This window comes from Rhodopseudomonas palustris, from assembly GCF_003226555.1.
GTDB lineage: Bacteria > Pseudomonadota > Alphaproteobacteria > Rhizobiales > Xanthobacteraceae > Rhodopseudomonas > Rhodopseudomonas palustris_I.
Map to the genome: position 1 here is coordinate 37,520 of NZ_QKQS01000023.1, position 45,272 is coordinate 82,791.

Sequence of the window (45,272 nt, forward strand, 5' to 3'; positions counted from 1 at the left end):
CTTATGCGGCGGTGCCGGCGACCAGCCGCCGCGACATCGCCAGCCAGCTCGGCGCCGGCTTCGCCGAACTGATCGCCGCCTCGCCCTCGGCGCGGCTGCTGCCGCCGCAATCCCGCGCCGCCAATGCCGACGAATTCGCGCTGCCGACGATCTTCGCCTTCACGCTCCACCGCGGCGACGAAGCGCTGTCGCTGGCCCAGTGCCGTGCCCTGCACCAGACGCTCGCCCATGGCACCGAGGGCCGCGCGCCCTGCCTGCTCGGCCAACCGGTCGGCTGGGGCGGCAACAGCGACGATCAGATCGCGGCGCTGCGGCTGTGCATCGGCGCCGGCCACATCGTCAGCGCCCATGCCGACCCCGGCGCGTCGGACCGCATCCTCGCCAACGCCGCGACCGCGCTGGCGACGCTCGAAACGCTGCTGCGGCAGCCGTCCCTGTTTCCCGACACCAATGCCGCCAAGGAGCGCCATGTCCACTGAGACCTCCCAGCAGCTCGCCGCCGACCGGATCGGCTTCGCCCGCCTGACCAAGCGCGCCTTCGACGGCGAGAACCTTTATCCGCTGTGGCAGGCGCTGATGGCCAAGGTCGACGCCGGCACCGCGACCGCTGGCGAACAGCTCGACCTCGCGCTGATCACGCAACTGTTCGGCCACAAGCAGGCCGGCCTATCGATCCAGACCGAGACGCTGAAGCAGCAGCAGCTGTTCCGCTCGCCCTGCGCCAGCGAGCAGCCACGGCTGCGGGTGCTGGCGCTCGCCGCCGATATCGACATGGGCGGCAACACCCCAATCGAATTTCTGCTGCAAGAGTCCGGAATCGAGCTGCTGACGCTGTACGTAGTCGACGGCGTGCCGCTGCCCGATCCGCTGCCGGCGCACGACATCGCGATCGTGATCGCCTCCGACTCCGACGAATGCCGCGCCGCGCTCGCTGCGATCGAGGCCCGCGCCGCCGAATGGCCGGCGCTGCTGCTGAATCCGCCGCAACTGATCCGGCATCTCGACCGCGACAAACTGTACCGGCTGATCGGCGACGTCGAGGGGCTGGCGATCCCGGCCACGGTTCCGGTCGGGCGCGACGCGCTGATGGCCGCCGCCAATGGCTCGGCGGCGCTGCCCGAGGTCACCGGCGGCCTCGACTTCCCGATCATCGTCCGGCCGCGCGGCTCGCACGCCGGCTTCGGCCTCGCCCGGATCGCCGACAGCGTCGCGCTGCTCGATTATCTGCGCGACCGCCAGGAGAGCGATTACTTCATCGCTCGCTACGTCGACTACGCCAGCGAGGACGGCCAGTTCCGCAAATATCGCGTGGTCGTCGTCGACGGCAAGCCCTATGCTTGCCACATGGCGATCGCCGACCGCTGGGACATCTGGTACCTCAACGCGGGCATGGCCGAGGACGAGGTCAAGCGGCTGGAGGAAGCGGCGTTCTTCCACACCTTCGATTTCGGCTTCGCACTGCGCCACAAGACCGCGCTCGAAGGCATGATCGAGCGGATCGGGCTCGATTACTTCACCATCGACTGCGCCCAGATGCCGAGCGGCGATCTCTTGGTGTTCGAGATCGACAACACCTCGGTGGTGCACGACATGGACAGCCCCGCGCTCTATCCCTACAAGCCGCCGCAGATGCACAGGATCTTCGACGCCTTCGCGTCGATGCTGGAACGCCGCGTCGGATCGCGTCTGACGAGCGTGGCGTGAGCGACGCGGGGCGCGCCGGCGCGAATGCCGGCGCAACCAGCCTCGATCCCGACGATTGGGACGCGTTGCGCGCCGATGCGCATCGCATGCTCGACGACATGCTCGACTACCTCGCCGGGGTGCGCGACCGCCCGGTGTGGCAGCCGATCCCGCCGAAGGTGCGCGCCGGCTTCGCCGAGCCGCTGCCGCGCCAGGGCACGCCGCTGCCGGACGTCTATCGCCGCTTCACCGAAGAGATCGCGCCCTACGCCACCGGCAACGTCCATCCCGGCTTCATGGGCTGGGTGCACGGCGGGGGCACCGCGGTCGGCATGCTGGCCGAGATGCTGGCGGCCGGGCTCAACGCCAATTGCGGCGGCCGCGATCACATCGGCATCGAGGTCGAACGCCAGATCGTGCGCTGGCTGCGCGAACTGTTCGGCTTTCCGCAAACCGCCAGCGGCGTGTTCGTCACCGGCTCGTCGATGGCCAACTTCATGGCGCTGCTGGTGGCGCGCACCGCAGCCGTTGGCCCCCAAGTGCGCGAGGGCGGGCTGCCGGGCGAACGGCTCACCGCTTACGCCTCCGCAGCCGCCCACGGCTGCGTGGTGCAGGCCGCCGATCTCGCCGGCCTCGGCCGCGGCACACTGCGGCGGATTCCGTTCGATCACGATCACCGCATCGATCTGGCGGCACTGAAGCGACGGATCGCGGAGGATCGCGCCGCCGGGTGCCAGCCGTTCCTGGTGACCGGCTCGGCCGGCACCGTCGATGTCGGCGCGATCGACGATCTCGCGGCGCTCGCCGCGCTGTGCCGCGACGAAGGGCTGTGGTTTCACGTCGACGGCGCTTACGGCTCGCTCGGCATGCTGTCCGACGAGATCGCGCCGAAGCTGAAGGGTCTGTCGGAAGCGGATTCGATCGCGCTCGACTTTCACAAATGGGGCCAGGTCAATTACGACGCCGGATTCCTGATCGTGCGCGACGGCGAGCAGCACCGCGACACGTTCGCGGCGCCGGCCGCTTACTTACGCCGCGAGACCCGCGGCCTCGCCGGCGGCTCGCCGTGGCCGTGCGACTACGGCCCCGATCTGTCGCGCGGCTTCCGCGCCCTGAAGACCTGGTTCACGCTGAAGACCTTCGGCGCCGACCGCATGGGCGCGATGATCGCCCACACCTGCAAGGTGGCGCGGCATCTGCAAGCGCGCGTCGCGCGCGAGCCACAACTCGAGCTGCTGGCGCCGGTGACGCTGAACATTGTCTGCTTCCGCTATCGCGCCGCGCCGGATGTGGTCGACGGACTCAACGCCGAGATCGTCGCCGACCTGCACGAGTCGGGCATCGCCGCGCCGTCCTCGACCACAATCGACGGCGCCTTGGCGATCCGCGCCGCCATCGTCAACCACCGCACGACGTTTGCGGATGTAGACCGGATGGTGGATGCGGTGCTGCAATTCGGCAAGAAGCGGGCCGGGTAGTCAGCTTTCCGCGGGTGCAGCGGCACGGAGCACACCCTCTCGTTCGTCATTCCGGGGCGCCGCGCAGCGGCGAGCCCGGAATCCATACTCACTGCGTGGACGGTGAGCCACTGCGCCTGCCGCGCGGTGCCTTACGGCGAGTCCAGGGATTATAGATTCCGGACTTGCGCGCGTCGCGCGCAATCCGGAATGACGATGGAGAGGCACGCGGACTGTTGATCAGCTCGTCTTCATCTTCGCGCGCCAAATCATCGCACCTCCCCGTCATACGCGTGACAAACACGCGGCGGCATTTTCCGATCGACCCATTCCGGAGACACCGATGCCCCGCAAGCCCGCGCCCAAGCCCGTCAAGAAGGTCGTCCGCAAAGCCAAAAAGCGCACTGCTCGCACCGCCGGTGGCGGCCTGACGATGAAGCAGCGCATCGCCGCCGAAATGCTCGACAGTTTCGACGAGGAACTGGAACTTGAAATCGACGACGATCGCATCGATGCGATGACCAACGAATTCGCCGGCCACTCGCCGGCCGAGACGCTGGACCGCCGCCTGTATTTCAAGGAACTGTTCCGCCTGCAAGGCGAGCTGGTCAAGCTGCAAAGCTGGGTGCAGCATCAGGGCCTCAAGGTGGTGGTGATCTTCGAGGGTCGCGACTCCGCCGGCAAAGGCGGCGTCATCAAGCGCATCACCCAGCGGCTCAATCCGCGGATCTGCCGGGTCGCGGCGCTGCCGGCGCCGAGCGTGCGCGAGCGCAGCCAATGGTACTTCCAGCGCTACGTGTCGCATCTGCCGGCCGCGGGCGAGATCGTGCTGTTCGACCGGAGCTGGTACAACCGCGCCGGCGTCGAGCGGGTGATGGGGTTCTGCACCGAGGCCGAGGTCGAAGAGTTCTTTCGCTCGGTGCCGGAGTTCGAGCAGATGCTGGCGCGGTCCGGCATCGTGCTGATCAAATACTGGTTCTCGATCACGGACGACGAACAGCAGTTGCGCTTCATGATGCGCATCAACGATCCCCTCAAGCAGTGGAAGCTGAGCCCGATGGACGTGCAGTCGCGGGCGCGCTGGGAGGCCTACACCAAGGCCAAGGAAGAGATGCTGGAGCGTACCAGCATCGACGAAGCGCCGTGGCACGTCGTCCAGGCTGTCGACAAAAAGAAGGCGCGGCTCAACTGCATCGCGCACCTGCTCGATCAAATTCCCTACGAGGAAGTGCCCTACAGCCCGGTGGTACTGCCGCCGCGGATCCATCACCCCGACTATCACCGCACGCCAATTCCGGCGGAGATGTACGTGCCGGAGCGGTATTGAGCTGTCTGTCGTCATTCCGGTGCGCCGCACAGCGGCGAGCCCGGACTCCGTCATCACCGCGCGGGCGGTGAGGCGCGGCGCCTGACGCGCGTTGCTCTCCGGCGAGTCCGGCGAGTATGGATTCCGGACTTGCGCGCGTGGCGCGCAACCCGGAATGACGAGGGAGAGGCAGAGTTGAGATTCCGGGTTCCCTCACTGCGTGAGCGCCCCGGAATGACGATGGGGAGGTTGTTAGTTCGCCGCCCAGAATGCCGGCTTGGCGGGCTCTAGCCTTCCGCCGATCCGGACCGGGGCGATCTTGATGGCGAGGCCGGTGCTGTCATCCGTTTCGACCGCAACGCCGCTGAGCGTCGGATCGCCGTTGGCCGGCTCGAACCGGCCCTGCGGAATGCCGGTGAGGAAGCGGTGCACCGGCTCGTCCTTGTGCATGCCGATCACCGAATCGTAGTCGCCGGTCATGCCGGCGTCGGTCATGTAGCCGGTGCCGTTCGGCAGGATCTGATGATCGGCGGTCGGAACATGCGTATGGGTGCCGACCACCAGACTGACACGGCCGTCGCAGAAATGGCCCATGCCCTGCTTCTCGCTCGACGCCTCGCCGTGGAAATCGACCACGATGGCGTCCGCCGCGTCGCGCAGCGGACAGGCTTCCAGTTCGCGTCCGATCGCCGCGAACGGATCGTTCAGCGGCTCCATGAACACCCGGCCCATCGCGTTGATCACCAGCACCCGGGCGCCCTTGCGGGTCTCGACCAGCGCGGCGCCGCGACCGGGGGTGTGGCGCGGAAAGTTGATTGGGCGGACCAGACGCGGCGCGCGCTCGATGAACACCAGCGCCTCCTTCTGATTCCAGGCGTGGTTGCCGAGCGTCACCGCGTCGGCGCCGGCGTCGATGAAATCGTTGTAGATCGCCTCGGTGATACCAAAACCGCCGGCGGCATTCTCGCCATTGACGATGGTGCAATCGAGATCCCAGTCGCGGATCAGGCCCGGCAGATGCTCGGCGATTGCGGTGCGGCCGGATTTTCCGACCACGTCGCCGATGAACAGAATGCGCAAACTATCGTCTCCGGAAAGTGAGCAGGCCCTGCTCCGTTAGCACATAATCCAGCGCCACGTCGTGAGCGGCGGCCGGAACGGCGGGGATTTGCTGCATCGCAAACGCAAGGCCGATCGCAATCACCGGCCGTTGCGCGCGCAAATTCTCCAGCGTGCAGTCGTAGTGCCCGGCGCCGTAGCCGATGCGATGGCCGCTGGCGTCGAACGCGGCGAGCGGCACCAGCACGATGTCGGGCCTCACCTCCGGCGCGTCAGGCGACGGCTCACGGATGCCGAGCGTGCTCCGCGGCAGCGGATCGTTCTCCTGCCAGAGGCGGAACAGCAGCGGAGCGCCCTGCCGCGTCACCACCGGCAACGCCAGCCGGGCGCCTCGGGCGGCGAACGCACGCATCAGCGGAAACGGATCGAGCTCGCCCCGGATCGGCGCATAGCCGGCGACCACCGTGCCCTCGTGCAGCGGCACCGGCAGCCCGCGCGCGGCGATCGCCATCGCGGCGGCGTTGCGATCGGAATCGCTCAAGCTGGCCCGTCGAGCCAGAGCAGCGGTCCGCAGCGGGGTCTTGGCATCGCCGGAAGCGGCAGAATCGGAAAAATCGGGCATCGGCGGGTTATAGGCGGCCGGCACGGACCAATGAAACTCGGGCGACCGTCAGGCTGAGAAGCGCCGTGAGGAGAAAGTGAAGTGCGAGGCCGCGGTGACCGTTGAAGCACTCGATCCCGGAGTTCCCTACGAAAGTAGGTGGGCACCATATGATCGGGTCCACGGACCCGGCCAGGGACAGTTCCCGAAAGGATCGATAAGGCCCCGGGGATATATGGCTCCTGACGCGTCCCGCAGCTTCGCCCAGCCAATGTAGCGATCATACCGCCGGTCCGCCAGCCCGCTCTGGGGGAATTCGCGGACCCGACGAACCACCTGACGTGGACAACCGTTTCGGCTATCAAGTGTTGTCCCATGATCGCCACGAAGCTCGGCGACTCACAGCGAGGACGCTCAACCCGGATCGCCATGGCCTCGAAGTCCAGCACCATCATCGCCCGCAGAGCCCGCACCCGGGCCGAAGCCGATTTCGCGACCTGGCTGATGATGGCCAAGCTCGGCAGCTTCGAAACCCTGCCCGAGAACGCCCAGAAGGTGCTGAACGGCTACCGTGAGCGGCTCGACCGGATGAGCGAGATCGAATCCAAGGCGGTCGCGGTGCGCGAGACCTATCAGGCCTATTACAGCGACATGGGCGGCACCGGCGAAGCCCCGGAGCCCGAACCGCGCGCCCCGCCGCTGGCCGATCGCGGCGACGCCGTGGTCGACAACGTGGTGCGGTTCAAAAAGCCGCAGAAGCCGCAGAAGCCGAAGGTGATTCGCGTCGCCGATCGCGGCGCGCGTCCCGTCCCGACCGGCGGCGCCCGCCTCCCGGTGCCGGCGCTGCTGATCTTCATCGCGCTGTGCGCGATCGTTGTGGCGTGGAAATTTTTGACCAAGTAACGCCGCCGGCGACCACTCAGCGGATCGCATCGATTCCCTTGCGCTCGATCAGATTGAGCAACGCCAGCGCGGCGCCGGTCGGCTGCTTGGCACCGCGCTCGAGCTGCGACACGTAACCGACAGTCAGATTCAGGTAGCGCGCGAACACCGCCTGACTGAGCCGCGCCCGTTCGCGCATCGCCTTGATCTGCGCGCCGCTGATCGGCCGCAACGCCGGCAGGTCGGCCTCTCCGAGGTGTCGGACGGTGATCTTGTCGTGGCTGGCTTTGTCCATCAGCCCCGACCTGCGCATGTCCCCGGCGGTTGCGAGCAGCGCCTTGGTGAGCGGACTAATTTTCTTCATCGCCATCGCCGATCTCCACAATAATGCCGTCTGCAAGCGCCTTGTCGAGCGCCGACGGATCGGCATCGAGCCAGATCTGTGCGATCTCCTGGGCCGTTGCCAGTTCGTCATCGTCGATATTGCCCCGCGCGCTCTTGGCAAAACCGAACAGGAACACGGCCCGCGCCGTGCGCCGCCACGCGATCAAAACGCGATGGCCGCCCGACCGGCCCCTCACCCGCACGCGCGATCCTCTGCTTGATCACGCCGGATCCGAGATCGGCGTCGATCAGCCCCCGCTCGGCGCGCTGCACCGCATCCAGCAGGCGCGGATCGGAAATCCGTTCCCGGCGAGCAAAGCGGGCGAAAGCCTTGGTCTTGAAGACGCGCACGTCTATCGCCCCACGAACTATAGTTCATGGAGCGATAATTAACAACGGGGACTGCACCTTGCAACTCGGAGAGGTCAATCCCGCGGCCGGACCAATTCGCGATACTTGCGCAGGCGGACCACGCGCGGACCGCGGCGGAAGAGACTGGCGATCCGGCCGAGCAGCCGGGTGCCGACGATCGCCGCATAGGCGAACAGCGCCGTGAGGAACAAAACGCGGACCGCGATCTGGAACCAATTCAGCTCTTCGCCCGTCATCTGCCGACACCTTTGCAATCCAGGTCAAAGGCAGGCCGACTGAAACGTTCCTAGTCGGGCCGAGCGCGGGAGACAGCAACGTGGACGACAGCGTAAGCGACGACAGCGGGCGCGATCAGGCGCCGAACCAGGACAAGACCGCGGCGGCGCCGCGCAAATCCTCCAACCAGCGAGTTCCGCTGGTCGACAATCTGATCGACATGGTGGTGGACGGCGCGGTCGAAATCACCAAGGTCGCGGCCAAGCGCGCGGTGCGCCGGCTGGTGGCGGGCCCGGTCAAGAGGACGGTGACGAAGGCCGCGGCGCGGGCCGGCCTCGCCGAGTTCACCAAGCCTCAAGCCAAACCGGCACCGGGCAAGGGCAGGACCGCCGCAAAGGCAGGCCCGGCGTCGGGTGCGAAGAAGGCTGCAAAGACGGCGGCGAAGTCGGCGGCCAGCAAGACCACCGCTTCAAAGGCCAAGGCTTCAAAGGCCAAGACCTCAAAAGCCAAGACTTCAAAAGCCAAGTCTTCCAAGGCTACGGCTGCAAAGTCCAAAGCTGCGAAGCCAAAGACGCCGACGAAAAAGACGGCGAAGGCTAAGAGCGCGACGCCAAAAACGACGAAGTCCGCGGCGACGAAATCAAAAGCGAAGACCGCAAAAACGAAGAAGCGGTGAGAGGCCGGCGCCGCAAGCTCAGCGTCATTGCGAGCGAAGCGAAGCCATCCAGCGTGCCGCACTGAGCTGGATGGTTTCGTCGCTTCGCTCCTCGCAATGACGGAGTTGTCGCCGACCTGCCCAGCCTTCTGAGCACGGGCGCGGTTCGCTCACATGCCGCGTTCGATCGGCTGTTCGACGGCGCCGCCGGCTTCAGCCCAATCCTTAAAGGCGCCGAGGTTGAACACCTTTTCGTAGCCGAGATCCTTCAGCACCTTGCCGGCCAGCGCCGAGCGGCCGCCGGAGGCGCAGTACACGATCACCGGACGATCCTTGGCGAGATGCTTGTCGTGGAAAGGCGAATCCGGGTCGGCACGGAATTCCAGCATGCCGCGCGAGATGTTGACGGCGCCGGCGACCTTGCCGGTGTTGCCGACTTCCGGCGCGTCGCGGACGTCGACCACGAGCGCGCCCTGCTCGATCATTTGGCGCGCGTCGTCGACGCTCACCCGCGGCACCGCGGCGTTGGCCGCTTCCATCATCTGCTTCAACGTCGTCATTCAACTCTCCCTTGGTGATGGCTCAGCGGATCAGCCAGCGCGGCGTCACTGCCGCATAGTCGATCCAGGCATTGCCGAAACGAATCGCCAGATGCCGCTCCTCGCGGCGGATCGCCAACCGGTCGACCAGCACCGCCGACAGCAGCGCCAGCGGCACGAACCAGCCGTTGCCGGCGGCGAGCCCGATGCCGATCAGCAGCAGCGTGTTGGCGAGGTAGATCGGGTTGCGGCTGAAGCGGAACGGGCCCCAAGTCACCAGCCGGTCGGCAGCGCGGTGCGGTAGAATGTTGGTGCGGGCAGCCCGCATGGTCAGGATTGCCCAGCTGTCGATCGCGAAGCCGAGCACGGCGACCACATACCCGGTCCAAACCACGATTTCGGCGCGCGGCAAGGGCAACGGCAGCACCATACCGAGACCGATCGCGATCACGGCCGCGATCACCAGCAGCATCGGCGGCCACGGCAGTCTGTTCGGGCGGGCGCCCTCGGAACCGGTCATTGCAACTCGTCGGCGGACATTCGATCAACCGAATATATCGGTGGTCATGCCGATATACCAGCCGGCCGCCTCGCGCGCCTGTTTGGCGCGAAGCTGCGGGCTTTCGTCGAGCTGCGAGGTATAGGGATCGGACATCACGATCTTGCCGTCCTGGGGGGCGTAACGCGCGCCGTTCTTGATGGCGTCGTCGGGGGCGATGTCGCTCCAGCAATGGTTGGTGAAACGCACCGGCATCCGGCGGTCGTCGATCAGATCGGCGCGGATGATCATCGCGGCGATCTTGCCCTCGTTGTTGGCGGAAAAGCCGGACTTCGGAAACTCGCCGCCGGCGGAATCGCCGATCACATGAATCGACGGATCGATCCGCGACGCCATGGTGCCGGCGTCGACCGGGCAGAACCCGCTCGAATCGGCAAGACCGGCGTCGCGGGCGAGCTTTCCGGCGATCTGCGGCGGGATGACGTTGACCATCGTCGCCTTGTGGGTCTCGAAATCGGTGGTGACGGTCATCGCCTTGGGATCGACCGCCTTGATGCCGCCGTGGATGGTCGGGTCCTGCCACTCGATCATGCCGGGGTAGTGCCGCCCCCAGCCGTCGATGAACAGCGTCTGCATCGCGAAGTGATCCTTGGCGTCGAGGATCACGATGCGGGCGTTCTTCACGCCGCGGCTCTTCAGCGCGTAAGCCATCATCGAGGCGCGCTCGTAGGGCGCCGGCGGGCAGCGATACGGATTGGGCGGCGCGATGATGACGATCAGCGCGCCGTCGCCGAGCGCATCGAGTTGGCGTTTCAACAGTTCGAACTGCGCGCCGCCGCGATAGCCGTGCGGCATCCGCTCGGCGGCGGCTTCGGAATAGCCGGGGACCGCGTCCCAGCGAAAATCGATGCCCGGCGACAGCACCAGCCGGTCGTAGCCGAGACGCGCGCCGCCTGCGGTGCGCACTTCTTTGTGGTCGCGATCGATCGCCGAGACCTGATCGAACACCAGCCCAACGCCGTGAGCGGCGACGCCCTCATAGCCGAAGGTCAGGCTCTCGAACGGCTTCAGCCCGCCGAGATAGAGGTTGGAGGTGAACGGCGTGACGTAGTGGCGATTGGCCTCGACCAAGGTCACCTCGATCGCATCACTGCCGTGGCGCAGATATTTCGCCGCGGTGGCACCGCCGGCGCCGCCGCCGATCACCACCACCCGCGGCTTGGCCTTGGCGATCGCCGGACAGGCGAATAGCGCCGTCGCCGCCGCGGCGGTGCGGATCACGCCGCGGCGGCTGATCAGATTCGGCTTGGACACTCAGTCGCTCCGCTGGTTCAGGCGCGGGCCGACGCAGCAGTAGCGCCGGCCCGCAGTGACGTCAGGTGAAGATGTCGGCGGTGATGCCGGCATACCATCCCATGTTTTCTTCCGAGGTCTGCAGCCGAAGCCCGGAATCCTCGCCGGTCTTCGACACGAACCCTTCGATCTCGGCGATCTTGCCGTCCTTCGGCTCGTAGCGACCGCCGACCTTCACCGTATCGTCCTGCGCCAGCACCGACCAGCAGGTGTTGGCATAACGCGCCGGGAAGGTGCGCGATCCCGTCAGCTCGCCGCGCACCGCGTTGGCCACCACCTTGGCCTGACTGTTGGCGGCGAATGCCGATTTCGGCATCGCACCGGCGATCGAGGCGTCGCCGAGCACGTAGATGTTGGGATCGATCGCCGACTTCATGTTGACGGCGTCGATCGGGCAATAACCGCTCTCGTTGACGAGGCCGGCTTCGCGCGCGATCTTCCCCGCCATCTGCGCCGGAATGACATTGACCATGTCGGCCTTGATGGTTTCGAAATCGGTGGTGACGGTCATCGCCTTCGGATCGACGCCCTTGATGCCGCCGTGCATCTTCGGGTCCATCCATTCGACCATGCCCGGATAGTGCTTCTGCCAGCCCTCCTGGAACAACGCCATCTTGGAGAACTTCTCCTTGGGATCGAGCACGATGATCTTGGACTTGGTGTGGCCCTTGGCCTTCAGCACCTTGGCCATCACCGAAATGCGCTCGTAGGGGCCGGGCGGGCAGCGATACGGATTCGGCGGCGCCACCATCACGATGGTCGCGCCGTCCTGCAGCGCGTCGAGTTGCTGCTTGACCAGCTTGGTCTGCGCGCCGGGCTTCCAGCCGTGCGGCATGATCTCCGCGGCTTCTTCCGAATAGCCGGGCACCGAGTCGAACTTGATATCGATGCCGGGCGCCATCACCAGCCGGTCGTAAGGCACCACAGAGCCGTCGGCGAGCGTGACCCGCTTCTTGTCGCGATCGATCGCCGCCGCGAACTGGCGGACGTGCTTCACGCCGTAGCCGCCGAGCTTGTAGCCATGGCTGATCGACTCGAACGGGCGCATGTCGCCGAGATACAGATTCGAGTGGAAGCAGGTGACGAAGGTCTCCAGCGGCTCGATCATCGTCACCTCGACCGCACCTTGCGAATCCCGCGCGACGTATTTGGCCACGGTGGCGCCGCCCGGCCCGCCGCCGATCACCACCACGCGCGGTTTGGCCTGGGCGCGCACCACGCCAGGCATCGCGACCGCACCGGCCGCAGCGAACAAGCCAGCCGAAAACTGGCGTCGATTGATCCTCATATCGTCCCCTCCAATTGTGTTGATCGACTACCGGATGTCTCCACTCCGGTCCGCGGTGCGCTCGATTTGTTGTTTTTCGATGCTGCCGAAGTAGCTCGCGAGCGCGGCGATCTCCTCGTCATTGAACTTGGCGGCGATCGCCCGCATCACCGGATTGTCGCGGACCTTGTCGCGATAGTCGGTGAGCGCGGCGATCAGCTCGTTCTCTTCGCGGCCGACGATCGACGGGATGCCGTCGAACCTGCCGCTGATCTGATGGCAGGTGACACACTCGCTCGACAGATACTCGCCGAGCTCGCGGTCGCCGGCGAGCGCCGGCGTCGCGAGCGTGCAAGCGAGCAGCAGCGCGGCCGCGGTTCGCGAAGCGCGCCACTCAGCAAGGATCTGCGCAGCCGGCGACAGGGCGCAATTCGGACGGTGCAAATATCGGCCGGGCACGGCCATCGTCATCCTCCCGAGACACAGACAGTCGTATGCGGCGTGCCGGCTTAGTTGCCGGTCTGTTTCGCCGAAAGCGCCGGCTCGATCGCCGGCGTCAATTCCACTTTAGCGTCCATTTGAGCTTCGGCCTTCGCATCCAGCAGCGTATGCGTCGCCAGCGCGCCGAGCCACATCGACGCCAGCGCCAACCACGCGGTCACCGCGAAGATCGAGCCGCCGGTGACACCCGCGCCGACCGCGCAGCCGCCCGCCAGCATCCCGCCGAACCCCATCAGGAACGCACCCGATGCGTAGCGCCCCATGCTGAGCCCGCCGTGGAACCCTTGCAACTTCCAATCGCGGCCGATCAGCGCCGCCAGCAGCGAGCCGGCGAACACGCCCGGAACCAGCCCGATGTCGAAGCCGAGCGGCACCGAGGGCGAGTTGATCAGTCCCATCAGCGTGTCGGCCGAGGGCCCGGTGAAGCTGACGCTCTTGATCTGGGTCGGCTCGAACGAATGCTGCGCCAGAATGTAGGTCACCAGCCAGCCGGCGGTGACCGCGAGGCCGACGCCGATCGCCGCGATGCCGGTGACGATGCCGATCCGGTTGCGCCAGCCGAGCCACAGCGCCCAGACCAGCACCGCGAGGCCGAACGAGGCGCCGATCACCGGGCCGGCGTGCAGGACGCTGAGCAGATTGCGCGACGCGCCGCCCGGCAGCGTCCACAGCGAGGTGAAGAACTCGCGCACCGGCGACAGCACGCCACGCAGCGACGCCTGCGCCACGATGGTGAGGATCAGCCCGGTGACCAGCGCGCGCAAATTCCCGGTGCCGGACAGCACCAGCAGCCGGCTGGCGCAGCCGCGCGACAGGATCATACCGGCACCGAACATCAGCCCGCCGATGATCGCGCCCGATAGGCTGCCGGTCGCGGCGAGTTGGCGCGCTTCGGAGACATCAAGCACGCCGGAGGTGATCGCGATCTGCGTCGCGGCGACCGCGGCCGAGAACGTCAGCAGCCACACCGCGAGCTTGGGACCGAACGAGCTTTCGGAAAACTCGATCACTGCCGAGCGCAGGCAGAATTTGCTGCGTTCGGCGGTGACGCCGAACACCAGCCCGACCAGCAAACCGCCGACGGTCAGCATGGTGGTTTCGCCGAAGCGCTCGATGAGAAGGTCGAGATCCAAAACAGGCGTTCCTCGTCTTGGCTGTACGCGTCGAGCCGCAATATACACGTCGGCATAAACGTCGGCTCGTCGTCGATCTTCCAACAGCGGCAGCGAAACGACAGATTGTCCTCCGCACGCGCCGATCCACATTGATCTGGCGCAACCGAACTAATCAATTATCATTTTGCTCGTGTAATTACTTGGCGCGCGCAGCACAAATGCCGCGGCGCGCGCCGAGACCAGATCAGTCCACTTTCGGGCCGGCTTTTTCGTCGGGCGTGACGTCCACCGAGATCGCCCGCCCCGTCACCTTCGGTGCCGGTCTGCAGTCCTTCATGCACGGATTGTTGTTCCAGAACGCCTTCTCGGCCGTCTCGCGATCGTCTTCGTAGAAGCCGCTCGCGTTCGGCATTTTCACTTTTGCGAGATTGCTCTGGTTCAGCTCGAAATCCTGATCCTTGATAACGTCGTTCATGTTGAGCAGGTACGCCGTCAGCGCATAGATCTCGTCGTTGCTCAGCGAGCGCGCATTGCCGAACGGCATCGCGTGGCGAACGTAGTCGTAGATCGTCGTCGCATCCGGCCAGTACGAGCCGATGGTCTTGTCGGGCCGGTCGGCCTTCAGTGTGCCTTGGCCGCCGGACAACACCGGATAGCGGCCGACGCCTTCGCCGAACTCGCCGTGGCAGGTCGAGCATTTCTCCTGGAACAGCGCATCGCCTTCCTTGGCGGTGCCGTGGCCGGGCGGCAGCCCCTGCCCGTCGGGACGCACATCGATGTCCCAGGCGGCGATTTCTTCCGGCAGCGCAACGCGGCCGAGACCGAGCTTGGCCGGCGCCTGCGGCCACGCCGGCACCGCCGCTTGGCCGTCCTTGACGGCGGCGCTTGCGCTCGCCTTGGCGAGTTTGTGGCCGGGTTTGTGCTCGGCCATCGCCTGCGCCAGCGGCAACGCCAGCACCAGGGCCGCAGCGAGCCCGGCGAGCGCCTTAAGCGATTTCGACATTTTCAGTCACTCCGTCGGAATGCACGAGCCAGGTCTGGATGCCGTTGTTGTGGTAGACCGAATTGACACCGCGGATCTTGCGCAGCTCGGCCTTGGTCGGCTGCACGTAGCCGGTCTCGTCGATCGCGCGCGATTGCAGCATCAGCTCTTCGCCGTTCCAGTCGAAATCGACGTAGAACCGCACGATCGATTTGTTCAGCACCGGGCCGTCGATCCGCGCTTCGTACCAATTGCGGCCGCCGTCCATCGACACGTCGACGCGCTTGACGGTGCCACGTCCGGACCAGGCGATGCCGGTGAGCACGTTGCGGCCCTTGAACTTCAGCGGTGCCTGCGGCGACGGCGAGGTGATCACGCTCTTGGCGTCCATCACGAAGGTATGCTTGCGGGCGCGGCCGTCCGGCATCAGGTCGGTGTACTTCGAAGTCTCTTCGCGGGTCTGCCACGGCATGTCGCCGAGCTCGATCCGGCGCAGCCATTTCACCCAGAGATTGCCTTGCCAGCCGGGGATCACCGCGCGCAGCGGGTAGCCGTTCTCCGGGCGCAGCGCTTCGCCGTTCATCGCGTAGGCGATCATCACGTCGTCGAGCGCTTTCTCCAGCGGCAGCGAGCGATCCATCCCGGCAGAGTCGGCGCCTTCGAGCAGCAGCCATTTGGCGCTGGGCTTGACGCCGGCCTGTTCCAGCAGCGTCTTCAGCGTGACGCCGGTGTACATGACGTTGTGGATCATGCCGTGGGTGAACTGACAGCCGTTGAGCTGCGCGCCGCGCCACTCCATGCCGGAATTCGCCGCGCATTCCAGGAAGTAGATCTTGTTGACCCGCGGCATCCGCTTGATGTCGTCCATGGTGAACACCAAGGGCTTCTCGACCAGGCCGTGGATCATCAGCCGGTGCTGCGCCGGATCGATCTCGGCGACGCCGCCGTGGTGACGCTCGAAGCACACGCCGGACGGGGTGATGATGCCGTCGAGCGCGTGCAGCGGCGTGAAGTTCACCGAGGATTCCGGCGACGCGGTGAGCCACGACACGTCGCGGCGGATCACGTCCTTCTCGAATTTCGACGGCATGCCGTAGGGCCGCTTGTCGACGCCGTCGCCGAGATAGCGATTCCAGTCCTGGATCTCGGTGATCGCCGGATCGGGCTTGGCCGCCTCGCCGGCCTTGGCCGCAAGCGACGGCAGCATCGCCCCGGCGCCGGCGAGCCCGGCTGCACTCAGCCCGGCCGCGCCGAGAAACCGGCGGCGGTTGAGGACGTCGGATGTGGGCTTCTGACTCATGCCGCTAGCCTCTTTCTCATTGCGATACGTGAATGTATGGGGCGCGCCGATGCGCGGCTCCGGCGCGCATCACGCACCGGAGACCTTCACCGCGCTGTTCGGCTCGATCTTCACCGGACCGGCGCCGGCGACGTGCTTCTGCAGCACCTCCCAGATCGGCGGTCCCTCGGTGCCCTGATTGACGCTGGCCCAGCCGGACACCGTGTACTTCTTCGACGCCTCGATCGGCTTGCCGGTCGCCAGATGCGTCATGTCGGAGATGCGCGAGCCGATTTCCTTGCTGACGTCGATTGCGTAGCCCATGCCGCCGGTGCGCACCATGTCGCCGCCGCCCTGATAATAGGGATCGGGATGGAAGATGTTGTCGGCGATGTCTTCGAGCACGTTCTTGAGCTGCTCGCCGGTCATCTCGGTGCGGTAGCAGTTCGGATAGGTGATGGCGGTGGCGTTGGTGATCGCCTCCCAGGTGATATTGTCTTCCGGCAGCAGCGTGCCGCCCCAGCGGAAGCCCGGCGACAGCGCGATCTCGGTGTCGCGCTGCTTCAGCATCGCGTCGCAGATCAGATCGTCGAAGGTGCCGTTGAAATTGCCGCGGCGATACAGCAGCGAGTCGGTCTTGCCGACGACTCGGGCGAGATCCTTGGCGTAGGGCGCGCGCAGCTTCTCGACCAGCTTTGCCATCTCCGGGTCCGGCGCGATCGCGTCCGCGAACACCGGCATCAGCTTGAAGCGCAGGTCCGCGACCTTGCCGCCGTCGACCTTGATATCGAGACGCGAGACGAATTTGCCGTGCGAGCCCGACGCCACCAGCACGGTGTCGCCGACCTTGATCACGCCCGGCATGGCATCGTGGGTGTGGCCGGTGAGGATCACGTCGATGCCCTTGACGCGGCCGGCCAGCTTGCGGTCGACGTCGAAGCCGTTGTGCGACAGCAGCACCACGACCGCGGCGCCCTCGGCGCGCGCTTCCTCGACCTGCTTCTGGATGTCTTCTTCGCGAATGCCGAACTCCCAGTCCGGGAACATCCAGCGCGGATTGGCGACGGCGGTGCGCGGCAGCGCCTGGCCGATCACCGCGATCTTGACGCCGCCGCGCTCGAACATCTTGCGCGCCTCGAACACCGGCTCCTGCCATTCGATGTCGCGGACGTTCTGCGCCAGGAATGCGAACGGCGCGTTCTTGGCGATTTCCTTGACGCGCTCGGCGCCGTAGGTGAACTCCCAGTGCCCGGTCATCGCGTCGACCTTGAGCCCGGCGAGCGCGTCGATCATGTCCTGGCCGTTGCTCTTCAGCGAGCTCCAGCTGCCCTGCAGCGCGTCGCCGCCGTCGAGCAGCAGCACCTTGTCGGCGCCGCGCTCGGCGCGGATCGCGTTGACCAGGGTGGCGATCCGGTCGAAGCCGCCCATCTTGCCGTAGTTGCGGGCGAGCGCGGTGAAATCGTCGGCGGTCAGCGCGAACGCATCCGGCGAGCCGGTGGCGATATGGAAGTAGTTGCGGAATTCCGCGTCGGTGAGATGCGGCGGCTTGCCCTTGACCTCGCCGACACCGAGATTGACCGACGGCTCGCGGAAATGCAGCGGCACGAGCTGAGCGTGGGTATCGGTGATGTGCAGCAGCGTCACCGTGCCGAGCGGATCGAATTTCAGGATGTCGGCCTGCGTCAGCCGCTGCTGCGCCGCCACCTGCCCGATCGGCCCCAGGCCGCCCGCGATCGTCAGCGCCGATGCGGCGGCCGTCGCCTGCAGGAATTCCCGCCTCGAGATCATCGTTTCATCCCTTGCTACGCGCCGCATTCGGCGCCGCCGCAATGATTTGCGGCCCTTGGCTCGGCTCGCAGATCCGCATTCCGGGAGCCGTTACGGCTCCCGGTGCACTGCGACTGACGGATAGGTCGTGACCTACGTCGCGATCAGGCGACGTTCAGCTTGTGCTTGGATTCGTAAACCGAACCGTCGTCGTCCTTCCACAGGAAGGCGAACTCGCCGCTCTCCGAGGCCTTGTAGAAGAACGACTGGTACGGGTTGGCGGAGATCGCCGGATTCCATTCGGCCTCAAACACGGTCTTGCCGTTGAACTGGGCCGTGAAGGTGTTGATGATCTTGCGCGGCACGATCTTGCCGGACGCATCCTTGCGCTGACCGGATTCCATTTCGTGGGAGATCAGCGTCTTGATTTCGATCAGCTCGCCCGGCTTGGCCTGGGTCGGAACGCGGACGCGCGGGGTCGGTTTGACGGACATTGGATTTCCTCGCCTTCGATTGTTGCCGTTGCCGGATTAGCCGCCGCAGCCGCCGATGGTGACCTTCACGCTCGACTTGGTCGAGTACAGCTTGCCGTCCGACATCTCCGCGATGCAGATGATGTTCTGGGTTTGCGCCAGACGCATCCGGGTCGAGGCCGACGCCTTGCCGCAGGCCGGCGTGAACTTGTAGCTGACGATGCCCGGCATCGGGTTGCCGTCGGCGAACACATGCACCGCCTTGACGTAGTCCGCCTCGGTCATCGGGCTTTCTACATCGACGGTGATCGGCACCACCAGACCGTTCTCGGCGATCTCGGGCACGTCGAGCTTGACCTTGCCGCTGTCGAACTTCTTGTCGCCGTAGAGCTTCTTGATCTCGGCATCGACCATCGCCGCGTCGGCGAAGGACATCCGCGGCGCCAGCAGCGCAGCGAGGCCGGCGATGCCCGCCAGCGCCAGAGCCTCGCGGCGGCTCGTTTTGGTCTTCATCAACACCATTGGGCATCCTCCTTCAGGGAGTCTTTCGCGTCCCTTGCCATACTAACGCTTGACGATTGCAAGCGCGATCGGTCATGATCCGCAAACATCATTATATTGTTTTTCTTGAATGTAAAGATCCAAGGCCACGCGCCGAGGCATCGTCGGCCGCACTCCACAAGACGGTCGCCGGAGGAGGGAGGAACTATGAGACCCATCACCGCTCTATCGGCGGTGGTCGCCATCGTGCTCGGCACGATGCCGATCGTCGCCAAGGCGCAGGACGCCAGCGAGAAGGAAATCGAGCGCTATCGCGAGATGATTTCCGATCCGATGTCGAACCCCGGATTCCTCGCCGTCGATCGCGGCGAGCAGCTCTGGGCGGAGAAGCGGGGCACCAAGAACGTCTCGCTGGAAAGCTGCGATCTCGGCCTCGGCGCCGGCAAGCTGGAAGGCGCGTTCGCGCAACTGCCGCGCTACTTCAAGGACGCCGACCAGGTGATGGATCTCGAGCAGCGCCTGCTCTGGTGCATGCAGAACATCCAGGGCCTCGACACCAAGGACATCGTCGCGCGCCGCTTCTCCGGCCCCGGCAAGACCTCCGACATGGAAGACCTGGTGGCGTACATCGCCAACAAATCCAGCGGCATGAAGATCGAGCCGCAGCTCAGCCATCCCAAGGAGCAGGAGATGGCGGCTGTCGGCGAGGAGCTGTTTCATCGCCGCGGCGGCGTGATGGACTTCTCGTGCTCGACCTGCCACGGCGCCGAAGGCAAGCGCATCCGCCTGCAGGCGCTGCCCTACCTCGCCGGCCCCGGCAAGGATGCCCAGGCGACGATGGCGAGCTGGCCGACCTACCGCGTGTCGCAGAGCGCGCTGCGGACCTTCCAGCACCGGATCTGGGACTGCTATCGCCAGCAGCGTTGGCCGGCGCCGGAATACGGCTCCGAAGGCATCACCGCCTTGACGTTGTATCTCAATAAAATCGCGGCAGGCGGCGAACTCGCCGTGCCGTCGATCAAGCGCTGAGGGGAGGACGAAGCATGACGAGGATGAAAGTCTCGGTGCTGGCGCTCGCGCTCGGCGCGCTGGCCGGCGGTTCGATCGCGGCGCATGCGGCCGACAAGGCGGTCCCGCAGAAATCCGGCGCGATGAGCAAGCCTGCGACGCAGACCGCCGACGCCGCCAAGTCCGCGCCGGCTCATAAGGTCTCCACCGAAACCGTCGACTCCTACATCAAGGCGACGTTCGGCAAGGCGCCGGAAGACTGGCAGAAGCGGATCGTCCCCGACGAGACGATGCAGGCCTGCAACAAATATCGCAACGAAGTGCCGCACGACGTCGCCGACGCCATCATGCAGCGCGAGATCAAGAAGGTGGTGTATCCGGCCGACGGCAAGTTGCTCGGCGACTGGAAGGCCGGCGCCAAGATCGCCAACAACGGCCGCGGCGGCCAGTTCTCCGACAAGCCGGAGACGGTGCATGGCGGCAATTGCTACGCTTGCCACCAGATGGCGAAGTCGGAAGTGTCGTTCGGCACGCTGGGTCCGAGCCTCACCCACTACGGCAAGGACCGCAACTACACCGAAGCCGAGATCAAGCAGGCCTACACCAAGATCTACAATTCGCAGGCGGTGGTGCCGTGCTCGAACATGCCGCGGTTCGGCACCAACGGCTTCCTGAGCGAACAGCAGATCAAAGACGTGATGGCGTTCCTGTTCGATCCGGAATCGCCGGTGAACAAGGAATAGCGGACAGTAAGGGCTCGATCCGATGACCAGATACATGCTCCCGGCGATCGTACTGATCGCCGGCGTATCGCTCGCCACCCTCGCCCGCGCCGACGACGCGCTGGTGACCACCAAATCGCTCAGCCCGGAGCTCGCGCTCGACGCCGCCAAGGCGGCACTCGGCGAATGTCGCAAGCAAGGCTTCCAGGTCGCGGTCGCAGTGGTCGACCGCAGCGGCCTGCCGCAAGCGATGCTGCGCGACCGCTTCGCCGGCGCGCACACGCCGACCACCGCGACCGGCAAGGCGTGGACCGCGGTGTCGTTCAAGACCGCGACCGGCGAACTCGCCAACATGACCAAGCCGGGCATGCCGCAATCCGGCCTGCGCGATCTGCCCGGCGTCGTCGTGCTCGGCGGCGGACTGATCATCGAAGCCGCCGGCTCGCTGGTCGCCGGCATCGGCGTCTCCGGCGCCCCCGGCGGCGACGCCGACGAAGCCTGCGCCAAAGCCGGCATCGAGGCGATCAAGGACAGGCTGGATTTCTGACGCCACACCGAGTCATTCCGGGGCGCGCCGTCAGGCGCGAACCCGGAATCTCGAGGTTAGCGTGCGCGGCGGCTGCCAAGCCGTGCCCGCTGCAGATTCCGGGTTCGCTCGCTGAGCGCGAGCGCCCCGGAATGACGGGGGACAGACTCGTCGCGCCGCCTTCACCGACAGACTTTCGTTCGTCATTCCGGGATGCGTCGCGTCAGCGGCGCAGGCCCGGAATCCATACTCACAGGCGGTGGTTATGGATTCCGGGCTCGCGCTTCGCGCGCCCCGGAATGACGTTGATAGTAAGATGCTTCCTACACCGGCCGCTTCAGCCAGTCGGTGAACGGCATCGACTGATAGCCTTTTTCCCGAACGTATTTGAACATCGCCAGGAATTCCGGCGGCTCGAGCAGGCCGGGCATGCGGGCGACTTCGCGGTCCTGCGGCTTCTTGCCGGCGAGGCCGTCGGCGCTCTCGGGAAAGAACTGAAGCGACGGCGTGAAGCGGATGCCGTAGGCCTGGGCGAACGCCTTCTCGCTGAGTTTGCTACCGTCGAAATCGGTGACCTCGCGGGCGCCGATATGGTTGAGGTGCAGCACTTCGAAATTGTCGCGGATGTAGCTCTCGATCGCCGGATCGCGCATGTGCACCTCGTGCAGCTTGCGGCAGAATGGACAGCCCTTCAGCCCCCACAGAATCGCGAAGCGCTTGCCTTTCGCGGTGGCGCCGTCGAGATCCTCCTTCAGATCGAGGAAGCTCTGCAGATACCAGTCGAGCTGATACAACCCGTCGTCGCCGAGCACCGGCTCCGCGGCGGCAGCCGGCAGGCTGCGCAGCGACAATGCGCCGATGCCCAGCGCGGCGATGGCGCCGCGGCGCGAGAACGAAGCCTTCGTCATCACCAGTCCTCCCTGTGGCCGGGCGCCGTCAGCCGATCTCGCCGAAGGCGGGAAAGGTCTGCAGCAGCCATCCTGAAATCCGCGGCATCGCGCCGGTGAGAAACAATACGCCGGTCAGCACCAGCGCGCCGCCCATGACTTTCTCGACCGTTGCCATCTGGGTCCGCAACCGCGCCATCAGCCGAATGAACGCCCCGGAGAACAGCGACGCCAGCAGGAACGGCAGCCCGATCCCGAGCGAATAGGCGCCGAGCAGCACCGCGCCGTGCGCCGCCGAGCCTTCGACGCCGGCGACCAGCAGGATCGTTGCCAGTACCGGCCCGACGCAGGGCGTCCAGCCGAAGGCGAAGGCCAGCCCGACGACGTAGGCGCCGACAAAGCCGACGCCGCGGCGGACGTTGTGAAACCGGGCCTCGCGATACAGCAGGCCGATCCGGAACAGCCCTAGAAAATGCAGCCCGAGCACGATGATGATGACGCCGGCGACGATGCCGAGGGTGTCGAAATGCTCGGTCACCGCCTTGCCGATCGCCGAGGCCGACGCCCCGAGCGCGACGAAAACAGTCGAAAAGCCGAGCACGAAGGCCGCCGACGAGGCCACCACCCGCCAATCGATCGCTTTGGCGGGCCGATCGTCGTGGCGGGTCAACTGGTCCAGGCTGACGCCGGCCAGAAAGCACAGATATGGCGGCACCAGCGGCAGCACGCAGGGCGACAGGAACGACAGCACCCCGGCCCCGAAGGCGCCGACCAGCGAGATATTCGAAACCACGCGTTTCCGCCCCTAGAAGATACATGCGAATTCGTCTATATGTATCACATCATGGACCGGAAGATGCTGAAATCGACTCTCATCGGCGTGATTCTGTTGTGTGCGGCGCAGCTAACGGCTGCGGCGGCGCACGCGGCCGAGCTGGTGATGTTCGAGCGCGACGGCTGCGTCTGGTGCGCGCGGTGGGACCGCGACGTCGGCCCGATCTATCCCAAGACCGACGAAGCCAAGCTGCTGCCGCTGCGCCGCGTCAACATCGACCACGCCAAGGACCCCGGCCTCGGCCTCGCAAGCCCGGTGCGGTTCACGCCGACCTTCGTGGTGATGGACCAGGGTCGCGAGATCGGGCGCATCACCGGCTACATCAACGACGATGCATTCTGGGGGCTGCTCGGTGCGCTGGCCGCCAAGGTGACGCCGCCACCGCAGCGCGGCCACACCTGATATGCTGACTATGCTGCGCATCGCATCTTGCAACGCCAACCGAAACGATAGCTGATCGCCATGACCTCGATCCTCGAACCCGATATCGAGACCGAACTCCGCGATGGCGCGGAATACTCGCCCGAGCTCGACATGCTGATGCGCCGGGCGCGCAAGGCCAGCAACTTCCTGAAAGCGGTGTCGCACGAGAATCGTCTGCTGCTGCTGTGCCTGCTCGCCGAACGCGAGCGCTCGGTGAGCGAACTGGAGAACATCCTGTCGCTCCGGCAGTCGGCGGTGTCGCAGCAGCTCGCACGGCTGCGTTACGACGGCATGGTCGACACGAGGCGGGACGGTAAGACTATTTACTACAGCCTCGCCAACGACGACGTCCGTCGCGTGATCTCGGTGATCTATGATATCTTCTGCTCGTCCGCGCGGGACGGCCAGAAGTAAGCCGCCCTCGCGGCGCGCTGATAAGACAATAAGCTGACGCAAGCGGCGGCTGTCGCACGCCTGCGCGCCAACGAGGAAACTCCATGCAGGACGCATCCGCCTGGATGCTCGCGCTGGCCGGCCTGTGCGTCGGTGTCGTCGCCGGTTTCTTCGTGCGGCTGGCGCGGCTGTGCTCGTTCGGCGCCGTCGAGGACGCACTGATGGGCGGTGATACCCGCCGGCTGCGGATCTTCGGCCTCGCGCTCGGCATCGCGCTGCTCGGAACGCAAGCGCTGGTGATCGCCGGACAGCTCGATCCCGGCCAATCCAACTACACCGCGCCGGCGCTGCCGCTGGCCTCGATCGCGATCGGCAGCGTGCTGTTCGGCGTCGGAATGGCGTTCGTCGGCACCTGCGGCTTCGGTTCGCTGGTGCGGCTCGGCACCGGCGATCTGCGCAGCTTCGTGGTGATCCTGGTGCTCGGCGGCGCCGCCTACGCGACGCTGCGCGGGATGCTGTCCGGCTTCCGCATCACCGTGCTGGAGCGGTTTGCGCTGACGATGCCGGACGGCATCAACACCGACCTCGCCACGCTGGCCCAGCATCTCACCGGAATGGATCTGCGCGCCGTGATCGCCGCGCTCGGCGGCGGGGTGCTGTGCCTGATCGCGCTCGGCGACAAGCGGCTACGGCGGACACCGCGCCTGCTCGCAGCCGGAGTCGCGCTCGGCGTGCTGACGATCATCGGCTGGCTCGCCACCACCCGGCTCGCCGACCCCTTCGCCGGGCCGGTGCATCCACAGAGCCTGACCTTCGTCTCGACCATCGGCAAAGCGGTGTATGCGGGGCTGCTCAACGTCGGCAACTTCGCCGATTTCGGCGTCGGCACCGTGTTCGGCGTGGTGCTCGGCTCTTTTCTGGCGGCGTGGCGCGCCGACGAGCTGCGCTGGGAGGCGTTCGACGACGATCATGAGATGCGCCGTCACGTCGCCGGCGCGGCGCTGATGGGATTTGGCGGCATCCTCACCGGCGGCTGCACCATCGGCCAGGGCATCACCGCGGGGTCGGTGATGGCGCTGTCGTGGCCGATCGCGATCCTCGGCATGATGCTGGGCGCGCGGATCGGCATCGCGGTGCTGGTCGACGGATCGCCGCGCGAGCTGATCCGCCGCCGGTTCGAGTCCTGGCGGGAACTGCTGCGCCGCCGCCAGGATACAGCGTCTACGGCCGCAAATACGCCCAGCCTTCGCCCTGCAGCTCGATCAGACGGACCGCGCCCGACGGCACCTCGCTCGCTTGCGGAATGAGGCTGACGGCGTGGCCCTCGTGCTTCTCCATGCCATTTTTGGTGTTGTCGCAGGCGGCGAATTTGATGCTGGAGGGAAATGCGGCGTCGCTGATCTGCTTGATGCGATCCTTCACCGGCGATGAATCGGTGCGCAGCATGTGCAGGCCGGGGCCGAAGGTGACGACTTCGACCTGAACGTCCTCGTTCTTGGCCTTGTAGTAGTCGATGATGTTGGCGGCGTTGTTGAGCGCCAGATTCATCACCACTGGATCGTTCTGATCGACCTGGATGGCAACGCGGTGCGGCTTGGCGTCGGCGGCCAAGGCAGGCGCCGCAGCGACCGTGAGCAACACCGCCGCAGCTGCGACTTTGAACAACGACTTCATCGTGATCCTCCCCGAATATTGGTTGTCGCGCAAACTAACCGCGCCAGCCGCCGCTGTCACCAAAGGATGAGTAGCATCAAGTGATCACGTTGCCGTCAGGTCGAAAAGGAAACTCAGGTTCGTCATTCCGGGGCACGCGTGAAACGCGTGAACCCGGAATCCCGAGATGGCTTGAAAAGAGATTCCGGGTTCGCGAGCTGCGCTCGCGCCCCGGAATGACTCTGGTGTGAGGGACTCACCGCGTGGCGAGCGCCGCGACCGGGGCGAAGCGGCGGATGCCGAGCGCGGCGCCGCCGACGATGCCAGCGACCGCGATGAACGACGGCAGCGCCAGCGTCGACAGGCCGGTGAGGCCCTGCCCGACCGAGCAGCCATAGGCCATCGCGCCGCCGGAGCCCATCAGCACGGCGCCGAGCGTCGAGCGCAGCATGTGCGGCGCCGAGGTGAAGCCCTCCAGCGCGAAGCGGCCGGTGAGCAGCGCGGTGGTGGCGCTGCCGACGAACACGCCGACCGCGAGCGCGACGCCGAAGCTCAGCGTCAGGCCGGTCGAAAACATCGCGTATTGCAGCGTATCGGCGAGCGGCGCGACGAAGCTCAGCGAGGTTGCCGGGATCGGGTTGAAATCGTCGGCGCCGAAGTAACCGGTGGTGAGCCAGCCGGCGACGACCAGCAGACCGATCACCACGCCGGCCGCGATCTGGCCGCCGGCGCGGCGGAAGCTGCGGTCGGAGAACGCGAACGCCAGCAGCGCGCCGGACGCGATCAGCACCGCGGCGATCTGGGCGACCGCTTCGCCGAGGCCGGCGGCGCCGAGCAGCGACGGCACCGAGACGTGCGACGGCGACACCTGGGTCCATTGCAGGAAGGCGAGCCGCGCCGGCGCGAACAGCCCCTTCAGCGTGATCTGCGCCGCGACCGCGATGATGCCGACCACCAGCAGCGAGCGCAGATTGCCCTTGCCGAGCAGCACCAGCGCGCGCGAGGCGCAGCCGTTCGCCAGCACCATGCCGAGGCCGAACATCAGGCCGCCGAGGAAGATCAGCGGCGCCGAGAACGACGGCTGCAGATACAGCGACTTGCCGATGTCCACATAGCCGAGACCGGCGATCAGCTGGGTGCCGGCGACGGCGACAGCCAGCGCCACCGCGTAGCTGCGCAGCTTGCGGCCATCGTCCTTGGTCCAGTAATCGCGCAGCCCGCTCATCAGGCAGAAGCCGCTGAGCAGGCCGGCGACGCCGAACGCAGCGCCGATCGCAAAGCCCAGGATAATCACCAGTTCCGGCATCTGCATCGCTCGATCCTCCAGCCGGCGCGCCACGAGGTCGCGCCTGTTCCGCGGCTGGATGTACGCATCGCGGCAAAAGCGGTAAATACGTGAGGAAAATTAAGCAGGAAGTTGCAGCAGCTGGGGATGGAGCAGAGTTTTCTCCTTCCGGCGCGATCCGAGGGATGAAATTATTCTCCGGCCGAAGGGGACGGTTCCGCAGCTTGTGCGTTGAAGCCCGCCGCTCCGTTCCACCGGCGAGTTCCGTCCCGCCTCCTCTCACCCTTCGAGACTGCGATCCGCGCCATGACGCTCGACCAGATTCTGCTGTTCGCCCTGTTCGCCGCCATCCTGGCGATGCTGGTGTGGGGCCGGTTCCGCCACGATCTGGTGGCCGCGGCCGGACTATTCATCGCGGTGGCGCTCGGGCTGGTGCCGCAGGATGCGGCGTTCTCCGGCTTCTCCAATCCCGCGGTGGTGGTGGTCGCGCTGGTGCTGATCGCCTCGCGCGCATTCGAGAATTCAGGCGTGCTCGGCGTGGTGGCGCAATGGGCGGTCGACGACAAGCGGCCGATCGGCACGCATATCGCGCTGGTCGGCGGCATCGCGGCGGCGCTATCGGCAGTGATCAACAACGTCGCGGCGCTGGCGCTGCTGATGCCGATGGACATCCAGGCGGCGCGCAAAGCGGGACGGCCGCCGGGCATGACGCTGATGGCGCTGTCGTTCGCCACCATCCTCGGCGGCATGACGACGCTGATCGGCACCCCGCCGAACATCATCGCCTCCTCGATCCGCGCCGAACAGCTCGGCCAGCCGTACCGGATGTTCGACTTCGCACCGGTCGGCGTCGCGGTGGCGATCGCCGGCGTGATCTTCGTCGCGCTGATCGGCTGGCGGCTGGTGCCGCGCCGCGGCGACAGCGCCGCGGAGCTCGCCTCGGAATCCTCGTTCGAAGCCGAGCTCGAGGTCGGCAAGGAGTCGCCCGCGGTCGGCAAGCTGGTCGCCGAGTTCGAGGACGACGCCGAGAACGCCGATGTGCTGATCACAGGCCTGATCCGGGACGGCACGCTGCGGCGGAGCGGTGCCCGGCTCTACACCATCGCGCCGGACGACCTCTTGGTGGTGAAGGGCTCCGGCGACGCCATCGCCGCCTTCATCAAGGCGACTAATTTGCAGGAAGCATCGTCCGCCGAAGGCGAGGAGCAGGACGCGCCGGCGCGTAAGCGCAGCGACGCCGGCAAGGACGACGGCGACGCCAAGGAACGCAGCGGCGGATCGGCCATCGTCGAAGTGGTGGTCCGCGCCGACTCCTATCTGGTCGGCCAGTCTGCGGCAGCGTTGCGGCTGCGCAAACGGTTCGGACTGACGCTGCTCGGCATTTCCCACGCCGGCAAGCTGGCGCGCGAAAAGGTCGGCGACCGCCTGATCGAAGCCGGCGACGTGCTGCTGCTGGCCGGGCCCGGCGCGGCCTCGACCGCGACGCTGAATTCGATGCGGCTGCTGCCGGTCAACACCATCAACGTCGCGCCGTATCGGGCCTGGAAAGTCGCGCTGACCGTCGGGCTGTTCGTCGCGGCGATCGCCGCGGCTTCGTTCGGGCTGCTGTCGTTCACGGTGGCGATCGCGATGGCGGTGGTGGCCTATGCGGCGTTCGGCCTGGTGCCGGCGCGCGACTTCTACTCGACCATCGAGTGGCCGGTGGTGGTGATGCTGGCCTGCCTGCTGCCGATCGGCGCGGCGTTCGATCGTGTCGGCGGCACTGCGCTGGTGGCGGGTTGGATCGGCGAGGTGACGCAGGGCTATTCGCCGATCGTGGCACTGGTGGCGCTGATGGTCGCCACCATGGCACTGTCCGACGTGCTCAACAACGTCGCCACCATCGTGGTCGCCGGGCCGATCGCGATCGACCTCGCCCACCGCGTCGGCGGCAATCCCGATACGTTCCTGATGGCGGTGACGATCGCGGCGTCCTGCGCCTTCCTCACCCCGATCGGCCACAAGAACAACACGCTGATCATGGGCCCGGGCGGCTTCCGATTTTCCGATTACTGGCGGATGGGCTTGCCCCTCGAACTGGTGGTACTCGTGGTCGCAGTGCCGATGCTGCTGATCGTGTGGCCGATCTGATCGTTACAGCAGCCCGGCCGTTGCCGCGACCAGCCGCCAGCGCAGACCGCGGCCCGCCAGTTTGTCGCCGAGCGCATCGAGCAGCGCGCGCAGCTCGGCCGCTTCGGCGGTGACGACGATCTCAGCCGACAGCGTATGTCCGCGAACCTGTTCGACCACGCTGTCGTAGTCGACGTCGCGGCCATAACCTTCGACCTCGCGGGCGGAGAAGCCTACGCGTGCGGTCGGCTCGTGCGCCAGCATCGCGGCGATCACGTCGTCCTTCAGCGCCACCGGCACCAGCAGCGTCAGCACCATCGCGCTCATGGCTGGGGCTCCTGCGTCTTCGGAGCGGGCGGAATCCCGAAGCGGCGATACAGCACCGGCAGGATCACCAGCGTGAGCAGTGTCGAGGTGACGAGGCCGCCGATCACCACCACCGCCAGCGGCCGCTGCACGTCGGCGCCCGGACCGGTGGCGTAGAGCAACGGCACCAGGCCGAACGCGGTGATGCTGGCGGTCAGCAGGATCGGCCGCAGCCGGCGCTGCGCGCCGAGCTCGACGATCTGATCCGGCGGCAGTCCCTGGCCGCGCAGCATGTTGAAATACGACACCAGCACCAGGCCGTTCAGCACGGCGATGCCGAGCAGCGCGATGAAGCCGACCGACGCCGGCACCGACAGATACTCGCCGGTGATCAGCAGGCTGAACACGCCGCCGATCAGCGCGAACGGGATGTTGATGAACACCAGCAGCGACTGTCGCAGCGACGAGAAGGTGACGAACAGCAGCAGAAACACCAACGCGAGCGCGATCGGCACCACGATGCCGAGCCGCGCCGCGGCGCGCTGCTGGTTCTCGAACTGGCCGCCCCAGACGATGCTGGTGCCTTCCGGCAGTTCGACCCGCGCGGCGACCGCCGCCTTGGCCTCGTCGACGAAGCCGACCAGATCGCGGCCCGAGACGTTGCTCATCACCAGCGCCAGCCGGCGGCCGTTCTCGCGGTCGATCTTCACCGGTCCGTCGATCCGCTCCAGCCGGGCGACATTGGCGAGCGGCACCGATTTGCCGTCGCCGAGCACCAGATTGATGCCGGGAAGCCTGGCCGGGGATTCGCGGAACGCCTCGGTGCCGCGGATCAGCACCGGCGTGCGACGGCCCTGTTCGACCACGATGCCGGCCTGGCGGCCCTCGATCTGGGTGCGCAGCGCCTCGGTCAGCGCGTCGACGTCGAGCCCGAGGCGGCCGGCCTGCAGCCGGTCGATCGCGACATTGTAGTATTCGAAACCTTCGTTCAGCGTGGTGCGGACGTCTTCGGCGCCCTTCAGCGTCTTCAGCGTCGCAGTGATCTGTTCGGCCAGCCTGTTGAGCGTCGGAATGTCGGTGCCGAAGATCTTGGCCACCACGTCGCCGCGGGCGCCGATGATCATCTCCTGCACCCGCATCTCGATCGGTTGGGTGAAGGAGAAGCCGATGCCGGGGAAGCCGGCGAGCGCCTTGCGCACTTCGCCCATCAGCCAGTCCTTGTCGTGCGGCCGGCGCCACTCCGCCTCGGGCTTGAGGATGACGTAAGTATCGGTCTGGTTCAGCCCCATCGGATCGAGGCCGAGCTCGTCGGAGCCGACGCGGGCGACGATGCTCTTCACTTCGGGCACCGCTTCCATCACGGCCCGCTGGATCTTGAGGTCGAGATCGACGCTGTGTTCGAGCCCAATCGACGGCAGCTTCTCGACGCTGATGATCGGCGTGCCCTCTTCCATCGTCGGCATGAAGATCTTGCCGAGCTGGCCGTAGGCGAACACGGTGGCGACCAGCGCCAGCGCCGAGACCGCCAGGACAGCCTTCTCGTGACGCAGCGCGAACCGCAGCACCGGCATGTAGCCGGCGCTGATCTTGCGCACCAGCCAGGTGTCGTGATGACCGGCGGTCTTCAGCAGCAACGATGCCAGCACCGGGATCACGGTGAGCGCGAGCAGCAGCGACGAGCCGAGCGCGAACACGATCGCCAGCGCCACCGGGATGAACAGCTTGCCTTCCAGCCCCTGCAGCGTCAGCAGCGGCAGGAACACGATGACGATGATGCCGATGCCCGACGTCACCGGCACCACCACTTCGCGCAGCGCCTGATAGATCCGGTGCAGCAGCGGCACCTGCGCGGCGTGCCGATCATGCGCCAGATGCGACACGACGTTTTCGACCACCACCACCGAGGCATCGATCAGCATGCCGATCGCCACCGCAAGGCCGCCGAGGCTCATCAGATTGGCGGACATGCCGGCCCAGCGCATCAGCACGAAGGTGGCGAGCGCCGACAGCGGCAGCGTCAGCGCCACTACCAGCGCGGCGCGCCAATCGCCGAGAAACAGGATCAACAGCACGATCACCAGCACCACGGCTTCGAGCAGCGACTTCGACACCGTGCCGACGGCGCGGCCGACCAGATCGCCGCGGTCGTAGAACACGTTCAGCGTCACGCCCTTCGGCAGCGTCGGCTCCAGCTCCTTGAACTTGGCGCGAACGCCGTCGACGACGTCGCGGGCATTGGCGCCGCGCAGGCCGAGCACCAGGCCCTGCACCGCTTCGCCCTGGCCGTCGCGCGTCACCGCGCCGTAGCGGGTGATACTGCCGATCCGCACCTCGGCGACATCGCGCACCCGCACCATGCCGCCGTCACGCGAGGCCAGCACGATGTTGCGCAGATCGTCGAGGTTGCGGACTTGGCCGTCGACGCGAACCAGCAGCACTTCCTCACCCGCCGACAGCCGCCCAGCGCCGCCGTTGCGGTTGTTCTTCTCGATCGCCTTCTCCAGCGTATCGATCGAGATGCCGTGCGAGGCCATCGCCAGATTGTCGGGGACGATCTCGAAGCTGCGGACGAAGCCGCCGAGCGAATTGACGTCGGCCACGCCGGGCAGCGTGCGGAGCGCCGGACGGATTGTCCAGTCGAGCAATGTCCGCCGCTCCGCCATTGTCAGGTCGCCGCCCTCGATGGTGAACATGAACATCTCGCCGAGCGGCGTGGTGATCGGCGCCAGACCTCCAGTGAGGCCGTCCGGCATGTCCTTCATCGCCGAAGCCAGCCGTTCGGCAACCTGATTGCGCGCCCAGTAGATGTCGACGCCGTCGGCGAAATCGATGGTGACGTCGGCGAGGCCGTATTTGGTGGTCGAGCGCAGGATGGTCTTGTTGGGGATGCCAAGCATTTCCAGCTCGAGCGGCATCGTCACCCGGGTCTCGACTTCCTCAGGCGTCATGCCCGGGGCCTTCATGATGATCTTGACCTGGACCGGCGACACGTCCGGGAAGGCGTCGATCGGCAGATGCCGGAACGCCAGCACGCCGGCGCCGATCAGCACCAGCGTGGCCAGCACTATCAGCAGGCGATGCGACAGCGAGAACTCGACGAGACGGGTCAGCATCTACTCGACCCCACCGAGCCCCTGCCAGGCGCCCTTCAGCGCGGCGATGCCGCGCACCGCGATCCGCTCGTCACCGCGGAAGCCGCCGCTGACCACGGCGAATTGCGGCAGCTCCGCGCGCACCTTCACCGGCGTCGCGACGAAGCCGCTGTCGGTCTGCACGAACACGAAGGCATCCTTGCCCCGGCGCACCATCGCGGCGCTGTTGACCCGCCATTCGGCCGAGCCGCTGGTGACGGGCGCGATCTGTGCCTCGACCACCTGGCCGGGCCGCAGGTCGGCATCGGGCTCGTCGAACTCGGCGCGGACGATCACGGTCTGCGACGTCGGCTCGACGCTGGAGCCGATCGACACCACCTTGCCGGCGCAGTCATGGCCGCGCAGCGTGACGTGAGCGCCGACTGTGAACTCATCGGCCCGCAGCGCCGGCACCTGGATCTCGACCCACAGCGGCGCGAGCTGCGCCAGCCTAAACACCAGCGCCAACGCCTCGACGGTCTGGCCGGGCGTGGTCGGACTTTCCAGCACCACGCCGTCGATCGGGGCGATCAGCGTCAGCCTGGGATCGAGCTTCTGACTCGCCGCGAGGGTCTCGACCGCCGTTTCGGTCATGCCGACATGCAGCAGCGCCTGACGACGCTCGGCGGCGGTGGCCTTGGCCTGTTCGTATTCGCTCTGGGTGACGATCACCTGCTTCTTGGTGACAGCGCCATAGGGCGCGAGCTGCGTCTCGCGGTCGAGATTGGTCTTGAGCAGCCGTTCTTTGTTATAGGCGACCAGATATTCGGCCTGGGCGTTGGCGAGCGCCGGGCTCTGAATCTCGGCGAGCGGATCGCCAGCCTTCACCACCGTGTCGATCCGCACCAACAGCCGCTCGATCCGGCCGCCGAGCGGCGCGTTCATCAGCCGGCTGCGATCCGGCGGCACTGCGATCTTGCCGGGGAAGCTGAGGCCGGCTGCGGCGGGCTGCTTCTCCAGCGGCGAGGTCTCGATCCCGACCCGTTCGGCCTGCTGCTTGGAAATCGACAATTCGTCGCCGGCGCGCGCGGGCCCGCACGCCAGCACGGCGGCAACCAGCAGAAGCCAAATGGTCGAAAGGCGAAGCATAGGTCTGTCACTGGCACCTGTGCCGGCCCAAAGATGCCGGACGCGCCGGCTCCCCGCAGCCGCCGCAACGAGCTGCTCATCTATGCCCGCGCGGCTGACAGGACGCTGACAGAGGCGAGCGCAGTCGGAGCCTCGGCCGCTGTCAGGTGACCGCAGCTGACTGCCAGCTATTCGCAGCAAGCTCCAGACTGCCCCACGACATCATCGCGAGCGCAGCGAAGCGATCCAGGAGGCCGCCTACGGCGTTCCTGGATTGCTTCGTCGGCTTCGCCTCCTCGCAATGACGACTGACTGGTCGCCGGACTTCAGGCCGCGCGCTGGGCCAGCATGTCGGCGCGGACACGGACGAGATAGTCACGAATCCGGTGCGCCAGCGTCTCCGACTGCGACGACAGATGGGTCGAGGCGGTCATGGTCGATGCCGCGGATTGCTCGGTGTCGCGGGCACTGGCGGTCACCGTCTGGATGCTCTCGGCAATCTCGCTGACCACGTCGTAGGCCTGCTCGATGTTCTTGGCGATGTCGGCGGTGGCGGCCGATTGCGCTTCGGCCGCGCCGGCGACCGCTGCGGTGATGTCGTCGACCTCGGTCATCACCGCGCCGATGTCGCCGATCGAACGGCTGACGAGGTCGGCGGCGCTGTGGACGTGCTCGACCTGGGCCTCGATCTCGCCGGTGAATTTGGCGGTCTGTTCGGCCAGTGCCTTCACTTCGGCCGCAACCACCGCAAAGCCGCGGCCGGCCTCGCCGGCACGCGCCGCCTCGATGGTGGCGTTCAGTGCGAGCAGATTGGTCTGGCCGGCGATCACTTCGATCGACTTCACCACCTCGGCGATGCGCTCGGCGACGCTGCGCAGGCTGGCGACGTTGGCGGAAGCTTCCGACACCTGCGTCACGGCGCGTCCCACCACTTCGGCGGAGCGGCCGATCTCGGCGCCGACCTCGCGGGCGCTGGCCGACAATTGGGTGGTGGCCGCGGCGACGCTGCGCATGTTGCTGCTGGCCTGCTCGGCGGACGCCGCGACCGTGGTCAGGCGTTCGCGGGTCAGCGACGCACCGCTGGTGAGGCTGCCGGCAGTGTCGCGCATGCCGCGGGAATCCTCGTCGAGCGACGACACCACGTCGCTCACCGCGGTTTCGAGTTGCGCCGCCTGCTGGGCGAAACTGTCGATCCGCGCCTCGATGCTGTCGGTGGCGGCGTTGATGGTCTTGGCGCCGCGCAGCAGCGCGCCGTGCAGTCCGCCCGGCAGGATGCGGCGGAAGTAACGGCGGTGCTGCACCGCGTCCATCGCGGCGGTGGCTTCGCGCACGAAGGCGTCGCAGCCGTCGATCACGTCGTTGACGGCGCGCAGCATGTCGCCGGTGCGGCCGTTGTCGGGAATATGCAGAATGCGCGCCTCGAAGTCGCCGGCGGCGATCCTTTGGCAGACGTCGCGGGCCTGCCCGATCAGCCGCGTGGTCTGCACCATGCGGTACAGCGCGACGCACGTCGCCACGATCGCGAAGCTCTGGATCGTCATCGCGGCGCCGCGATAGTCCAGCGCCTCCAGCGCCAGCGCGATCGACGACGCAACGATAATGAGGGCGATGTTAAGCTGCGCTTTGGAGAGCGAACATAAGTTCGTCATAGCTGACCTTCTTGGAGGCGACGAAATCCGTCAGCGCCTTGAGGCCGGCCTCGACCGCCTGCTTGCCGTTGGCGTGACTCTGCTCGACCCGCAGCACCTCGGCATAGAGCGGCGCGATCGCGCCCGCGACCACGCTGGGATCCGGTGTGCGGCGGTTTGAGTGATAGGCGACGATTTTGCCGTTTTCATCGAACGACGGCGTGATATGCGCGAACACCCAATAATGGTCGCCGCTGCGCGCCATGTTCTTGACGTAGCCGAAGATCTCGCGGCCCGCCGCGATGGTGTCCCACACCAGGCGGAACACCGCGCGCGGCATGTCTGGATGACGGATGATGCTGTGCGGCTGGCCGAGTAGTTCCGCCTCGCTATAGCCAGCGATGTGGCAGAAGGTGCGGTTGGCATAGGTGATACGGCCCTTCAGATCGGTCTTGGACACGATCAGCTCGCCTGCCGGAAAGAACACTTCCTTGCCGGTCGGCCGAATTTGGACAGCCATCGCCTCACTCCTCGGACAACATGCCAATGCTTGGTAGGATCAGTCGTTTGAATTTGTCTTAAAGCTCCCCCCGCGCGCGTGGCGCTGCGGCGAAATCCGTAGTCATACGAAGCCTCCGTCGTTGAACCGACGGAGGCCCACGATCCGTTGCGTCCCAGCGCCGTCGTTCAGGCGGCGCGTTGTTCCACAAGTTCCTTGCGCACCTGACCGAGATAGCCGCTGATCTGCTGGGCGAGCTGTTCCGACTGCGACGACAGTTCCGCCGAGGTCGTCATCGTCGACGCCGCGGCGCGTTCATTGTCCTTGGCGTTGCCGGCGAGCACACGGATCGTGTCGGAGATCTCGCGGACGACGGCGAACGCCTCGTCGATGTTGCGGGCGATCTCGGCGGTCGACTGCGACTGCGCGCCGGCAGCATCTGCGACCTGGTGAGTAATGCTGTCGATCTCGGCGATCACGGTTCCGATCTCGCCGATCGACTGACTGACCGCGCCGGCGGCGCCGTGAACCTGCCCGACCTGGGCCTCGATCTGGTCGGTGAATTGTGCCGTCTGCGATGCCAGCGCCTTGACCTCGTGCGCCACCACGGCGAAGCCGCGGCCGGCATCGCCGGCCCGTGCGGCCTCGATCGTGGCGTTGAGGGCCAGCAGATTGGTCTGGCTGGCGATCGCCTGGATCGCCTTGACCATCTCGCCGATGTTCTGCGCGACCTGCTGCAGCGCGTCGACACTGCCGCTGGCCTCGCCGACGCTGCTGACCGCGCGCGACACGATCGCGGCGGACCGATCGATTTCAGCGCGCACGCCGCTGGCGCTCGAGGTCAGCTCGGAGGTCGCGGAGGCGACCGACTGCATGTTGGCGGCGGCCTGCTCCGAGGCGGCTGCCACCGAGGCGAGCCGCTCGCGCGCCGACGAGGCGCCGACCGTCAGCGTACCCGCGGTGTCTTTCATCTGCGCCGAGCCGCGGTCGAGCGCCATGACGATTTCGCTCGTGGTCGCCTCCAGCTCCGCGGTGCGGCCTTCGAAACTCTTGATCCGGCCCTCGATGTTGCCGGCGGCGGCATTGATGGCGCCGGCGCCGTGCAGCAGCGCGCCGTGCAAGCCGCCGGGCAGGATGCGGCGGAAGTACTTGTTATGATGCATCGCAGTCATCGCCGCGGTCGCCTCGCGGACGAAGGCGTCGCAATCATCGATCATATTGTTGATCGCGTACAGCAGCGTGCCGGTGCGGCCATCGTCCGGAATGCCGAGGATCCGCGCCTCGAAATCGCCGTCGGCGATGCGGCGGCAGACGTCGCTGGCCTCGCCGAGCAACCGCAGCGTCTGGGAAATACGCAACAGCGCCATGCCGGCCAACGCCACCACCACGGCCAGCATCACCATCGCGGCGACGTCGTAGTCGAACACGCCGCACACCACCGCCGCGCCCGCGGCGATGATCAGTCCGGCGACATCAAGCCGCGCTTTGGAGAGAGAACATGAGTTCATCATAGGAGGCCTTCCGGGAAGCAACGAAATCGGACAGCGCATGACAGCCGGCGGACAACGCGTCCTTGCCATTGGCGTGGCTTCGCTCGGTGCGGAGGATGTCGGCGTAGAGCGGGATGATCGCGCCTTCGAGCACGGCGCGGTCCGGCGCGCGGCGATTGGAGTGATAGCCGACGGTCCGCCCGGTGCCGTCGAACGACGGGGTGACGTGCGCGAACACCCAATAGTGGTCGCCGGTGCGGGTCATGTTCTTCACATAGGCGAAGATCTCGCGGCCCTGCTGCACCGCGTCCCACAGAAGCTTGAACACCGCGCGCGGCATGTCCGGGTGGCGGATGATGTTGTGCGGCTGACCGATCAGCTCGGCCTCGCGATAACCGGCGATGTCGCAGAACAGCCGGTTGGCGTAGGTCAGCCGTCCCTTGGTGTCGGTCTTGGAAACGATCAATTCAGACGCTGGGAAGAAGGCCTCCCGTCCGCTGGGCGTGACGTGGCGCATAGACAACCTCGATGGAACTCATGTGCGCCTGCTCGTTATTCGCAGAACTGTTGCAAATGAGTTTATTCCACCAAAGGTGAATGACTAAAGTTCACAATATTGATATTGGCACCATCCAAATACCGCTTGAAAGCAACGAGATACCTACGAACGGTATTTTAATGCCTCACTCGCCCAGACCGTGAGCGATCACCTTGCGCATCAAATTGGGCAAAGCCTCGTCCGCAAGCGTCGAGATCTGCGCCCAACGCATGCCGGCGGGGGTCCGGGTCCCGGCCGGGGCCTGCGCCACATACACCGTCAGCTCCAGCGGGAAGTGGGTGAACACATGGCTGACGACGCCGGCCTTGCGATGCCAGCGCGTGACGCCCTTCACCGCCGGCGCCTGAGCCTTGGCGGCGGCGTCATCCTGCTCGGGCAGCCAGTCGGAGTTCGGCACCTCGGTCATGCCGCCGAGCAGCCCCTTGGCGGGCCGGCTGCGGACCAGCACCTGATCGCCGCGGATCACCACGAAAGCGGCGCCGCGGCGCAGCGCCCCGGTCTTCTTCGGCGCCTTGCGCGGAAAGCTCTCGGCATCGCCGCGCAGCCGTGCCGCACAGCCCTGCATCAGCGGGCACAGCGCGCAGGCCGGTTTCTTCGGTGTGCAGATCGTGGCGCCGAGATCCATCAGCGCCTGGGCGCTGTCGCCGGCCCGCGAGGGGCCGAGCAGCGTCTCGGCCAGCGCCTTGATGCGCGGCTTGGCCTTCGGCAGTTCGTCCTCGACCGCGTACAGCCGCGACACCACCCGCTCGATATTGCCGTCGACCGGCATGGTCCGGCGGCCGAACGCGATCGCCGCGATGGCGGCCGCGGTGTACGGCCCGACGCCGGGCAGCGCGCGCAGCCCGTCCTCGGTGTCGGGAAAGCGGCCGCCATGCTGGCGCGTCACCGCCACCGCGCAGGCGTGCAGGTTGCGGGCGCGCGAATAGTAGCCGAGCCCGGCCCACATCTTCAGGACGTCGTCGAGCGAAGCCTCGCCCAGCGCCGTGACGCTCGGCCACCGCGCCATGAACTTGGCGAAATACGGCCCAACCGCCCGCACCGTGGTCTGCTGCAGCATGATTTCCGACAGCCACACCGCGTAAGGATCGGCGACGCCGCCCGGCAGTGCCCGCCACGGCAAGGTGCGGCGATGCCGGTCGTACCAGGCGAGCAGCGCTTGCGGCCGGGCGCGCGTGGCCCCGCCGTCCGCCTCGTGATCCGCTGTGATGACCGGGGATTGTTTCCGCCGCGGCGCCGCGCCTGCTAGACTCATGGGCGGTATCGTCGCAAAGCGTCCCTGCATGAGCAAGCCCGGCCCGATCTCCGCCAAACCGCTGTCCGGCCTGTTGGGCGCGACGCTGTCCGAAGCGTTCGCCAAGCAGGGCTTTGCGGCGCGCGAGCTGGTGACGCGCTGGGCCGAGATCGCCGGTGCGCAGATCGCGGCGCATTCCGAGCCGTTGAAGATGCAGTGGCCACGCCCGGTCGAAGGCCAGCCGGTGGAGCCGGCGACGCTGGTGCTGCGGGTCGAAGGCCCGATGGCGCTGGAAATCCAGCATTCGTCCGACCTGATCCTGGAGCGGGTCAACCGCTTCCTCGGCTGGAACGCGGTGGGGCGGATCGCGCTGCGCCAGGCACCGCTGTCGCGCCGGCCACGCAAGACCGTGCCGCGCGCCCCCGATCCGGCGGCGGTCGCGCGCGTCGCCGCGACGCTGGACGAGGTCGCCGACCAGGAGCTGCGCGACGCGCTGGCGCGGCTCGGTGCGACGATCAAGCGGAAGTGACGCCGGGCTTTTTCGCGGTGTTCAGGCCCGGCATTGCCACAATTGCCGTTTCAAGCTAGCGACATCGCAAGGTCGTGCGGCGGAAGCGCCGCTGACATATCGTTGTCCGCGGCGTGCCCCGCCGAACTGGAGCTGTTTGCCGATGATCACGCGCCGCACTTTCACCGCCGCTCTGTCGCTGACCGGGGTCTTCGCCGTCGCCGGCATCTCGCCGTTCCGGCTGATCGACACAGCCTTCGCTCAGAGCAAGGACGCGGCGACCGCCGCCGACGTCGCCAAGCCGATGTCGCTGCCCGACATGGCGCTCGGCCCGAAGGACGCCGCCGTCACCGTCACCGAATACGCCTCGCTGACCTGCTCGCACTGCGCCGCGTTCAACGAGCAGGTGTTCCCGCAGATCAAGAAGGCCTACATCGACACCGGCAAGATCCGCTACGTGTTCCGGGAATTCCCGCTCGACATCAAGGCCGCCGCCGGCTCGATGCTGTCGCGCTGCATCGCCAAGGACGACGGCGCCAAGTACTTCGCGGTCACCGACGTGCTGTTCAAGAGCCAGACCGAGTGGGTCCTGAAGGACACCACCGATCAGCTCAAGCGCATCGGCAAGCAGGCCGGCCTGTCGGGCGAAGAGGTCGAAGCCTGCCTGAAGGACCAGAAGCTGCTCGACAAGATCGCCGCCGACCAGAAATACGCCAACGAAGTGCTGAAGGTGAACGCTACCCCGACCTTCTTCATCAACGGCGAAATGCTGCGCGGCGAGAACTCGTTCGAAGAATTCTCCAAGCGCATCGACGCCCTGCTGGCGAAGAAGAGCTGAGGCGGGGGGCGCTGGTAACAAAGCGGTCCACTCGCGTCGTCGAGCCGCCGCTCTGAAGTCAACCGCACCTGATCAATCGTCATCCCCGCGAAGGCGGGGATCCAGTACCCAGAGCCTGAGCTGCCAGCATTGAGCGGTACGACAATCGCTCTGGAATACTGGGTCGCCCGGACAAGCCGGGCGATGACCGCGGGAGGTGAGGCATACCAAAAGCCGGAGGCTCATCCTTGCAATTTTCACACGAGTATTGAACGCTACGCTATCGACTGCTGAGGCTCATCGCCTTCTCCCGCAGGGAGTAAGTAGCATCCATGGCAAAGCTGGCTCAGAACGCCGCGAATGAGCAGATCAAGCTCGCCGCGACCTTCGTAAACAACATTGGCTTCCAAGCGCCCTCGAGAAGCGCCCCTCACGGACAGGACGACGCGGACTATAGTCCTTGTGGGAATATTGTCGAGACAACGTCGCGGCGGACGGCGCACCGCTTTTCGGCCGCAGCCAGAGGCAATGGTGCGGCGGACGACCGGAGAATCGATCCTCGTCCGCGTCACCGCTTCCAGATCGGTATTGAGGAGCGATGCCGACAGCCTTTATGCTCTCGGCATGAAGACAACGACCAAGCCACGCAGCGTCCGGGCCGCGCTTCTCCGCCGGCTGAAGTCGCGTGCGGCATTGGCAGGCTTATCGCTGACTGACTACTTAACCAGCGAGATTGATCGTCGCGCGAAGCGGCCGACGCTCGATGAATAGCGAGTGCGATTGCGTAGCCGACCTGAAGTACGCCTTTCCGTTGCGCCGGCCGAAGCGGTGCGTGCCGAGCGCGGCGATCTGTAATCGTCGACGTCTCGACATTTGGGTCACTCGCTGACGATGCGCCGTCAACGCACGACAAGCCTGCAAGGAGATCGATGATGAAGATCAAGATCGTGGTGCACGAAGCGGAAGAAGGCGGCTACTGGGCCGAAGTACCGGCAATTCCGGGCTGCGCGACCCAGGGCGAGACGATGGACGAATTGATGCGCAATCTCCGGGAGGCGGTCGAGGGATGCCTGTCGATCGAGGTGGCGCCGCCCGCCCCCGGTGGTAACGAGCAGATGCTGGAATTGACGACGTGACCTCGGTCTCCGGCCGCGCGTTTGCTCGACTGATCGAGCAGCGTGGCTGGATTTTACTACGCGTCAGCGGCAGCCACCACATTTACGGCAAGCCGGGCAGCGCTATTCGGCTCTCTGTTCCAATTCACGGCAACACCGCTTTGAAAACCGGTCTGCTGCGTCACTTGATGAAACTCGCGCAGATCAGCGACGAAGACTTGAACTCGTAGCGCAGGCCGCGAGCGCTTTGGATGCTGATGGCACCTGAACAGTACGTTCGGCGCTTCAGCCGCCGAGAGCCGCCCCCGACAGAGCAGTCTCCTCGCTCACTGCTCCGCCCGCGAAATCCCCAGATTTATCGCGCTTTTTCGGCGAATCCCGCCGTGGAAAAGCCCGCTGGCGTGGTTGCTCATGCCTTAATCGGCGGCCATTGTCGCCGGCTAACGCCGCCACCGGCTGCGAGCGAGTTGCGACCGGGCGGGACAACCTATGGTATTGTCCTGCTTGAGAGATTCGCTGCAGCCGCGGGAACCTGCGGCCCATAGAGCATCGGACCAGATGAAACTCACGCGTCTCCGCCTCCACGGCTTCAAGTCGTTCGTCGAGCCCACCGACTTCATGATCGAGCCGGGTCTGACCGGCGTGGTCGGGCCGAACGGCTGCGGCAAATCGAACTTGGTGGAAGCGCTGCGCTGGGCGATGGGCGAAACCTCGCATAAATCGCTGCGCGCCACCGATATGGACGCGGTGATCTTCGCCGGCTCGGGCAACCGTCCGGCGCGCAACCATGCCGAAGTGGTGATGTCGATCGACAATTCCGATCGGACCGCGCCGGCGGCGTTGAACGATTCCGACACCCTGGACATCTCGCGCCGGATCGAGCGCGAGGCCGGCTCGCAATATCGCATCAACGGCCGCGAAGTCCGCGCCCGCGACGTGCAGCTGCTGTTCGCAGACGCCGCCACCGGCGCCCGCTCGCCGGCGCTGGTCCACCAGGGCAAGATCGGTGAAATCATCCAGGCCAAGCCGGAACAGCGCCGCCGCGTGCTGGAAGACGCCGCCGGCGTCGCCGGTCTGCATGCCCGCCGCCACGAAGCCGAGCTGCGGCTGAAGGCGGCTGAAACCAACCTGACCCGCGTCGAGGACGTGATCGGCCAGCTGTCGACTCAGGTCGACGGCCTTAAGAAGCAGGCCCGCCAGGCGATCCGGTTCCGCGAGGTCGCCGCCAAGGTCCGCAAGACCGAGGCGATGCTGTATCATCTGCGCTGGTGCGACGCGCAGGCCGAGGTCGGCGCGGCCGCCGAGGTGCACGATCTCGGGGTGCGCCAGCTCGCCGAATGCACCCGTGTGCAGGCCGAAGCCTCGCGCATCCAGGCCGACCGCGCCTCCACCTTGCCCGGTCTGCGCGAAGCCGAAGCCCGCGCCGCCGCCGGCCTGCAGCGGCTGATCAACGCCCGCGAACAGCTCGACCGCGAAGAGGTCCGCGCCAAAGAGCGCGTGGTCGAACTGGAGCGGCGGCTGGCGCAGTTCTCCTCCGACGTCGAACGCGAGCAGCGGCTGGCGATCGACGCCGACGCCGCGCTGGAACGGCTCGACACCGAAGACGTCGAGCTGCGGGAGGAGATCCTGGAGCGGGTCGAGAAGCGCAGCGGCGTCGACGAGCGCGTCGCCGAAGCCGATGCCTCGCTGGGCGAAGCAGAGCAGCTGTTCGCCGAACTCACCACCCAGCTCGCCGAGCTGACCGCGCGTCGCAACCAGTTCGAGCAGAGTGTCCGCACCCATCGCGACCGGCTGGCGCGGCTCGACACCGAGATCAAGAAAGTCGAGAGCGAGATCGATCGGCTGGCCGCCGAAACCTCCGGGGCCGGCGACCTCACCGAACTCGCCGAAGCGGTCGAGATCGCCCAGGAGCTGCTGGCCGAGCAGGAAGCCGCGGTGCAGGCGGCCGAAGCCGCCCAGATCACCGCGCGGCAGACGCTGGACGGCTCGCGGGCGCCGCTGGTCGATGCCGAAAAGAAGGTGCAGCGGCTCGAGACCGAAGCCAAGACCATCAGCAAGATCCTCAACGGCGAGACCAAGAATCTGTGGCCGCCGATCATCGACGGCATCACCGTCGCCAAGGGCTATGAAAAAGCGATCGGCGCCGTTCTCGGCGACGATCTCGACGCGCCGGTCGACCCCTCGGCGCCGATGCGCTGGACCGATGTCGGCGTGCAGCCGGAAGACCCGGCGCTGCCGGAGGGCGTCGAGGCGCTGGCGCAGCACGTGACCGCGCCGCCGGAGCTGGCCCGCCGCCTCGCCCAGATCGGCGTCGTCACCAAGGAGCGCGGCAATGAGCTGTGCGAACAGCTCAAGACCGGCCAGCGGCTGGTGTCGCTCGACGGCGACGTCTGGCGCTGGGACGGCTTCGTCGCCTCCGCGCATGCGCCGACCGGCGCCGCCCGCCGCCTCGCCGAACGCGCGCGCCTGACCGACATCGAGAACGAGCTCGAGCAGGCCCGGATCGAGGCCACCGCCAAGCGCCAGACGCTGGAAACCGCCGAAGCCGATCTGAAGATGGCGGCCGCTGCCGAGACCGCCTCGCGCGAGAGCCTGCGCGGCGCCCGCCGCGAGGTCGACGCCGCGCGCGAGCGCTTCGCCGCCGCCGAGCGCGAGGTCAACCGCCACGCCGCGCGCAAATCGGCGCTGGCCGAAGCGCAGTCGCGCCTCGCCACCGACCGCGCCGAAGCCGAAGCCGCGCTGGAGAACGCCGAAGCCCAGATCGCCGAGCTGGAGCCGAACACCGAGGCCGAGGGCCGCCTCGCCGCGGTGCGCGGCGACATCGACGGCCGTCGCCGCATCGCCGCGCAGATCCGCGCCGAAGCCCAGGCGCTGGCGCGCGAAGCCGAGCTCGCCGACAAGCGGCTGCAGGCGATCGCCGCCGAGCGGATGGACTGGCAGAAGCGCAAAGCCGGCGCGGCGTCGCAGATCGCCACCGTCGAAGAGCGTGTCGCCGAACTCACCGCCGAACGCGCCGAACTCGACAACGCGCCGGAAGTGTTCGCCGAGAAGCGCAGCGCGGTGATCACCGAGATCGAATTCGCCGAGGCCGATCGCCGCGCCGCCGCCGACGCGCTGGCTGCCGCCGAGCAGGCGATGAGCGAGACCGACCGCTTGGCGAAGGCCTCGCTCGAACAGCTCTCCAGCGCCCGCGAAGCCTGCGCCCGCGCCGAAGAGCGGATGGAAGCGGCCCGCCGCCGGCTCGAAGACGTCGAGCGCGAAATCCGCGACATGCTCGAGGTCGAGCCGCAGGCCGCCGCTCAGCTCGCCGAGATCACCGAGGGCGCCGAATTGCCGCCGCTCGCCGAGATCGAAGAGAGCCTGGAAAAGCTGCGCCGCGACCGCGAGCGGCTCGGCGCCGTCAATTTGCGCGCCGAAGAAGAGCTCAACGAGGTCGAGACCCAGCACGGCACGCTGGCGGCCGAGCGCGACGATCTGGTCGAGGCGATCAAGAAGCTGCGCACCGGCATCCAGAGCCTGAACAAGGAAGCCCGCGAGCGGCTGCTCGCCTCGTTCGACGTCGTCAACGGCCACTTCAAGCGGCTGTTCACCACGCTGTTCGGCGGCGGCGAAGCCGAATTGAAGCTGATCGAGAGCGACGATCCGCTCGAAGCCGGCCTCGACATCATCGCCAAGCCGCCGGGCAAGAAACCGCAGTCGCTGTCGCTGCTCTCGGGCGGCGAGCAGGCGCTGACCGCGATGGCGCTGATCTTCGCGGTGTTCCTCACCAACCCGTCGCCGATCTGCGTGCTGGACGAAGTCGACGCGCCGCTCGACGACCACAACGTCGAACGGTTCTGCGATCTGCTCACCGACATGGCGAAGACCACGGAAACGCGGTTCATCACCATCACCCACAACCCGATCACCATGGCCCGCATGAACCGCCTGTTCGGCGTCACCATGGCCGAACGCGGCGTGTCGCAGCTGGTCTCCGTCGACCTCCAGGGCGCGGTCGATATTCTGGATCAGAACGTGGCGTGAGAACTGGGCGTACAAAACGCGCGCTGAGACCGAGCTTTCTTGTTATCGCGCGATGCGCTGCTAGTCCCCCTCCCCCTTGCGGGGAGGGTCGGCCGAGCGAAGCGGAGGCCGGGGTGGGGGTACCCCGGGGACTGAGTGTGGGACTTTCCCCCACCCGACCCGCCG

The 45,272-nt window shown here is 66.7% G+C and carries 46 protein-coding genes, 1 other RNA gene and 1 pseudogene; 18 read left to right on the forward strand and 30 right to left on the reverse strand.

Annotation, left to right across the window (positions count from 1 at the left end; translation table 11 throughout):
- The 4 genes and pseudogenes from DNX69_RS26665 to ppk2 all read left to right on the forward strand — a co-directional run.
- A pseudogene (locus DNX69_RS26665) lies at nt 1-479 on the forward strand (hypothetical protein); the annotation flags it as partial.
- Nucleotides 469-1,704, forward strand: a complete 1,236-nt coding sequence (locus DNX69_RS12745; protein WP_110786367.1) for an ATP-grasp domain-containing protein — start codon at nt 469-471, stop codon at nt 1,702-1,704. The pseudogene DNX69_RS26665 and the gene DNX69_RS12745, both read left to right, overlap by 11 nt.
- Nucleotides 1,701-3,161, forward strand: a complete 1,461-nt coding sequence (locus tag DNX69_RS12750; RefSeq protein ID WP_110786368.1) for a pyridoxal phosphate-dependent decarboxylase family protein — start codon at nt 1,701-1,703, stop codon at nt 3,159-3,161. The genes DNX69_RS12745 and DNX69_RS12750 overlap by 4 nt, the downstream gene beginning before the upstream one ends.
- A gap of 412 nt (nt 3,162-3,573) precedes the next feature.
- On the forward strand, nt 3,574-4,467 hold the full coding sequence (gene ppk2 / locus DNX69_RS12755) for a polyphosphate kinase 2 (RefSeq protein ID WP_110787601.1): 894 nt from the start codon (nt 3,574-3,576) through the stop codon (nt 4,465-4,467).
- 231 nt (nt 4,468-4,698) lie between these two features.
- On the opposite strand, the gene DNX69_RS12760 is transcribed toward ppk2, so the two are convergent.
- The 3 genes from DNX69_RS12760 to ssrS all read right to left on the reverse strand — a co-directional run bounded on the left by DNX69_RS12760 (nt 4,699) and on the right by ssrS (nt 6,370).
- Nucleotides 4,699-5,526: a TIGR00282 family metallophosphoesterase gene (locus DNX69_RS12760; protein ID WP_110786369.1), complete on the reverse strand. Its 828-nt coding sequence runs from the start codon at nt 5,524-5,526 to the stop codon at nt 4,699-4,701.
- Between the two features lies 1 nt (nt 5,527).
- Complete coding sequence (locus DNX69_RS12765; protein ID WP_110787602.1) at nt 5,528-6,127, reverse strand: 5-formyltetrahydrofolate cyclo-ligase; 600 nt, start codon at nt 6,125-6,127, stop codon at nt 5,528-5,530.
- 82 nt (nt 6,128-6,209) lie between these two features.
- Nucleotides 6,210-6,370: non-coding RNA, 6S RNA (gene ssrS / locus DNX69_RS12770), on the reverse strand.
- 165 nt (nt 6,371-6,535) lie between these two features.
- Between ssrS and DNX69_RS12775 the strand changes: the two genes are divergently transcribed.
- Nucleotides 6,536-7,009 carry a hypothetical protein gene (locus DNX69_RS12775; protein ID WP_165825254.1) on the forward strand — a complete coding sequence of 158 codons (474 nt, stop codon included), beginning with the start codon at nt 6,536-6,538 and terminating at the stop codon, nt 7,007-7,009.
- 16 nt (nt 7,010-7,025) lie between these two features.
- Here DNX69_RS12775 and DNX69_RS12780 read toward each other — a convergent pair whose 3' ends face one another.
- The 4 genes from DNX69_RS12780 to DNX69_RS12790 all read right to left on the reverse strand — a co-directional run bounded on the left by DNX69_RS12780 (nt 7,026) and on the right by DNX69_RS12790 (nt 7,980).
- Entirely contained in the window at nt 7,026-7,358 is a 333-nt protein-coding gene (locus tag DNX69_RS12780; protein ID WP_110786371.1) for a helix-turn-helix domain-containing protein, read from the reverse strand.
- Complete coding sequence (locus DNX69_RS26855) at nt 7,339-7,509, reverse strand: type II toxin-antitoxin system RelE/ParE family toxin (protein WP_349626968.1); 171 nt, start codon at nt 7,507-7,509, stop codon at nt 7,339-7,341. The genes DNX69_RS12780 and DNX69_RS26855 overlap by 20 nt, the downstream gene beginning before the upstream one ends.
- Nucleotides 7,460-7,723, reverse strand: coding sequence for a type II toxin-antitoxin system RelE/ParE family toxin (locus tag DNX69_RS12785; protein WP_349626969.1), 264 nt, complete (start codon nt 7,721-7,723; stop codon nt 7,460-7,462). The genes DNX69_RS26855 and DNX69_RS12785 overlap by 50 nt, the downstream gene beginning before the upstream one ends.
- A 74-nt stretch (nt 7,724-7,797) precedes the next feature.
- Nucleotides 7,798-7,980, reverse strand: a complete 183-nt coding sequence (locus DNX69_RS12790; RefSeq protein WP_110786372.1) for a cadmium ABC transporter ATPase — start codon at nt 7,978-7,980, stop codon at nt 7,798-7,800.
- An 80-nt stretch (nt 7,981-8,060) separates the two neighbouring features.
- Between DNX69_RS12790 and DNX69_RS12795 the strand changes: the two genes are divergently transcribed.
- Nucleotides 8,061-8,636, forward strand: coding sequence for a recombinase RecQ (locus DNX69_RS12795; RefSeq protein WP_110786373.1), 576 nt, complete (start codon nt 8,061-8,063; stop codon nt 8,634-8,636).
- A gap of 149 nt (nt 8,637-8,785) precedes the next feature.
- On the opposite strand, the gene DNX69_RS12800 is transcribed toward DNX69_RS12795, so the two are convergent.
- The 11 genes from DNX69_RS12800 to soxY form a co-directional block, all read right to left on the reverse strand.
- Nucleotides 8,786-9,175 (reverse strand): rhodanese-like domain-containing protein, encoded by a 390-nt coding sequence (locus tag DNX69_RS12800; RefSeq protein WP_110786374.1) that lies wholly within the window; start codon nt 9,173-9,175, stop codon nt 8,786-8,788.
- Between the two features lie 22 nt (nt 9,176-9,197).
- Nucleotides 9,198-9,674, reverse strand: coding sequence for a methyltransferase family protein (locus DNX69_RS12805; protein WP_110786375.1), 477 nt, complete (start codon nt 9,672-9,674; stop codon nt 9,198-9,200).
- A 24-nt stretch (nt 9,675-9,698) separates the two neighbouring features.
- Nucleotides 9,699-10,967 (reverse strand): NAD(P)/FAD-dependent oxidoreductase, encoded by a 1,269-nt coding sequence (locus DNX69_RS12810; protein WP_110786376.1) that lies wholly within the window; start codon nt 10,965-10,967, stop codon nt 9,699-9,701.
- A 61-nt stretch (nt 10,968-11,028) separates the two neighbouring features.
- Nucleotides 11,029-12,294: an NAD(P)/FAD-dependent oxidoreductase gene (locus tag DNX69_RS12815; RefSeq protein ID WP_110786377.1), complete on the reverse strand. Its 1,266-nt coding sequence runs from the start codon at nt 12,292-12,294 to the stop codon at nt 11,029-11,031.
- A 27-nt stretch (nt 12,295-12,321) separates the two neighbouring features.
- Nucleotides 12,322-12,738 carry a c-type cytochrome gene (locus DNX69_RS12820; RefSeq protein ID WP_110787603.1) on the reverse strand — a complete coding sequence of 139 codons (417 nt, stop codon included), beginning with the start codon at nt 12,736-12,738 and terminating at the stop codon, nt 12,322-12,324.
- Nucleotides 12,739-12,782: 44 nt separating this feature from the next.
- Nucleotides 12,783-13,907 (reverse strand): YeeE/YedE family protein, encoded by a 1,125-nt coding sequence (locus tag DNX69_RS12825; protein WP_110786378.1) that lies wholly within the window; start codon nt 13,905-13,907, stop codon nt 12,783-12,785.
- Between the two features lie 226 nt (nt 13,908-14,133).
- A complete protein-coding gene (locus DNX69_RS12830; RefSeq protein ID WP_110786379.1) occupies nt 14,134-14,892 on the reverse strand; it encodes a c-type cytochrome in 759 nt (252 codons plus the stop codon).
- Nucleotides 14,876-16,171: a sulfite dehydrogenase gene (gene soxC, locus DNX69_RS12835; RefSeq protein WP_110786380.1), complete on the reverse strand. Its 1,296-nt coding sequence runs from the start codon at nt 16,169-16,171 to the stop codon at nt 14,876-14,878. Before soxC ends, DNX69_RS12830 begins: the two co-directional genes overlap by 17 nt.
- A gap of 69 nt (nt 16,172-16,240) precedes the next feature.
- Nucleotides 16,241-17,938, reverse strand: a complete 1,698-nt coding sequence (gene soxB / locus DNX69_RS12840) for a thiosulfohydrolase SoxB (protein ID WP_110786381.1) — start codon at nt 17,936-17,938, stop codon at nt 16,241-16,243.
- Nucleotides 17,939-18,081: 143 nt separating this feature from the next.
- Nucleotides 18,082-18,411 carry a thiosulfate oxidation carrier complex protein SoxZ gene (gene soxZ, locus DNX69_RS12845; protein ID WP_110786382.1) on the reverse strand — a complete coding sequence of 110 codons (330 nt, stop codon included), beginning with the start codon at nt 18,409-18,411 and terminating at the stop codon, nt 18,082-18,084.
- Between the two features lie 36 nt (nt 18,412-18,447).
- Nucleotides 18,448-18,912, reverse strand: a complete 465-nt coding sequence (gene soxY, locus DNX69_RS12850) for a thiosulfate oxidation carrier protein SoxY (protein ID WP_110786383.1) — start codon at nt 18,910-18,912, stop codon at nt 18,448-18,450.
- A gap of 186 nt (nt 18,913-19,098) precedes the next feature.
- On the opposite strand from soxY, the gene soxA reads away from it, so the two are divergent.
- From soxA to DNX69_RS12865, 3 genes are read left to right on the forward strand one after another with little or no spacing between them, the layout of a single operon-like run.
- Entirely contained in the window at nt 19,099-19,920 is an 822-nt protein-coding gene (soxA, locus tag DNX69_RS12855; protein WP_110786384.1) for a sulfur oxidation c-type cytochrome SoxA, read from the forward strand.
- A 14-nt stretch (nt 19,921-19,934) separates the two neighbouring features.
- On the forward strand, nt 19,935-20,642 hold the full coding sequence (gene soxX / locus DNX69_RS12860; protein WP_110786385.1) for a sulfur oxidation c-type cytochrome SoxX: 708 nt from the start codon (nt 19,935-19,937) through the stop codon (nt 20,640-20,642).
- A 22-nt stretch (nt 20,643-20,664) separates the two neighbouring features.
- Nucleotides 20,665-21,168: a GlcG/HbpS family heme-binding protein gene (locus DNX69_RS12865; protein ID WP_234826964.1), complete on the forward strand. Its 504-nt coding sequence runs from the start codon at nt 20,665-20,667 to the stop codon at nt 21,166-21,168.
- Between the two features lie 302 nt (nt 21,169-21,470).
- On the opposite strand, the gene DNX69_RS12870 is transcribed toward DNX69_RS12865, so the two are convergent.
- Together DNX69_RS12870 and DNX69_RS12875 are read right to left on the reverse strand one after the other, a co-directional pair.
- On the reverse strand, nt 21,471-22,055 hold the full coding sequence (locus DNX69_RS12870; protein ID WP_110786387.1) for a SoxW family protein: 585 nt from the start codon (nt 22,053-22,055) through the stop codon (nt 21,471-21,473).
- Nucleotides 22,056-22,083: 28 nt separating this feature from the next.
- On the reverse strand, nt 22,084-22,827 hold the full coding sequence (locus DNX69_RS12875; RefSeq protein ID WP_110786388.1) for a cytochrome c biogenesis CcdA family protein: 744 nt from the start codon (nt 22,825-22,827) through the stop codon (nt 22,084-22,086).
- 39 nt (nt 22,828-22,866) lie between these two features.
- Here DNX69_RS12875 and DNX69_RS12880 point away from each other — a divergent pair, with 39 nt between their 5' ends.
- The 3 genes from DNX69_RS12880 to DNX69_RS12890 all read left to right on the forward strand — a co-directional run bounded on the left by DNX69_RS12880 (nt 22,867) and on the right by DNX69_RS12890 (nt 24,992).
- Complete coding sequence (locus tag DNX69_RS12880; RefSeq protein ID WP_110786389.1) at nt 22,867-23,271, forward strand: thioredoxin family protein; 405 nt, start codon at nt 22,867-22,869, stop codon at nt 23,269-23,271.
- Nucleotides 23,272-23,331: 60 nt separating this feature from the next.
- A complete protein-coding gene (locus DNX69_RS12885) occupies nt 23,332-23,706 on the forward strand; it encodes an ArsR/SmtB family transcription factor (protein WP_110786390.1) in 375 nt (124 codons plus the stop codon).
- 83 nt (nt 23,707-23,789) lie between these two features.
- Entirely contained in the window at nt 23,790-24,992 is a 1,203-nt protein-coding gene (locus tag DNX69_RS12890) for a YeeE/YedE family protein (protein WP_110786391.1), read from the forward strand.
- Here the strand turns inward: DNX69_RS12890 and DNX69_RS12895 are convergent.
- Nucleotides 24,907-25,359, reverse strand: a complete 453-nt coding sequence (locus DNX69_RS12895; RefSeq protein ID WP_110786392.1) for a DsrE family protein — start codon at nt 25,357-25,359, stop codon at nt 24,907-24,909. The two genes, DNX69_RS12890 and DNX69_RS12895, sit on opposite strands and share 86 nt — an antisense overlap.
- 235 nt (nt 25,360-25,594) lie before the next feature.
- Complete coding sequence (locus DNX69_RS12900; RefSeq protein WP_110786393.1) at nt 25,595-26,650, reverse strand: YeeE/YedE family protein; 1,056 nt, start codon at nt 26,648-26,650, stop codon at nt 25,595-25,597.
- A gap of 279 nt (nt 26,651-26,929) precedes the next feature.
- Between DNX69_RS12900 and DNX69_RS12905 the strand changes: the two genes are divergently transcribed.
- Nucleotides 26,930-28,753, forward strand: coding sequence for an SLC13 family permease (locus DNX69_RS12905; RefSeq protein WP_110786394.1), 1,824 nt, complete (start codon nt 26,930-26,932; stop codon nt 28,751-28,753).
- Between the two features lie 3 nt (nt 28,754-28,756).
- Here the strand turns inward: DNX69_RS12905 and DNX69_RS12910 are convergent, their stop codons facing one another.
- From DNX69_RS12910 to mutY, 8 genes are all read right to left on the reverse strand, one after another.
- A complete protein-coding gene (locus DNX69_RS12910) occupies nt 28,757-29,059 on the reverse strand; it encodes a DUF3240 family protein (RefSeq protein WP_110786395.1) in 303 nt (100 codons plus the stop codon).
- Nucleotides 29,056-32,151, reverse strand: coding sequence for an efflux RND transporter permease subunit (locus DNX69_RS12915; protein WP_110786396.1), 3,096 nt, complete (start codon nt 32,149-32,151; stop codon nt 29,056-29,058). The genes DNX69_RS12910 and DNX69_RS12915 overlap by 4 nt, the downstream gene beginning before the upstream one ends.
- On the reverse strand, nt 32,152-33,258 hold the full coding sequence (locus DNX69_RS12920) for an efflux RND transporter periplasmic adaptor subunit (RefSeq protein ID WP_110786397.1): 1,107 nt from the start codon (nt 33,256-33,258) through the stop codon (nt 32,152-32,154).
- 305 nt (nt 33,259-33,563) lie between these two features.
- A complete protein-coding gene (locus tag DNX69_RS12925) occupies nt 33,564-34,886 on the reverse strand; it encodes a methyl-accepting chemotaxis protein (RefSeq protein ID WP_110786398.1) in 1,323 nt (440 codons plus the stop codon).
- Nucleotides 34,849-35,385 (reverse strand): PAS domain-containing protein, encoded by a 537-nt coding sequence (locus DNX69_RS12930; protein WP_110786399.1) that lies wholly within the window; start codon nt 35,383-35,385, stop codon nt 34,849-34,851. The genes DNX69_RS12925 and DNX69_RS12930 overlap by 38 nt, the downstream gene beginning before the upstream one ends.
- A gap of 167 nt (nt 35,386-35,552) precedes the next feature.
- The gene (locus DNX69_RS12935) at nt 35,553-36,872 is read right to left on the reverse strand and encodes a methyl-accepting chemotaxis protein (RefSeq protein ID WP_283809349.1); all 1,320 of its coding nucleotides are present in this window, start codon (nt 36,870-36,872) and stop codon (nt 35,553-35,555) included.
- Nucleotides 36,838-37,371, reverse strand: a complete 534-nt coding sequence (locus DNX69_RS12940; RefSeq protein ID WP_110786401.1) for a PAS domain-containing protein — start codon at nt 37,369-37,371, stop codon at nt 36,838-36,840. Before DNX69_RS12940 ends, DNX69_RS12935 begins: the two co-directional genes overlap by 35 nt.
- A gap of 166 nt (nt 37,372-37,537) precedes the next feature.
- Nucleotides 37,538-38,665: an A/G-specific adenine glycosylase gene (gene mutY, locus DNX69_RS12945; RefSeq protein WP_110786402.1), complete on the reverse strand. Its 1,128-nt coding sequence runs from the start codon at nt 38,663-38,665 to the stop codon at nt 37,538-37,540.
- A 28-nt stretch (nt 38,666-38,693) separates the two neighbouring features.
- Between mutY and DNX69_RS12950 the strand changes: the two genes are divergently transcribed.
- The 5 genes from DNX69_RS12950 (at nt 38,694) to smc (ending at nt 45,107) form a co-directional block, all read left to right on the forward strand.
- Nucleotides 38,694-39,173 carry a DUF721 domain-containing protein gene (locus tag DNX69_RS12950; protein WP_110787604.1) on the forward strand — a complete coding sequence of 160 codons (480 nt, stop codon included), beginning with the start codon at nt 38,694-38,696 and terminating at the stop codon, nt 39,171-39,173.
- A gap of 142 nt (nt 39,174-39,315) precedes the next feature.
- Nucleotides 39,316-39,990 (forward strand): DsbA family protein, encoded by a 675-nt coding sequence (locus tag DNX69_RS12955; RefSeq protein WP_110786403.1) that lies wholly within the window; start codon nt 39,316-39,318, stop codon nt 39,988-39,990.
- Between the two features lie 911 nt (nt 39,991-40,901).
- On the forward strand, nt 40,902-41,105 hold the full coding sequence (locus DNX69_RS12970) for a type II toxin-antitoxin system HicB family antitoxin (RefSeq protein ID WP_110786405.1): 204 nt from the start codon (nt 40,902-40,904) through the stop codon (nt 41,103-41,105).
- Nucleotides 41,102-41,314, forward strand: a complete 213-nt coding sequence (locus DNX69_RS12975) for a type II toxin-antitoxin system HicA family toxin (protein ID WP_110786406.1) — start codon at nt 41,102-41,104, stop codon at nt 41,312-41,314. Before DNX69_RS12970 ends, DNX69_RS12975 begins: the two co-directional genes overlap by 4 nt.
- Nucleotides 41,315-41,642: 328 nt before the next feature.
- The gene (smc, locus tag DNX69_RS12980) at nt 41,643-45,107 is read left to right on the forward strand and encodes a chromosome segregation protein SMC (protein ID WP_110786407.1); all 3,465 of its coding nucleotides are present in this window, start codon (nt 41,643-41,645) and stop codon (nt 45,105-45,107) included.
- Nucleotides 45,108-45,272 lie beyond the last annotated feature (165 nt).

Excerpts from the sequence above, each read along its gene's own strand:
- smc (WP_110786407.1), top strand. The coding sequence starts at position 41,643 with ATGAAACTCACGCGTCTCCGCCTCCACGGCTTCAAGTCGTTCGTCGAG.
- DNX69_RS12815 (WP_110786377.1), bottom strand. The coding sequence starts at position 12,294 with ATGAGGATCAATCGACGCCAGTTTTCGGCTGGCTTGTTCGCTGCGGCC.
- DNX69_RS12895 (WP_110786392.1), bottom strand. The coding sequence starts at position 25,359 with ATGAAGTCGTTGTTCAAAGTCGCAGCTGCGGCGGTGTTGCTCACGGTC.
- DNX69_RS12940 (WP_110786401.1), bottom strand. The coding sequence starts at position 37,371 with ATGCGCCACGTCACGCCCAGCGGACGGGAGGCCTTCTTCCCAGCGTCT.
- DNX69_RS12870 (WP_110786387.1), bottom strand. The coding sequence starts at position 22,055 with ATGACGAAGGCTTCGTTCTCGCGCCGCGGCGCCATCGCCGCGCTGGGC.
- DNX69_RS12765 (WP_110787602.1), bottom strand. The coding sequence starts at position 6,127 with ATGCCCGATTTTTCCGATTCTGCCGCTTCCGGCGATGCCAAGACCCCG.
- soxB (WP_110786381.1), bottom strand. The coding sequence starts at position 17,938 with ATGATCTCGAGGCGGGAATTCCTGCAGGCGACGGCCGCCGCATCGGCG.
- DNX69_RS12905 (WP_110786394.1), top strand. The coding sequence starts at position 26,930 with ATGACGCTCGACCAGATTCTGCTGTTCGCCCTGTTCGCCGCCATCCTG.
- DNX69_RS12910 (WP_110786395.1), bottom strand. The coding sequence starts at position 29,059 with ATGAGCGCGATGGTGCTGACGCTGCTGGTGCCGGTGGCGCTGAAGGAC.
- DNX69_RS12900 (WP_110786393.1), bottom strand. The coding sequence starts at position 26,650 with ATGCAGATGCCGGAACTGGTGATTATCCTGGGCTTTGCGATCGGCGCT.
- mutY (WP_110786402.1), bottom strand. The coding sequence starts at position 38,665 with ATGAGTCTAGCAGGCGCGGCGCCGCGGCGGAAACAATCCCCGGTCATC.
- DNX69_RS12830 (WP_110786379.1), bottom strand. The coding sequence starts at position 14,892 with ATGTCGAAATCGCTTAAGGCGCTCGCCGGGCTCGCTGCGGCCCTGGTG.
- DNX69_RS12890 (WP_110786391.1), top strand. The coding sequence starts at position 23,790 with ATGCAGGACGCATCCGCCTGGATGCTCGCGCTGGCCGGCCTGTGCGTC.
- DNX69_RS12955 (WP_110786403.1), top strand. The coding sequence starts at position 39,316 with ATGATCACGCGCCGCACTTTCACCGCCGCTCTGTCGCTGACCGGGGTC.
- DNX69_RS12925 (WP_110786398.1), bottom strand. The coding sequence starts at position 34,886 with ATGACGAACTTATGTTCGCTCTCCAAAGCGCAGCTTAACATCGCCCTC.
- DNX69_RS12935 (WP_283809349.1), bottom strand. The coding sequence starts at position 36,872 with ATGAACTCATGTTCTCTCTCCAAAGCGCGGCTTGATGTCGCCGGACTG.
- DNX69_RS12775 (WP_165825254.1), top strand. The coding sequence starts at position 6,536 with ATGGCCTCGAAGTCCAGCACCATCATCGCCCGCAGAGCCCGCACCCGG.
- soxA (WP_110786384.1), top strand. The coding sequence starts at position 19,099 with ATGAGACCCATCACCGCTCTATCGGCGGTGGTCGCCATCGTGCTCGGC.
- soxC (WP_110786380.1), bottom strand. The coding sequence starts at position 16,171 with ATGAGTCAGAAGCCCACATCCGACGTCCTCAACCGCCGCCGGTTTCTC.
- DNX69_RS12885 (WP_110786390.1), top strand. The coding sequence starts at position 23,332 with ATGACCTCGATCCTCGAACCCGATATCGAGACCGAACTCCGCGATGGC.
- DNX69_RS12745 (WP_110786367.1), top strand. The coding sequence starts at position 469 with ATGTCCACTGAGACCTCCCAGCAGCTCGCCGCCGACCGGATCGGCTTC.
- DNX69_RS12950 (WP_110787604.1), top strand. The coding sequence starts at position 38,694 with ATGAGCAAGCCCGGCCCGATCTCCGCCAAACCGCTGTCCGGCCTGTTG.
- soxZ (WP_110786382.1), bottom strand. The coding sequence starts at position 18,411 with ATGTCCGTCAAACCGACCCCGCGCGTCCGCGTTCCGACCCAGGCCAAG.
- DNX69_RS12970 (WP_110786405.1), top strand. The coding sequence starts at position 40,902 with ATGAAGATCAAGATCGTGGTGCACGAAGCGGAAGAAGGCGGCTACTGG.
- DNX69_RS12865 (WP_234826964.1), top strand. The coding sequence starts at position 20,665 with ATGACCAGATACATGCTCCCGGCGATCGTACTGATCGCCGGCGTATCG.
- DNX69_RS12780 (WP_110786371.1), bottom strand. The coding sequence starts at position 7,358 with ATGGCGATGAAGAAAATTAGTCCGCTCACCAAGGCGCTGCTCGCAACC.
- soxX (WP_110786385.1), top strand. The coding sequence starts at position 19,935 with ATGACGAGGATGAAAGTCTCGGTGCTGGCGCTCGCGCTCGGCGCGCTG.
- DNX69_RS12790 (WP_110786372.1), bottom strand. The coding sequence starts at position 7,980 with ATGACGGGCGAAGAGCTGAATTGGTTCCAGATCGCGGTCCGCGTTTTG.
- ppk2 (WP_110787601.1), top strand. The coding sequence starts at position 3,574 with ATGAAGCAGCGCATCGCCGCCGAAATGCTCGACAGTTTCGACGAGGAA.
- DNX69_RS12820 (WP_110787603.1), bottom strand. The coding sequence starts at position 12,738 with ATGGCCGTGCCCGGCCGATATTTGCACCGTCCGAATTGCGCCCTGTCG.
- DNX69_RS12800 (WP_110786374.1), bottom strand. The coding sequence starts at position 9,175 with ATGACGACGTTGAAGCAGATGATGGAAGCGGCCAACGCCGCGGTGCCG.
- soxY (WP_110786383.1), bottom strand. The coding sequence starts at position 18,912 with ATGGTGTTGATGAAGACCAAAACGAGCCGCCGCGAGGCTCTGGCGCTG.
- DNX69_RS12915 (WP_110786396.1), bottom strand. The coding sequence starts at position 32,151 with ATGCTGACCCGTCTCGTCGAGTTCTCGCTGTCGCATCGCCTGCTGATA.
- DNX69_RS12805 (WP_110786375.1), bottom strand. The coding sequence starts at position 9,674 with ATGACCGGTTCCGAGGGCGCCCGCCCGAACAGACTGCCGTGGCCGCCG.
- DNX69_RS12920 (WP_110786397.1), bottom strand. The coding sequence starts at position 33,258 with ATGCTTCGCCTTTCGACCATTTGGCTTCTGCTGGTTGCCGCCGTGCTG.
- DNX69_RS12880 (WP_110786389.1), top strand. The coding sequence starts at position 22,867 with ATGTATCACATCATGGACCGGAAGATGCTGAAATCGACTCTCATCGGC.
- DNX69_RS12930 (WP_110786399.1), bottom strand. The coding sequence starts at position 35,385 with ATGGCTGTCCAAATTCGGCCGACCGGCAAGGAAGTGTTCTTTCCGGCA.